This window comes from Legionella sp. km535, from assembly GCF_003990085.1.
In the GTDB taxonomy this organism is placed as follows: Bacteria; Pseudomonadota; Gammaproteobacteria; order Legionellales; family Legionellaceae; genus Legionella; species Legionella moravica.
Map to the genome: position 1 here is coordinate 1 of NZ_RZGU01000025.1, position 57671 is coordinate 57671.

Sequence of the window (57671 nt, forward strand, 5' to 3'; positions counted from 1 at the left end):
AAATTCTTCAAAGCGCCCACACAGTTTGTCTTCTCAATTCTTAATGAACCTGCCCCGAAGGCGTGCTGCGTATTCTACTGATTTCAGCTCCAGTGTCAAACACTTTTTGCATTTTTTTTAATTGTTTTTTCAATATTAAATTACTCTTCACCATATCGATTTACGAGTGTTCATGTTGACCTAATTTTCAGCTTGATATATCCTTTCTCTACTTTAATCCTATGGAGATCTTAGATGATTCGCGCTGTCGTATTATTAATAATGACAATTTGGGTTAGTTCTGTTTTCGCCTATCCAAATGTACATCACCATAACAGTTCCTCGTTAACCACCGCGTTACGAACCGGAATTGATACCAATGGCAATGTACTCTATTTATGTCAAGCAAAACTATTCGGTAGTATTCAACCCGGTAAGACCTGGGCTGGCTATGGACGGTGTAATGTACCTTATGGAGGTAAAGAATATATAGTTGATCAATTCACTATCCCCAATCAACGTTCCTTTGGTCAATTTAATTGGGAACGCGACCAACGCGGAGCTCTTCAAATTGGTAAAGACACCAATGGAAATCCATTATTTGTTTGTCAGGTAAATTTTAATGGCAGCATACAACCTGGAAAAACATGGCCAGGCTACAATCATTGCAATATATCCTATGCCGGGCGTGAAGTGATCACTGATAATTTTAGGGTTTTAAGCAGGCCACAAGAACTAATTGTAGGATCGAGGATTCCAGGAAGACAATCAAATAATATACACCTACATTATTGATGTGTTCGTAATTAGGGGCTGTTGACATTTCATTATGTGCAAGCCTCCTTTCCGCGGCTTGTTCCGGGATTCGATAGATCTTGTGCAAAACAAGAATATATTGCGCCTATAAAGAGTGAATTGGATCGCCGAACATGTCGCGGGGCGTCGAAACTTGAATTGTTAACAGCCCCTATTTTCTTTCGTAAACAAGAAAGGTCATATCGTATTGATTCTTTTCATCACGCTCTCGAAATCCTGATTTTCGACAGCCCCATACTTCTTCATTAATTTCTGGAAAAAAGACATCGGCCGCAAATGAGTGGTGAATTCTTGTGAGGTATATTCTATCCGCAATATCTATAGCTAGAGAAAATAAATTTGCTCCGCCTATAATCATGACTTCATTTTCTTCAGCTGTAGAACTTATTGCTCTCGCCAATGAATCGAGAACAGTAACTCCATCGATCGAAATCAGAGAATGACTTAATACGATATTTTTTCTTCCAGGTAATGGCCTTCCAATCGACTCAAATGTTTTTCGACCCATAATGATTGGTTTGCCCATAGTAGTTTGTTTAAAATATTGTAGATCCGCAGGTAAATGGCACAGCAATTGGTTGTTACATCCTAAACCACCTCGCTCATCTACAGCCGCGATCAAACTGATAATGCTCATAAACAACTCCTTCTGTGTGCCATTTCCGCGGCCATTTTTACTGCAGCGAGTAAACTACCATGATCAGCGCTATTTTTTCCGGCTAACTCCAGTGCAGTACCGTGATCTACGGATGTTCGTATAATTGGTAATCCAAGTGTGACATTTACTGAATGATTAAAACCCGCAAATTTTAACACCGGTAATCCCTGATCGTGATACATAGCTACATATGCATCACAACTCTCCTCATTGTTTGCGGTAAACATCGTATCTGCAGGCAGTGGTCCTTGCACATCAATACCCTTTTTTCTTAATGATATTAATGCAGGATTTATAACCTCAATTTCCTCACGCCCTAAATATCCCGATTCGCCCGCATGAGGATTTAATCCGGCTACTTTTATTTTCGGATTCAAAATACCAAAATCGTGAATTAATGCATGATTAAGTGTGCTGATTACCTTAATTATTAAGGTCGAGTTTATTGCGTCAGGAACTTGGCGTAATGGAAGATGGGTAGTTACTAGCGCAACTCTCATCTGTTCACAAGCCAACATCATTACTACTTGCTCCACACCAAAAAATTGTGCGAAAAATTCTGTATGCCCTGTAAAGGAAATTCCACCAGCATTAATATTGGCCTTATGAACTGGTGCTGTGACAAGGGCTGAAAACTCGCCCCTGCTGCAAAGAGAGGCCCCTAGATTTAAGAGTTCTATAACATAAGATGCATTTTCAGGATTTAGCTGACCCGGAACGACTAATTCAGGACAGTGTACAGAAAGAACTGTGAGACAACCCGGTTCAGTTTTTACATCCTCTCCGGGCATATATTCATAAAAATCAATTGTCCTGGATAGTTCCGCTGCTCTTACTTTCAGAACATCCAAATCACCTAAGATGACTACCGGTATATTATAGCCTGCAAGTGCCAAACATAAATCAGGGCCAATTCCTGCAGGCTCACCACTGCTAACTAGCAGTGGCTTCATGCCAAGTCCTTATCTATTATATTAACGTATGCTTCAGTTCGCAGATGTTGTTGCCAATTTTGAACTGCTTCAGCAAATTTACGTTGTTGTAAAAACTGTCTGACCTGTTGACGCTTAAATGATTCTGAATCATCTTTTTGCTTACGCGCTATCACTTCAATCAAGTGCCAACCGTATTGAGTTTTCACTGGCTGGCTAACTTTATGTAAAGGCAGACTATTCATTGTTTTCTCAAATTCTGGAACTAATTCACCTGGGTTGACCCAGCCTAAATCACCTCCTTTCACTGCACTTGCGGCATCCAAAGAGTACTGTTTTGCCATCAGAGCAAAGTCTTTTCCGGATTTCAGTTGTTGGTATATGTTTTTCACTTGTTTCAATGAATCAGAAGGCAACATGCTGGCATCAGGCTTTAATAATATGTGGCGTACGTGAGTCTGAGTCACCACATGATGCTGGTTATCTCCTCCCTTGGCCACCAATTTAATTAGTTGAAAGCCATTTCCGGTGCGTAAAGGTCCGACTACCTGGCCTACATTCATTTTAACCACTTCTTTAGCAAAAATTTCAGGCAATTCAGCTAAATGGCGCTCCCCAAGATCGCCGCCCTCTAAAGCCAGTTCGCCACTGGATTCTTCTATTGCCAATCGACTAAAATCCTCGCCTTTTTTAATTTTTGCCAACAATTTTTCCGCATTAGCCCGAGCACTTTTTATCTCTTCCGTTGTAGGTTCCTCGTTCAAAGGGATGACGATATTTTGTAAATGATAGGTAACTGCTGAATTATCCACTGTATTCGCTGTTTTCAAATACTGCTCAACTTGCTCGTTGGTTACTTGAACCTCTTTACCTACAGCTTTCTGTTGCAAGCGGCTCAACAACATTTCTTTGCGAATATTTTGCCGGTATTCCTGCCAGGTGATTCCCTGTTTGGTAATCTCTTCACGTAACTGGGATAAGGTTAAATTGTTCATCGTAGCTACTCGCTCAATCGCTTCATTGAGTTCTGTACTGTCCACTGTAAGTCCATGTTGCTTTGCCAATTGCATTTGCAAATCAACATCTATCAAATGCTGTAATACCTGCTTACGTAAGACGGATTCTTTAGGCATTTGCATTTTTTGAGCAATAATCTGTTTTTTTGATAATTCAACTTGTGCATCCAGCTCACTGGAAGTAATGACTCCGTTATTTACAATAGCAACAACTTTATCTAACAACTGCTTACCTTCAGCACTATTTAACCCTGAAAGTAATACACACACCAATGCCAACCTTTTAAACATGCCTTAATCCTCATTTACTCTTTGTCGCGCAATTTAGGGTATTCTTAAGCAAAATACAAGCAACTTTGGTTAATTTCTAATCTAATTAGCGGCGAAATGGATCGTTATAACCTGGTATATAGGTACTCAGTATATTATAAGGATCACTGTTTGCCACTGATCCTAAGCCTTTTAATAATAATTGCAAATAGACATTATTATTATATTGAGGTTCAAAATCATTATTCAGATTTTTAAATGTTCGTCCTCCCATTAATCTAAGTGCCCAACAGCAGCTATCATATTGAACACCAAACAAAGACATCATGCTGTAATTTTTACTAATATTCTGGCTGTAAGCCCCAATACTGCTCCACTTTTCATTTAATGGCCATGAAAAAGCAATAATTCCCTGATTTAATGCATTATTGGCCGTTCCATTGTTTCTAACTGCTGTTACATCGCCATTAACCAAATAACTGTAACCACCACTTATAATGGCATTCGGGATGGGCTGGTAATGCAAATTTAAATCTGCATTATTTGTAGCCCGAGTAGCTGGATCCCATATGTAATCACCCGTTATTGCCCAAGATGGGTTAATGCGATATACCGCCCTTGATGCAATTGGTGATGTGCCAAAAGTTGAAGATAGATTACCAAACGAATTGGGATCATCAACGCAATATCCAGTAGGGCTTTGGCATAATTGAACCTTTCTATCGGAAAAATACTTAATTTGTCCAATAGTAAAATTAGCTCGTTCAACTCCTGTCTCTTCAGATAACCAACGAGAAGTGATCGCATATGCCAATTGATTTGCATCTCCTATCCGATCAAAACCTGAAAACCGGTTCGTTCTAAATAGTTGATCTGTATTAAATATCATAATTCCAGAATCATAAACAGGAATGGGAGTCTGATTTTGATATGGAACACGCAAATAATAGAGTCTTGGCTCTAAAGTTTGAGTATATGATTCCCCCTTTAGCGATAAATCGCGCTCAAAAAATAACCCGCTATCCACACTAAATCGTGGAATAGTGCGATTAAAGTCCTGATGATATGAGCCCAAAATAGTGCTGTTTTGCACACTGTAATAGTTTTCTACAAGCTGAGCGGAGGGAGTCACATAACCCCATGGTTTCACAATTGGGATTGATACTATAGGATTGAAATGAAATCGAGGGCCTTGAGGCATTCTTAATGGAGCTAAATCCCATCGATCAACAGGCCAATGGAACTGATCGTATTGGCCAAGAATACTGACATTCGCATTAAACGGCAAATCATAGTAATAACCGTTGGCCATTAGCTGAGGCAAGCGTTCATAAACCGGCGAAAGACGTATTTCATTTACCGGTTGTAATGTTTGATAACTTTGCCCCATTCCTTTGAAGGTCCAATTTTCTGTAGAATAAATTAAATCCGCCTGACGTAATAATTGCCGTTGGGTAATCATTACCAGATTAGAACTGAAATCCTGAAAATAATAATCATCAGAAACTTGCTCCAGATTAATATTCATTTGTAAATCTGGAGTAAAATAGGTTCTATCCAAAATACCCAAAGACCAGCGGTTTGTTGAATTACCAAAAAGTCTGGGGTATTGAACTTCGTTATTCCTCAAAAAAGTACCAAAGGCTCTATCATCAGGAAGAAAAGTGCCCTCTATTGTTCCAGAACTCATCCCGCTTAAATAACGAAACTGCCCGCCCATCATGACACCACGTTCAGAATACAGATGCGGCTCAATAGTCATGTCATAGTTTGGAGCCATGTTCCAGTAATAGGGTAAACCGAGATCAAAACCACCCACATTGGAATATCCTACCAAAGGCATCAAAAAACCTGATTTTCGTTCTTTGCTGGTAGGAAAACTTAAATACGGTGTATAAAAGACGGGCAGGTCATGTATCCGAAGTACCGCATTACGTGCAACACCTTTTGCCTTCGCATTATCTAAAGTTAAGCTATCCGCCTCTATGTTCCATGCATTATTCTGAGGCGCACAGGTGGTATAAGTTGCTTTGCGCAAGAAGTAGTCTTTATTAGCAAATCGCCTGATTAAACTGGCGCGCCCCCATGCTGGGAGAACAGCACTGTTGCGATTGGTGTTAAACCGATACAACACATCTTCCGTCATACCGGATTGATCCTGTGGGTTAATGACGGCTTTGCGCGCAATCATCAATCTGTCAGGCTCCAAATAACGGACATCACCCAAAAACTCAATTTTCGTAACCTGATTAGTCTTGGGGTCCCTATATACATAAGCAGTTTGCGCATTGACAACACGCTGATCTTGTTGCACTTCAACATTGCCAGATAGTGTGGAGCGTTTATCACGATAGAAAGAAACTCTATCGGCTAAAATGCGCACTTCGTCAACACTGGCCAAAGGTGTAACTGTTGTTGGTTTATAGGATCCCAAACAGATTGGCGAACTTTGATCTGCTTGCCAGCCCAGGCACTGGGCAAATTTTGCTCTTATAGCATCCGTTAAATCAACATCGCGAGCTATAACACAGGCTTGAATCGGTTCGGATATAAGAGACGCAGAATGAGCAATTCCATGATGTATTAAGAGCGTCAACAGAATTCCGGTCAGGCCAGTACCAATCAAAAACCATTTAGCCGACTTGAAGAAGTCAGTCACCATTTCATGGGAACATTTTAAAAAACAATAGGATCTGTCTCGCAGTAAGACGATTCGTGAAAAAAAATTAAGAAGCTTCTTATAAAACCTGATGTTCACAACAAACAAAATGCCTTATGATGCTTACAATTATCCTCATTTACGACGAGTATATAAATTGTTAGCCAGTAATAAAGTTGGAAAGTATAACATGCATGAACGAGAAAACGCACTGAAAGTATGGCTGGATCATGTTATTCCTCAGAAAGAGTTGAGTCTGGTCTCGCTGGCAGGAGACGCCAGTTTTAGGAGATATTATCGTATTCAATACAATGGTTTATCACGGATAGTAATGGATGCGCCTCCCGATAGAGAAGATCTTGAACCCTTCATCCACTTTGCGACAACAATTGCCAATGCCGATGTCAACACGCCAGAAATTCTTGCTGTCAACAGCAAGCAGGGATTTTTATTGCTGAGTGATTTCGGGGATCAGCTTCTTTTAGGAAAACTTGAAGAACATACTGCCGATACTTACTATCAAGAAGCGCTTAAAACGCTACTAAAATTACAGACTTGCTCTATTAATGATCCCAAGCTGCCGGCCTTTGATAAGCAATTTATGCTCAAAGAGATGGCACTCTGCCCTGAATGGTTTCTCAAAGGATATCTCAAGCTCGATTTGCTAGAGCATGAATCGCTCCTGATGCAACATATTATGGAATGGGTTGCTGCTGAAGTAGAAAAACAGCCTTTAACTTTTATCCACCGGGATTACCATTCACGCAATCTGATGCTAATTGATGGTATACATCAAGTTAATTTTGGCGTAATTGATTTCCAGGATGCCATGAGTGGCCCTCTAACCTATGATTTGGTATCTCTTCTTAAAGATTGTTATATCGCATGGCCAAGAGAGAGAGTTCTACAATGGGTTCGTTTTTTTTATGAACAGAATCACTGTGCCCGCAATACCTATAGTTTTCCAGAATTTATCCGTGCCTTTGACCTCTGTGGTCTGCAGAGGCATTTAAAAGTGTTAGGTGTTTTTTGTCGATTGCATTTACGGGATAATAAATCCGGTTATCTGAATGATTTACCTCTCACCTTAAACTATGTTCTTGAATGTTGTGAGATTTATGAGGAACTTCATCCTCTTTATCATTTTCTGCAAAAGCGAGTATTTTTACCATGAAAGTTGCAATGATTCTGGCTGCCGGGAGGGGAGAACGCTTAAAACCGCTTACTGATGTTCAACCCAAAGCACTGTGCATGGTAAAAAATCGGCCGCTAATCGAACACCACGTTATCAACCTTGCGAATGCAGGCTTTGACAAATTGGTAATAAACCATGCCTATCTAGGAGGGAAAATCCGGCAATATCTCGGTAATGGAGAACGTTATGGCGTAACTATCTGTTACTCTCCCGAACCACCCGGTGGACTTGAGACTGGTGGAGGGATTGTAAAAGCGTTACCTTTATTGGGAAATAAACCATTTATAACTGTCAATGCGGATATATTTACCGATTTCAATTTTGCACAGCTAAATCTTGAATTAGAACAACCGATTCATCTTATTTTGACTAACAATAATCCATTACTTAATCATCATGGGGATTTTAGCCTGGTGAATCAAAATCAGCTGAGTAATGATAATGCACAATATACTTTTGCTGGCATCGCCATTTATCATCCAATCGTATTTGCTCAATGCAAACAAGGCCGATATTCCGTAACTCCATTAATTCGACAATTTGTGTCACAAAATAAGGTAACTGGGAGCCTACATCAAGGAACATGGTTTGATATAGGCTCTTTAGAGAGGATCAGAGCGGCTAATAACAACTAACCACCTGCTGACATACCACCAGTAGGTGTTACTTCTGGCTCAATCTCGATACCTTCTTCTTTGCCAGCTACAGGTTCTTTTCGTACTTCAGGTGCTTTTTCAACTGCTTTCGCTTTTTCAGCGACTACTTGCTGTTCTGGGTATTCATGTAACTGTACAGCGACCGCAATGCCTTTATCTTCCATGAAGGACTCAAATCCTGTATCCGAATTGGTGATTTTTTCTATTAAATTCTTTGAATCGCCAGTCATCGGTTGTCCATTTGCAGCAGTGATTACCTCTCCGTTGTTATCCGCTTGGTATATTTTGCTTCCCTTGCTTACGTTATTTTGTCGAGAAAACCAGGCATTTAATATAGTATCCAATGACTTAACTTGCGTGTTCGAAAGTGAGCTACCATCAGTAGCACTATATCCTCGCAACAATTCGCCAAATTTGCCAAAAGCGATATCCAAATTTATTTTACCTTTTAGGCCTTCCAATTTTTTAGCTGCGGCATTTGCCAGATTTTCTTGCATATTTTGAAAATCAGATAAAAAGTTCTGATCACCGAACCAATGCTGCTTACTGGGTGTTAATTTGTGGTGGACAAATGCTGCAAATTCATCCACCTTCTCCATAATGTCTTTACATTCTTCCAGCATATTGTTATCGGTGAGCAGCTGTCTGAATTGTTGAGCAAAGTACGCCGCTCCGTTGATCGAATTTCCCGTTAGTTTCATTAACTGTAACAGTATATCTTTCGGGGGCAGTGGTTTTTTGGCCATGTTATTAGTCTCTCTAAAACTATTGGAGTATTGTTTCAGTAATAATCACCAAGACATCGCAAATCATAATCTCCAGGGGCTGTTCACAACTGACTCTATTATTTCTCTTTGTTATTATGATCTATTATAGCAAAACCATTTACGTATAATTTAGCGTGAAACGCAACACCTTCAAATACAAAAAAGAAGATAAATCGTGTAGGTTTATTATAACAAACCAGTGCCGTTATTTCGGCAGCTGGTTGTTCAATTGATGTTAATAAAATGTAAATTTTACATAAACGGAGTTTTTATCGTATCGATAACGGAATTAAATGTTTTCTTTTTCATCGAATCAAATGTGAATTCATCAACCAGAATTGCTTCCCAGCGAGCATCTTCAACTGCAAGGAGTTCATTCATTTCTTGTTGATTCAACTCACCTTTTTCAACTTTTTCCTGCAATTTATCCTTTAGTTTACCGAATTTGAACCGTTTTAAATCATTGACCTTTGCAGTCAGTCCTTCTGTTTGAATAATCAACTGAAGAGCATGTTCCATTCGATCAACGGGTTGTTTTGGATCGCCACTTAAAAAGATGATTTTTTTCAATCGATCACGGTAGTTATTATTACCGGTCATTAATTTTGCTAATTTTTGATCCAGTTTATCACTAGGGTATTGCATGGTTTGTCCAAAAGGAAAAGCAAGCAAACGGGCAACAAAACCTAATAACCTGGAAGGAAAATTATGACAAAGCGAGATCATGGATTTTTGTGCATGATAAAAGCAGTAACTAACAGCCCATTTTGCATGCAATTGTTCATCAGGATGATCTTGATTCATCTGCACATTGCGTAAGACCGCCATGGCCATATAGAGGTACGACATGCCATCAGCAAGACGAGCAGAAACACGCTCTCTTCGCTTTAAATCGCCCCCTAGATAGATTAAAGATAAATCGGCAAGCCAGGCATAAGCATGACTTAAACGAGCCAGGCGCTTGTATTCCCTTTTCATCGAATTATCTGGCACCGAAATGAATATCCCGCCAGTCCATGCAGAACACACTGTTTTTGCCAGATTTTGCATGAAATAGTGAATATGCTTCCAGATTATTTCACTGAAGGCCTCTTTATTCTCTCCTGCAACGGCATAAAACTCATCTCGAATGTAAGGATGACAGGCCATGGATCCCTGACCAAAAATCAGTAGATTTCGTGACATCACATTGGCCCCTTCAACTGTTATCGAGATAGGAACACCTTGATAAAAGGTAGTTAAATAGTTTCGAGGACCAACGACAACTGCTCGACCTGCATGTACATCCATAGCCGAATTCACTACGATTCGGGCTAATTCTGTATTGAAATATTTGGTAATAGCAGAAGCTACTGAAGGCTTTTTATGCTCATTCACCGCAGCAACGGTCAATAAGCGTGTTGAATTAATTAAATAATTTAAGCCTGCAATTTCAGCCAGCTTTTCTGCAACACCTTCAAACTGCCCTATTTCGACATTAAATTGGCGGCGAATTCGTGCAAAAGCTCCAGAAGTTAAATAAGAAACAGAAGATGATCCGGCGCCTAAGGCTGGTAACGAAATGGAACGACCTATAGACAAACATTCAACCAGCATTTGCCAACCAGCACCCGCTTTTTTCTGACCGCCAATAATGGAGGTAATCGGCACAAATATGTCTTTACCGCGGATAGTGCCGTTCATAAAAGGCTGATCTGCAGGTAAATGTCGGTTACCAATTTCAAGATGTTCAGTTTCTCTTGGAATCAATATACAGGTAATTCCTTCCTCACCCTCGCCTTGTAACAAACCATCAGGGTCTTTCAAATTGACTGCCAAGCCAATTAAAGTAGCCACAGGAGCCAATGTGATCCAACGCTTATCTAAAGTAATGCTAAGACCCAGAACGGATTTACCCTCAATTTTCTTTTTGACTACAATGGCGTAGGATTGAATGGAAGTAGCATCACTGCCAGCACCAGGTTCAGTCAAAGCAAAACAGGGAATATCTATTCCTTTGGCAAGGCGGGGTAAATAATATGCTTTCTGATCTTCGGTACCGTAGTAGTTGAGTAATTCACCTGGGCCTAAAGAGTTAGGAACCATGACTGTTACAGCAGCTACTCCTGAGCGAGTCGCAAGTTTCAATACGACATCGGAGTGTGCTCGTGCGGAAAAGCCCTTGCCCCCAAACTCTTTAGGTATCACTAATCCGAAAAAGCCTTTTTCTTTGATATAATTCCACACTTTGGCAGGTAAATCACGCTCCTGGCTGATTTCCCATTCATCGAGCATACTGCATAAAATTTGGGTCTCATTATCTAAAAATGCTTGTTCTTCTTCTGTGAGCTCGGTGGACACTTTGGATAATCTGTCCCAGTCAGGTGTTCCGGTAAAGATATCCTGCTCCAGCCAGGTATCTCCAGCATTGAGAGCTTCTTCTTCTGTTTTTGACAATTTAGGAACCGATTTTCCGGCTGTTTTATATAAAAAATCTGCAATATAAGCTCGAACAGGCTCAACCTGAACAACTATTATGGCCAACAGAATAATAGCCCAAAGCATTATCCCAATTACCCATGGAAAACCCAATCCAAAAGTCGCCAGAATCAAATATGCGGCACTGCCAATCTCCCATATCAGTGGATTCATGGCTCTATACAGTACTACCAGAGTAAATACCAGATAAACTAAAAAAAATAATATTGCCATAAATATACCTTCCTTTGCTTTCTTATTATTGCAGGATAGATTACAAGTATATACCCTTTACGCTTCATTTTGCGAGTATCCTATTACTCACATTTTAAAAAGAAAACGTTGATTAAACTTGCATAAACTGACTTCTTGATCCAATGTAAATATATAGGCATAGGTGATTAAAACATGACCCAAAGACTTGTTTGGAATTTTGAATTTTCGACAACGAAAACGATCCCGTTAACAAATCTCGTCACTGATGAGCACGATATCATTAAATGGGAACGACGTTTTTTCTGGCCTGAATCTGAAATTATTCATTTAACCTGTATTGATAACTCTTTACTGAATCTTGCTAATTATCATCAGAAGCATAAAGAGGATTACTATTACATACTTCCGGACTCTAATTTAAATATTAAACTGCGACGTAATGAGTTACTGTACAAACCTATACTGCAACAAACCCCGTCAGCTACAGGATTTGGCGCCAAAATTAATCTGGACGCGATACAACATGACGCTGATAGCGAAGAAGACATTAATTCAGATTATTTATTCTCTATTGCTAAAGAAGCCCGAGAAAAAGGAATAGAAGTTTTTGTGAAGAAAGAAGCGTTTATTTATAAATTTCCAAGCACTCCTCATATAAAACTTGAATTAGCTCGTCTGGAAGTCAAAGGTCACGTTTATTTTAGCGCCTGCATCGAAGGTAAATCACTCTATTTAGTAGAATTACTGAGCGATCTCTTGCTGGGCACACAGGTTTCCTGCGAATATGTAACTTTCCTGAAAAACATCATTAAATCATGATAAAAACCCTGTTAGGTATCATTTACAGCTTTGGAAAAATTGGCATCATCTCTTTAGGTGGTGGAAATTCCTTACTGAAACTACTGGAATATGAAGCTGTTACTTACAGGCATTGGGTAGATAATGAAGAGTTCATAGGAATGCTGGGAACCAGTTTCTTATTTCCTGGACTGACTGCAGTAAAATTATCAGCACTAATAGGATATAAGGCTGGAGGGGCTTTAGGCTTAATCCTCGCTGTCGTGTGTCTGAATCTGCCTGGCCTGGTTATGGCAATACTGGGTTATCAGTGGTTAACATCCCATAATGGGCCTGTGACAAGAAAAATTATGATTTCGGTGCAATATGGTTCCTTGGCTCTTTTGGCTGCAGCAACCTTTTCTGTAGCGCAGGGGGTTATTGACATCCATTTTTCAATTCCGATAGCACTGATTACCGTATTGTTTTTTATTGCCCTGGCTGTATGGAATCTGTCCCCTTTTTATGGCTTTCTTGGCTTTATAGCACTATGCTTTATTTTGGTACGCTGAACAAGTCTGCCCGGCGAGGTTACCAATCTGCTTTTATGAAGGACTAACCGAGTAATGTGCTAAAATTTGATTAAGAATCATTAAATTAAACACTAAATTCAACGGATGGGTTGAGTTTTTTCTGATTCAGATCTAACCTGAAAAAAAAAGAAAATGGAGTTCCACTTGGATACTACTCTGGATAACCCAGATTATTATATCAATAGAGAGTTTTCTGCTATTGCTTTTAATCAGCGAGTACTCATGCTTGCAAATGATGAGCGAGTTCCCTTATTAGAGCGGATGCGATTTCTTAGTATTTGCAGTAGTAACCTCGATGAGTTTTTTGAAATTCGTGTTGCAGGTCTTAAAGAAAAAATTGCTCTTTCTTCTGGAAAACTGACCATTGATGGTTTACGAGCAGATGAGGCATTTAGCCAAATAAGCCAAAGAGCACATCTTTTAATTGATCAGCTTTACAGCATTTTCAACAAGCAATTACTCCCTGCATTACGTAAAGAAAATATTCATTTTCTTGAAACCGATCAATGGACTGATGACATCCATTTATGGGCAAAGCATTATTTTAAAAACGAAATAATGCCCGTTATAAGCCCCATAGCATTGGATTTGGCTCATCCTTTACCAAGGTTAATTAATAAAAGCCTTAACTTCATCATTTCATTAAGTGGTAAAGATGCCTTTGATCGTAATATTGATTATGCAGTGGTGCATGCTCCGAGGTCTATACCACGCATGATTCATTTACCTTCAGAACTTTGTGGCGACGCTCATTACTTCGTTTATTTATCCTCCATTATAAAAACCCATGTAAACAGCTTATTCCCGGGGATGGAGATTAGTGGATGCTATTCTTTTCGCCTGACCCGTAATAGCGATCTGTTTCTTAGAGAAGAAGAAATTGATGATTTAGCCAAAGCCGTGCAACGCGAAATATTTTCACGCCATTATGGGCATGTGGTTCGATTGGAAATTGAACAAAAATGTCCCGATAAAATTGTAGATTTTCTTTTACAAAAATATCATCTTCGCCATGAGGATGCTTATTATTGTGATGGACCTGTTAATCTTCAAAGATATATGATTGCGATTAACAGCATAGACCGGCCGGATCTTAACTATCCTGTATTTAACTCACAATATCCTAAACTTCCAAAGACCCAGCGTAATTTATTTAATATTCTTGATGAGCAAGACATATTATTACACCATCCTTATCAAAGTTTTGATTTAGTTATTGATTTTGTCCGACAAGCAGCAGCAGATCCCAATGTCCTGGCAATCAATCAAACATTGTACCGGACTCACTCAGAGTCAGTCATGGTTGATGCCTTGGTGAATGCCGCGCACTCAGGAAAAGAAGTCACCGCAGTGATTGAATTACGTGCCCGATTTAATGAGGAATCCAACTTAAAAATGGCCAATAAGCTTCATGCGGCAGGTATTCTGGTACTTTACGGTGTGGTGGGGTATAAAACTCATGCAAAAATGACCTTGGTGGTCAGAAGAACTCATGGAAAGTTAAAACGATATGTGCATTTGAGCACGGGAAATTACCATGAACAAACAGCGAAACGTTATACCGATTTGGGATTGTTAACCGCTGAACCGACAATTACTTCTGATGCACAACTTATCTTTCAACAATTAACCGGATTAGGTAAGGTAGTAAAACTGAAAGCCCTTAGTCACTCACCCTTTACCCTGCACAAAACACTCTTACAACTTATTGAACAATGCACTACTGCCGCCACTGAAGGCAAGGATAGTGAAATCATGCTTAAGGTAAATGGAATCACGGATAGAGTAACGATTCAGGCTTTATACAAAGCATCACAGGCAGGGGTAAAAATTAATCTTATGGTTCGTGGAGTATGCTGCTTAAAACCAGGTTTGCCCGGTGTTTCTGACAACATCAGGGTATTTTCTTTTATTGGCCGTTTTCTAGAACACCATCGAGTTTACTATTTTCGTACCAATGATGAGGAACGTTATTTTTGTGCGAGTGCAGACCTAATGGAACGAAATTTATATCATCGCATTGAAATCATGTTTCCAATTCTTGAAGAAGAGTGTCAAAAAAGAATCAAGAATGAAATCATTAAAAACTATCTAAAAGACAACAGTAATACCTGGGAGATGCAAAGCGATGGAACTTATAAGCCCTCGACCCAAGGTAATTATTGTGCCCAGGAAAAATTAATTGAACTCTATGCTGAAAAAGATACTCCAATTTAAGATATGCTGAAACGATCATTAAAGGCTATGAAAACGCATTTATAGCAATAGTGTTTTGCTCAACTTGCCTGGCTCTTCTCTTGCCAGGCGTGGTAATAAATATCCAGGCAGTAGGCTTTGTAACTGCTGATAGATAACCTGCGCTCGTGAAAAGGGCATATCAAAGTGCGCAGCGCCTTTTACCTTGTCCAGAACATGAAGATAGTAAGGCAGTACTCCATAAGAGAATAAAGCATGGCTTAAAGCGGCCAAAATCTTAGGGTTATCATTTACTCCTGTTAATAAAACACTCTGATTCATTAACAGGCATCCTGATTTCTTTAAGTCAGCACATGCTTTTAAAACGCTCTCATCCAACTCTTGCTCGTGGTTGCAGTGCAATACAACTACTTTTTTTAGTCGTGTTGACTCCAAAATAGAAAGTAAATCAGTATCTATCCTCTCAGGAAGCACCACTGGAATTCGAGTGTGCACCCTTAAAGTTGTTACATGCTGAATCTGTTCTAATTGCTGGATTAATTCTTTTAATACTAAATCAGAGGCAAGTAAGGGATCTCCGCCACTTAATATAACTTCAGTAATGGATGAGTCTTTTGCTATATACGCACAAATCTCCCTCCAACCATTTCGCCCAGGATTATTCTCCTTATAGGGGAAATGTCTTCGAAAGCAATAACGGCAATTAACAGCACAAGCACCTGCAACAGTTAAGAGTACCCTTCCATGATATTTATGAATCAAGCCTTTTAAAGGATTAGCACTCGATTCAACAAGAGGATCCAAACTGTAGGCATCATGACTGGCCAACTCGTTATCTACTGCCAGTACCTGCAACAGCAAGGGATCGTTCGGATTGCCCTTTTGCATCCGATTTGCAAAACCCATGGGTATACGAGAGGAAAACTCTTTCTCAGCCAAAGCGCTTCCCATTTTAATTGGCAATTCTAAATAACTTAATAAATCAGTTGCTGAATTAAAACCTTGTGCTAATTTTTTTTGCCAACTCAATGAGGAATCTCGCATTAATTATACAGACTTGATAAACTGTGCGAACTTTAGCGAAAATACAGCAAAATCTCAACTGTGGAGCACGAATGGCAATCTATAGCACTAATGAATTTAAAAATGGCTTAAAAGTAATGGTAGACGATGCTCCTTGCAGCATTCTTGATTGCGAATTTGTTAAGCCCGGTAAGGGGCAGGCATTTACTCGCGTAAAAATTCGCAATCTGAAAACAGGGCGCGTTGTAGAGCGTACCTTTAAATCAGGCGATACCCTTCCATCTGCTGATGTAGCTGATGTAGAAATGCAATATCTCTACAATGATGGAGAGCAATGGCATTTTATGGTTCCTGACAACTTCGAACAATATGCACTTAATGAAGCAGTTCTTGCAGATGCTGCTCAATGGTTAAAAGAGCAAGATATTTGTATTGTTACCTTATGGAATAATGAGCCAATACAAGTTCTTCCCCCAACTTTTGTTATTTTGGAAATTGTTGAAACAGATCCTGGCTTGAAAGGAGATACTTCTGGCGGTGGCGGTAAACCTGCAAAATTGGAAACAGGAGCCGTAGTTCGTGTACCTCTGTTTGTTCAAACAGGCGAATTAATTAAAGTGGACACACGAAAAGGCGAGTATGTTTCTCGAGCAAAAGAATAATCGTCAACACCACGGACTTAAATGAAGTTGCTTCGCAACACTATTTAATCCCCCTCACCCTTAATCCCTCTCCCCCACGCTGCGCGCAGTGGAGAGGGGAAACTCAATTAAGGCATATGCTGCTCAAATGAAGTTACTTCACAACACTGTTTAATCTCCCTCGACCTTATTCCCTTTTCCCCACGCTGCACGCAGAAGAGGAAACTCGGTTAGGCATATGCTCTAATATCCATTGTAATAGCCACCACCCCAATAACCGTAATCATCTGCCCAATAACTAGAATAGTAATAGTTATTTCCCCAATATGGCCTGTTACTATAATAACCTACGGAATATACATAATCATTGCTGTAACCTGGATCATAAGCCACTGTATCGATAGAAACAGTTTCTACAGTGCAACCAGTCAATAGCAATAAAGGAACACTTATAACAAGAGAAACAAGTAACTTGTTCATGATAGCTTCCTAGCAAGTTTGTCGCATTTTAATTATACAACATGAACCAATATTACTCAAATAGTGATCATGGATGCTGCAGGAAGGCATACATAATTGGCAGTAAACCAGGATGTCAATCGAACCCGGCAGATTATCCACGGCTGTCCCATTAAAAATATGACGTCTTTCCGAGCGTAGCGAGGAATCTCCTGCAAGGTTGCACGATCCTATTACAATGCGGTCTTTAAAATCATATCAAGAGTTGAGTCTCCCCAGCCAGCCTTTTTCTGCAGGCGCCTAATACTCATATCCTTAAATTTCTTTAGCGTGTCGAAATGATATAAAAATCCAGGTACATCTTCTGATGACATCATTAAATTCCCTGTAAAAAAAAGAGTTTAAAAGGTAATGATAATTAATGCATTAATTCAGATTGTGCCAATTTGCAGGAGATTCCTCGCTACGCTCGGAAAGACGTCATATTTTTAATCGGACAGCCGTGGCCGATTATCCTTTTTAGAGCAAATAACAATAAAATTAAGCCCGTATTAACAAGAGTTAATACGGGCGGTATGAAGTGGATTTTGATATTTCACATAGTACAGGCAACGACCACCCGAGTTCTGAGCCGCGACTGATAAACACGATGGAGGTATATGGAGAGCTTAAGGTTTCCTACCCAAAGTAGGCTTACACACCACTCTTCAAAGCAACCTCCCAATCTAAAACTATTTACTGGTTCAGTCAGGATCAGTCATTACCTATATGCTTTAATGATAGACTAACAAAAGCAATATTGGCAAATAATTATACAAATAATCGCATGGTTCGCACTTTGTAGCGTCTTTATGCTTACTGTGATTGAGCCTTTCGATACAAGTGATTCGCAGAAGCTTGTACTGTGGGCATGATGATCATTTGTTCAATATCAACATGCTGTGGACGAGTAATACAGTATACTACGGCATCGGCAACATCATCAGCCAATAAAGGCTGAAATTCTTTATAAAATTCCTGGGCTCTTTTTTTATCATTCCAACGTACTTCACTAAACTCGGTATTGACTGCGCCAGGAGCTATTTCAGTTACTCTGACAGCACTCCCGAGCATATCCAGTCTCATTGATTTTGATAATGCATGCACCGCATGTTTCGTTGCAGAATAGATATTCCCATTAGGATAACATTCATGTCCCGCGATTGAGCCAATATTCACTACATGGCCATGAGCCCGCTCCAGCATGCCCGGAATGACTTCACGACTGACATAAAGCAGCCCTTTTATATTTGTATCGATCATAGTATCCCAATGATCTTCAATACCCTGTGAGATAGGCAGGGTGTCTAAAGCAAGACCAGCATTGTTAATCAGCACATCAATAGTTTGCCATTCCTCAGGTAAGGAATGTAACTGCAATTTCACTTGTGCTTTATCCCTAACATCCAGAGGCATAATATGATTTTTATTTTTAAACTGTTGGGTTAATTCCTGAGCCAATTGTTCCAAACGCTCTGTTCGTCGTGCACTTAAAATTAATCGGGCTCCCTGAGCAGCACACAAACGCGCGCATGCCTCACCAATACCACTGGATGCTCCTGTTATTAAAACAATTTTATTCGTTAACAAATTCATTTATTTACCTCAGCAAATTTTAACTCTAATGAATTACGCGGATTAGAGTTTTATAAAGTAATGATAAGTGAATCATTACAAACTATCCTATTCTCTTCAAGATAAAAGATACCTTAGCCAGACCAGTGTCTGTTGACAGTTGATGCTCCCCCGCTAATTTAATAGACTTTTTACTTCTTTAAGAGCTATATTTATCTTTTGATTAAATGAGCACCTTATTAAACGGAGTTAATATGTCAGAGCGCGATTGGCCAGCAAACGATTATGCAATTGGATCCTACATTCAGGCATCTGTAGCTGATCATTTCCTTCCAAATATTAAGATTGCTCCAACAGCCAAAGTATTGGATATAGGTTGTGGTAATGGCAGTTATACGCGAAAAATACTGGATATGGTTCCAAAGGGTTCCGTACTGGGAATAGATCCATCAGAAAACATGTTAAAACTGGCACACGAAATTACTTTTGAGTATCCCAATTTTTCAATTAAAAAAGACAATGTAATCAGCATGAAGTACACAGAACAATTTGATTCTATTGTTTCATTCTGGTGCCTGCAGTGGACAACAAACATCTACAAATCTTTTGAACATATTATAAAAGCCCTAAAACCAGGCGGTACATTTTTTACATTATTCCCATCTGGCGATGATCCCTTCATTATGAGTTATTATGCCCTCAGAGATTCAGGCAGATTCAGCGCGCTGTCTGACTTTAAACCGCCAATGGACTATTCACAATTAACTAACCTGAACAATAAACTTCAGACTCTCGCCTGTAAAACGCTCAACGTAGAATTATGCAAACAATCCATTATTCTGCCATCATTAGACGTTTTTAGAAAATTTGTTAATGGTATTGCATTTTATCAGGGACAATTAGCAGACCCCGATGTAAAAGAGATCAATGAAGCCATGGTTCAATATTTTGAAAATGAATGTCAGCTTCATTATCAAGGAGAATATCAGTTTAACTTTGCTATTTATTTAGTAACTGGCGAGAAATAAAACACTAACGGGTAATTGAGCCTTTTAATAAAAAAGTACGAGCGAGCTTAGGATATCCATAAAGCTTTTCATATAACAACCAGAGTAAATTACATACAAGAAAGCATAGAGACCACTTAAAATGAATTCATCTGTTTCATTATAAAGCATAAAGCCTTCTTTGCTTTTCTTTTTTCAAGACAGGCCAATAAAATAGCAGCATACTCAATACCTGCCATCAGAGCACTATAACTCTATGATTAAAAACACAATATTAAAGCTATTTAAATTATTAATAATGACTATCAATTTTTTAATGTTTACTCTGAAAATTTCGATTGTTAAGATAACTTGAATAAAATTTAATCTCTAGCAAGTTCGCTCATGGAAGGTTCAATCACGCACTTAAATTCCTAATTCTCGATTAAAGGGCTCCTTGTCCAGAATTAGTTTACATGCTAAAAATAAGCTCGTTCGTAAGATGTCAACAGACTAATTCAAAATGTCTTTACGAAATTATAGCAGAATGGACTCAGCAAGGTTGGAAACGACATAATGCAAACAGATAGCATTTCAGATGTTCTGTTCGATGACATCCTCAGTTCTTTCTTATTCTTTTAATGTTAATTACAGGACGTTATTATCATGCCAAGAGACAACCTTTCAGCCCCTTTTTCTATGACTACCTCTGCTGTTCCAGGAACAGTGGGCTCATCAATAATTGGCGCTGCTGCCGGTAGCCAACAATCAGGCCTTGTGTCAACAAAGGTATTACAAGAATGTGATATAGCAGAACGGGATTCTTTATTAAAAGCTTTAAATCTGTTGTCTCATGGTATTGATGAATTTCGTAATGAAAAAGCTCAAGGATTGAATCTCTTTCCTGACGATCTCCAGGATATGCTTGGTATAACGCATAACGGTGCGGCCTCAACTGTAGAGAAAGCATTACTGGGGCCTGTGATGACCGCATCACATAGTGCTCAATTACCTTTGGATGTCAAAGCATGCATTGAAGGGATTCTGAATTCAGCTGAAGACTACAAACAATGGTCACAAACCCAACGAGCCTCTACCCTTGACATAGAACAAGAACTAAAAGATAAAAAAATTGGATTATCGGCAAATTCTCATGCCTTATGGATGAATTTCCGTCATATTTCCGATCAATTGAATAACCATATTGAACGCGATTTCTCTCATAAAGGAAGTGCAGGCAAATCACACGGGATTTTAGTTCAATCCAGTGCAAACAGTGCAACAGCAGGTTCACTGGGAACTGCCAGCCTTATGGCTCTTGTGGTTGATGCCTTAGGCTCTGCCCTGCGTGAACTGAGTGCCGCAGCATATTATTCCAAAGAAGAGTCCAGCAATCCAAAAGAAAAAAATGTATACCTGGCACTAGAGGCATGCTGCAAAACCTTTTCTCAAAGTAAGAACATTCAAGAATCATTAATGGCTCTTCGCAAACTCGAAGAAGCGCTGCTAGATTTTGGTCCTGCAACGGAGCTGCAAGAACACCATAGCGTCACCAGCCCCGAGATGTCCGTCCTTGTCAGAATGTTAACGTCAATGCCATTTGTCAAAACATTACAAGCAGTAAATTCTTCTGTTCTGGCAGTCATTGCAGCAGAGCATGCCTTAACTCAAGATAAAGATAAATTCACTCAAAATACTCAGGAATCAGCGGCCAAAGCCAGTCTTATCAAAGACGTTTCTGGAGGAGATGCTCTTAGCCACTCACAAAATGTCACGGATTTTTGCCATCAATTTGATCATGCAATGATGCATATAGACGGCGAGCTTAATGAGATCCAGAAACATGAAGTTATTGCCTCAAGCGCCATAAGCACCGTACGCAGTCAATCGGCCCTGGTCATCGCCTCCAGCCTTATTCCCGGCTTTATTGGGCTGATTTCACGTGAATTGAGTGGAAGTGCTGACTTTACTAAAAACGACAAAGGAAGTAGTGAAGAGAGTAAAGTAGTCTTACAATCCCGCCAGGAAATGACAGGCGCCGACCTGGATCAACTGATGTCTCGAATATGTGCCTTGCAAGAAAGGCTTGAACGATGCAAAGAATTAGGTGTGGCGGCTCCTGTTGCCTTAGGGATGGGAGAAGCAATAACCTCTGGCTCACTAATTGCGGCTCTGAATGTGATTGCTGGCATGTATTCCGCCCTGAGAGAACTTCGCACATTAGCAGAAAGTCCCAGTATTCCCTTACAACTAAACGAAGCAGAACAATTAAAAGCAAATGAATACGCCGAATCCGCTCTGAACTCCAATAAAGGTAGCGCAGAATCAATCGGAACAGGTCCCGTTTCAGAGAAGCTTTCCTTGAATCAGCATCTCCAAAGTGTCATGGAACAAGTAGTATTAACCCATCGCTCTTATCGAAATTTTATCCTGCCTAATATGGAACGCAATGATCTGGATTCAGCGGGTAAATCCACTATAGCTTTTTCTCAAGGCAACAGCACCGGATTTTTATTAGGCTCATTAGGCGTACTCTCTCTAATAGGCCTACAAAGCGGTATCAGTGTAGAAGCATTATTCGGAGGCTTACGATACAGTCTTGAACTTAAAAGACTGAGTGACGGTGTGGACAAAACACAACTCGATAACGGATTCAAATCCAACCTTAGCTTTGCCAGTAATGCGACCAGGTTGGCCGAACAATCCATAGGCTCCTCTTCAGTCATTCAATCGGGCTCTCAAGCAACTTATTTTCTGGCAGAAACCGCATTTTCTCGTTCAGTGACAGTTGCCTTGTGTCATTCAGGCGCCTTAAAGGAAATACTGCGTCGCCTAATCAATCAGGAAGAAGAACGACTTCAAGAAGACAAACAAATACCCGCGCCAGGATATTCAGACAGTGCTCTTGTGTCTGATGCCATAATACCTCAATTGTATGACAATATTGTGAAAGTTCTGGACGATGCAGAAGCAAATCAAAATCCCATCCCCGGCCTGAATCAGGCGATGGCATCACAACTGGCAAAAGCGACCCATTCCAGCATTGCTGCCGCTTTATGCACTCATAGCGCGTTCATTACCCCTGTTTTAAAATCCATAGTCGTTGCGAAAAAGGCCAGTGTCATTGAGGAAGAAATAAAAAATGAAGCCGTTTCCGCACAAAGCATCGTCAGCAAAGTACTCAGCGAATCGTTAAATGTCATCCAGGCATTCACCAACAACTTTAAAGATGAAATGCTGCACATGAGAGATCCAATTAAGAACAGCACCTCAATACAACTTTCAGCTGAATCAATTGGAACCAGTACAGCGGCTTCTTGTGCCGTGTCTTTATTATGCGAAGAATTATTCGAGATTTGCCTGAGCCGCTCTCTAACGCTTCTGGATAGGGAAAAGATGGCTCAATCGGCTCAAAAATCAGGAGAGTTAACCCAGGAAGAAGCAAAATTAGCGAGAGAAGCAATCGCAGAGGACAGTGCTATGGGTCAAGAGGCTCATTTTACCCACGCTATTTCAGCTCTGCGTCTAACGTTATCGCACCTTGGGGTATCGCTTGGGAATATAGCCTCAGAAATGAATCGAAGTCCCGAACTGTTACAGGATGAATTAGAGATACACTCATCTCAACGCAGCCTGATGCGCAACCTGATCTCAGTATTTAGTCAATGCAGTGCCACGATGTTGGCTCTTACGGCATTAATACCGGTTGCCCCTTTGACTACTGCAGGTAGTGTTGATGCCTTAAGGGAGTTGATACATAACATTGATAGAGAACTGGTTTTAAAGCCTATGCATAGCAGTGCGGATTCAACAAAAGACTGCGGTTCTGATAGCAGTTTATTAACAGGCATAGGCACAGATTGTGTTTCCAGCATACTTTCTACCACCACAAAATTGCTGTTACAGGCTTCCGTTCTGGGTTTGGATAGCACATTGTCCATAGCAAAAATTATGGAGATACTCTGTCTTCACCCAAGGCCAGGAGATGCTTTAGCTCTTGAATTACAGGCATTATCACAACCTAACGGACTCTCACGTAATTCCAACGAGCAATCACAAAGCGTATTGGTCGCGGGAAGCATCGGTACAGCGGGAATGTCACTTGCTAGTAAAACAGGAAAATCTTTTGCGACTGAAGATTCCATTCGCGGACTTCAAGAAGCAGTCAATCAACGAATTGATCGTATTGCCCTTCTGGATGACGAAGAAGAATCAAGTACCCTGAACTTAAAAGGATTTTACGAATTATTAATTCGTCTCATGGTTGAAGGCTCTGGAACTGACGATGCTTTTAAAGAGATTATTCAAAGATTTAATCGCGGCGGCATTATATTATCCAGTTATCATAGTGAGCATGGCGGAATTATTGAAGGTAAAAGATCACATAACTCAAACAGCCTGATTTCAAATAACAGTTTTCAAGGATGTGATGATGCTGATGCTGTATTAACAACCTTTATTGACAGAGCCTATCATTCCGAGCATGCGCCGAATTCCTTACTGGACAGGCTGAAAAACGAATTGCTCCATTATGACAAGTTAAGTGGAAAAACCCAAAAAAGTTGGGCGTATATTGTCAATAAAGTATGTGATCGATTACGTATGGAACACGTTCGAAACAGCATTTTTAATCATGGTGAGCATAAACGCCCCCAACAAACTTTGGCAGAGAAGAGAGAGAAGCTGCTTCATGATTGGACGCGCCGGATAGCAGACGAAGAGGAACTAGCATCCCCCAGTAATTAAAATTGATACGGGTGCTTTTATGCCAAATTTTTTACCCAATGAGGGCTTTAACAAATTAAAACATTCGCTTCCTCATGAGTTTCTTGGTCAGCTAATAAACGAGGAAGCTGTTTTAGCGCAAGCATATCCGCTGCTGAATATGCTCTGCCCGAATCGTGATGAGCTCAATGAATTAAGCATCCGTCTCAACATACCAGAGCCACTGAACAGTAAAGATTTGGCGAGACGCTTAGCCTCCCTGACTTTAGAATTGGAAGGCAATTTTAATGTTAATGCCTTATTTCAATACAGGCTCCCCATCGTGTTAAGTGAGTTTCCTAAACACAGCCGCGTTATTAATCAAACCATTCAGAAATTTAATGACATTATTGAAGCCTATCACAGAAACGAGATTGAGGATCTCTCGGAAACCAATATTGAAGAACATTACAAGGCAATTCTTAGCGCGATTAAGGAGCAAGGCTTTTATCGTGACAGTGATTCCTTTTGGCAATTAAATTGTGATAATGAATCATTATGGCAATTAATAGGAATGCTGGCTGGATGGTCAAAAACATCACCAGTAGATGTGATGAACAGGGGACATATTCCATTAGCAGCTTCTTCATCTGAGCCAGTTGTGCCGTCTTCCTCAATAGAACCCATTAGAACGCCTGTGGAGGTTGCTGATTTACCCCAAGATGCTAAATCCAGTATCAAAAGCCCGTTTATTCCAGAATACAGTTACAATTTTAACGGAGCCGGACGTCTGGATACTGAAACAAATTTTTTATTACTTAACGCTTTTGGGATGAAATTTGGCGGTCATTTTGATGCTCAGGTCAAATATCCCCCGCGTTTCATTCCTTTGGACCAGTTGCATGTTCTTGTTCGACGTCAGCTGTCTCATCGAATGGATGTATGGCCCACTCCATCATTTCAGTTATGGTTGGAAACCACATTAGCGCAACTCGGAGTTGAGTTTATCCCAAAAAACAAAAATGACTGCTCCAAAGACTTGTTGGTAAATCCCTTTTTAAAAGAACCGATCAGTTTTTTAAGTCCCGAAAAAATTAATACCGTACTCAATCAAACCCTGCTGCATTTTACTGATGAAGAATTCAATCCAGGCGCATCTGAAATCGCTATTCTCTCACAATATCTCTTTGAGTTATTACAAGGATTTCAAGTCAATCCAGGGCTGGCTTTGGGCATTGGGGCAAATTGGGATGGAACAGTCAACCTGTCCAACGAGGCTGGTGCCTATGCTTTTAAATTCAGGGAATCCAAGGCGGATTGGGGACGACGATTCAAACACCTCAGCCTTCATCGACAAGGCCCTTCCGAAGCCAAAATGAATGCTGCTATTGGTGTACAATTTGAGCTTCAATCGCTCATCACTGATTTTGATTATATGAGTCAATTGCAACCATCTGAATATAGTGAAGTTGTATACAATGCGCTAATCGATAACCTGGTAACTGATCTTCTTCCGGAACCCTCCTACTTCGAAAATGAGCGTTATCCAAAATACAAAAAACAACATGTGGTCAAAGCAAACGAAAGTGGCTTAATCGAAATTGACAGTTTTTTAATACCGAGCAAACAAGGCACTTATTTTAAAGGCCGAAATGGAGAGGAAAAGCAAACCCCGATGTACCGTCGAGCAGGTACTCTGGACGTCCAGGCATTTCCTAAAAATACGACCTATAGCGAACAATCCAAAGTCTGCTATGCAGGCAATCCCTTGGGGCCGCTGCAAATGCAATTTGCACAATCAATGTATCGAAACGTTAGAGGACACATTGTTTATGATCCTATTGCCCCCGATCAATTTCTGGAAGATGCATATTATGGCCAGGTAATCCGCGGAGATAATGATGATTATTTGCCTTTTATCGGAGTAATCCCCAAGAATTTTGATCGCTATTTTAATCAACCTAATGAACTCTGTGCTTCATTCGTTGTTCGTATGTTGCAATCAGCTCGCATGATGGAATATTGCCCCACCTTCAAGACCGCTTATGATCTCATTAAAACACGATTTTTACCTGATCCTCAAAAGCAACCTCCTGCATTGCCGCAATTTTGCAGCGATTATCTTGCCGAAAAGCACCAGCAACTCATCAGCGCACTTGCCAATAAAGAGCGAAATTTTTCAGAGTGCCAAAAAATACTGTTCAGCCTGGTCAAAAACCTGATTTACAGCCTGTACGACATCGGCCGTGATGATCAACAATTCAAGCAGGGATATTTGGCGTTCATTCATTCCAAAGATACATTTTACCCAATAAATCGTGCCAAATGTGACAAGCTGATCCGCGACCTTACGGTCACCAAACCAGTCGAAGTATCTCCTGAGGCCATGTATCGATATGAACAAATACTGAGCTTTTTACGGGATATTACCTCATATTTCTATCCCCAACCTTCTGAAGAGCTGGCTCAGGAACTAGCCAGGCAAGCAAGACTGCATGTCAATCCTTTATTAAAGACCAAAGCAATAACCGCCTATTTTGATAACCTGAAACGGAGTAAACAGGACAATTTGTCGAGAAAACAAACGCCAGGAATGCTCTATGCCGCGCTAAAACACGGAGGACCCTCAAAGACTGTAGCCCGCGATTACGGACAAATGCACGACTATAATTTTCCTTCATATTATCGTGACCCGGATGGTACGCCACAGGGAGAGCCACAAACACATGATCGGTTCATCGACTGGAGTGCAAAGCGTTTGGGTGCAGGTCTACAAATCATGCATAAATATCATCTATTCGCGTTCATCCACAATCCCATTTATGAGACCTTTAATCGGGCGAGACAAACTGCAGCCGCACATCGTCATGACCCATTAAAACCTTTATGGGCTTTAAAAGGGGCTTTAGAGGGGTTATTCTGGCACGGCATTATTATTGGATTATGGCAAACAACTACGACACCTGTTCACATGCTCTGCGATTTTTTTAGTTGGCAATTGACCCACTTTAAAAGAAAATCCATTAAAAGCATTGAAAATCCATTGACCCTTCCAGCCGCGCCAGCGAATGAATTAAATACAAAAAGTAAGGCATCCGCAGAATCTCGTGATTATCTGCTGAGTTTATTAGGAAAATCAAAACCTCTTGATGCTAAAAAGAATTCGGTAATAGCCTACGCCAGAACTCTGATTCATGTACTATACCCACACCTCCGCCCAGTGGATTTAACTGTTTGCAATCAACAGCTACTAAACGATTTCCCACTGACAGAGGAAGAGTGGAATTCATTTTTTGCGCCGGTGTTAAACCCATCTGAGGATAATGAATTATCTACTCTTCTACATCGATATAACGGAGTTATAAACAACAATCTGATTCAGGCAGTATATCAATGCATCACTAACCCCCGTTTTTCAGCCCAGCCTAAACCGGTATGCAAACAGATAATTTCCAGTTGTTCACTTAATGCTAAACAGAGCGATGTTCTTAATCATATTGTCACCCTATATCAACACACACCTCTGGAAAACAAACTCAATTATATCCAATTATTTAAATTTAACGGTGCCATCCAGAAAGTGTTACAACGAAGAGATCAATTTATCCAAAAAGTTCAAAACTTCATCCTGAACGTATTTGATGAACAGTGGATACTGACTCTGCTCTTTAATCATCACCTGGAACAGCTCACTGCAGAATTAACGCCCCTGACACTGGAACAGACGATTTTGATAATGCCTGACACCATTAAATGGCCGCTGCATCATTTACTCACTGCAAATAATACGCAGGTGCTGGATGACTACATATTAAACGAAAACCAAAAAACTCTTTTACTGAACATACGTTCAATGGCCTCCCTGATTGAAGAACCAGAACACATAAAACAGTTATTGAACCTTTGCCGGGTTGATCAGCGTTGTAAAGAACATGGAAGCAGTATAAAAGAAAAGGCTCATAATAAATGGGCAAAATTTGCAGAAAGAGAATTAAAACACCAACTCTTATCCGATGATGAAGTACACGATATTACCAGTCTCCTCGCCGATAAACTGACAGCGTTTCATGATTTAAATGCGCCTCTGAACAGATTGCCAATCGTTTATCAATCTCTGAATACTAATGAAGGACTGGATTTATTTTATGAAACAGCGACAGCAATTAAAAACAGGCTGGAACACTATCTGCGCCTTAATGATAAAGCGCATAAATCAAAGGTGACCGAAGCAAAAACCCTGCTTAAAAACTTTCTCAACATGAGTATGAATGCCGCGATCAATTCAAGACTGGATCAGGTAAATGTATTTGCTCAGGAAAAAATTCAAAATCCTTTATTAATGAGCAACGCCATAGGCCAATGGTTATCGAGGCTGCAAAAAAATAATTATCATTTACGCTCCTTTTTAGAGCAACAACTGCATCAGGCAGCGTCTCTTGATCACACTCTCTGGCGCTGTAAGTGTATTTTTCAAGTACTGGAACAAAAGCAACCCGCAGAACGAATCAAAAATACGGGGATGCAGTCCTTACTCCGTTTTTGGAGTCAGCATAAAGACAATGTGACCATGACGGGAGAACTCTACATTAATCCGGAGTTTAGTAAACCCAATAAATGTGCCCATACAAACCTGTTCAATGACTCGGTCACTTTGCGGCATGCAATAAGGCGAGTGCGTGAAAAACTTCCGAATACATCCCTTTTTAATATACCTCACAAAATTGCAATAGATGAAGACAACGAAATAGAATTAATTGTGGAGCCTTAACCAGGGCATGTTGCCAAGTTCCGTAATTAATTTAGGTAACGCCCCTGAAGTTTTTTAAGACAATGTTTAAAAAACTTCAGAGACGTTGCCTACTAATGAGAAAACTCGGCATAAATACACCAATTGAGTGCAAAGGAATCAAAAATTGACTCCTTTGCCTGCATGTGAACTCCCATTCAATCCATGCACTATTTAATAAGGATTTGAAATTTGACAACCCAAACCAAAGCATCCCATGCTGCTCGTGGTCGTACTGCATACTACGGGTGAAAAAGTAATGGAAGCAGGTGATGCCGTAACTGCTGTAGCGGTAGTCGTACACACCTGACTACTGGTAGTTGAGGTCACTTTAATATTTGCCCCTTGATAGATTAAAAATTGAGGCCATGGCGTGACGGTAGATATATTGGGAGCTGTCCCATTGTTCGCAGGAATAGTGACATTAATATTTGGATATTGCCCTGATGTATAGGAAATTTGCACATTAAATGCCGGCTGTGGCGAAGGAGGAATAGTACCATTAATGGTTAATAGTGTTCCATTGATGTATCCCTGACAACCCGTTGCAGAAACCAGGGTATTATTGGGAACCAAACCCGCGGCCTTTTGATTGCAATTGGAATCAAACAGACCGTAGTTCTGTTCCGCTGTCGGACCTGGTTTCGCTGGCTCATCATAAGCTTCAAAAGCCAGCACGCCATTAGAGTACCCCGAAGTATTAACGAAATTACTGGTGCTCATTTGATAAAGCGTTTGGAAATACGTTGTCGCGTTTGCAACGGATGGAGCACATGGGCCTGGAGAATTGCATGCATAACCGTTCGTTGTCCCAGCAGTAGCCCATCCTGTTTCAGCCATTAAAAGCACTCGACCCGGAGTATAAAATGGCTGTCCTGGAGCAGCAGGTAATGCTGGTGGATTAGCTGATCCAACAACCTGAATGTAATCCCAGGCTAATGAATTGGTTGGTTGGCTAGTAGTACTTAGTGGAGGAGTCCATACTCCCGCATTTGCCGGAGAAACGCCCCATTGAAAAGGATAAGGATCAAAACCTAAAGGGGCGTTAGCAGAATATTGGGTAATTAAGGTTTGCATGTCTGCGCTAATCGCGGGGCTGGGAGTTACCAAATTACCGCTGATCAGAGCAGAACTCACTGGTGTACTCAATCCCAAGCCTGCAATTGTTGTTTGTAAATCCATCACAGCAGAAGTTAAATAAGCAACATTTGAAACCATGGGATTATTACAAGGAGGGGTTGTATTTCCCGCCTCACAATAATTTTCATGGCCAGCAAAAACAAGGCTGACTGTACTGTCAAATACTGCCGGAGTAACTTCATTAACTACGGCTTGCAGTGTTTGCTGGGCACATGGAATATAATTTAAAGCGCCAACACCTACCGGACATCCGGGATAATTGGTATCACTGGGTAGTTGCGGGATCACCGCCTCATAAATAACCTGCATCCCAAGGGCATTCGCCTGTTTAATAATATCAATCCAACTGTATGGTTCTGTTTGATAGGACCTTACGGTAGTAAATCCTGCATTTTGAAGCTGTTGTAATTCGGCATAGACGTTTGTCGCAGCCGGATTATTTAATGTTCCGGTATAAAAAACATCATGAAAATTAAATGGATACGAGTTGGTATAGTGATTGGGGTTGTAGTCGACGCCTATTAATTGATTAAAAGAAGGCGCCTGCACATTAGTTGAGGTGGTCAACCGATTTGAACTGATTGTACCGATTAATTCAGCAGATAAAGTAAATAAACCGTTGCTGGCAGAATTGAACGTACCGGTAATTTGACATTGTGCTCCACTGGCCAAGGTTCCTGTTGTTCCAGATGGGGAGCAGGTATTGCTGGTGATTAAAAAATTGGGATGCAGGGGATCATTATTTTGTAAAATACGCTGGGTAAAACGAATCTCTGATGCTGAGAAATTAGTAAAAGTAAATGTTGCAATATAATCAGTATTAGTAAATCCTCTACTGGGCAAGGGATTCGCTGATGGGTAATTGATGGTACCCAAAACTCCTGCAGAAGTTGATTGTGCATCAGTAGTCAATGGAGGTCTAATAGTAACCACATTATTGTCATACCCACCATAACTTACCTGTACTGTCTTTTGCCCCGTAGTCTTAGCTGATAAAGAAACACTATAAGTACAATGCTCCCTGGGCTGTAATTTTTTTCCTGAACATTGATCAATAAAAATGAATTCATCGGCATTGGCAGTACACCCTTCGCTAAAAGCCGGACACAATTTCGCGCTAACCTGAAAAGGTTTTTTGAAAGTGAAGGGAAGATTATTTGAAAAAGTATACGTAGCAGTAACCGATCCACCGATCGTAGAAACCTGAGCAGGGAAAGGAGCATCAAGAGTATAAATTACGGGGTTATCGGCACAAACCTGATTGATCATTAAAAAGAAAGCACATATTATGCCTGTTTGATTCATTTCAGCTCCACTAGGCTACTTGATTATTACATGAATTGATAAAGATTAGACCTATTCAATTCACACTATTTAATAAATTCGTTATGTTCTTTTTTATCAAAAAGATAGGTCAATTCAAGAAGAACAGTATTGGCAGTTAATTTACCCAGGTCTATTCGTTGTGAAGTCCACTCTGCTCTTTGGCCATATCCGGTATTGAATGTTCCAAAATATTGATAAGCATAGCCAAGCGAGAGAATGACTTGAGGATTAATCAAAACATCAACCCCCAATCCCAAATCATAAGTGAATTGTGATTTAGTCCGAGCTGCAAAAGAAGGGTTGTCTCTAGGAACGATGCCTGGAAGTGGTTTTTCTTCATAAATCTCTGAATGATTACTTGATAATCCAATACCACCAGTCAAATAAGGCAGGACTCGACCCAACTTCACCAGATCCAGCTTGGTATAAACAGATAAAGTATTAATGCGAACACCCAGGTTGTACTCATAATTGATAAACTCAGGCAACGAGTACTGCATGACCAGACCAGTAATGTCTTTAGCAAAGAAATGTTGATAACGCAGGCCTAAGGCATAGCCAGGTATAAAGAGGCCGGGGCGTTGCCACATTCGTCCCAACATTGCTGAAACAATATAAGGATCAGACCAGTTCGCTGAATAAACATCCATATTATAAGGCATATCAAAATCGGAGCCATTATTTATCGAAAATCCTGCAGGAATACTGGGTTTCATTAGCCCTGCACCAACACCAGCAAACCAGGAGCCATGTTCATTAGATGATGACCAATAGTTATGCATCATTTCACGCGTGGGTGGGGATGATTTTGACTGACTGACGGACTCTGCACTTAGTGGTTTAGTAAGACATAAAGCAAATATTGAGATCACCATCATCAGGGAATCTCTTAAATCCATTTTTTTCATTCAATAGCCTCAAATAATGTGCTGTCACAATCCCCCTGAAAAACGTCTTCTCGAGCGAAGTGAGATCTCTTTTGAAGCCAGAATAGTGTCTGCATTGGGAAATCTGTTACTGCATTCAGGATAACGAAATTCAAAGGTTTATTGAGAAAGAACCCAACATCCCTTTAACTTATTGAAATTACAATAAAGTATGAGCGCCTAAATAGCAAGCGATGAAAAATACTCCGAACACATCAGTATCATCCTGCTACGAGAGCCTCTTATCTTGCTCTTTTAATTCCAGCTTATCCAGTTGCATGACATTATAAATCATTACAGAAATGACCCAGCTGGCCATAAAAACGCCTATGATAACATAGCCTAAAATATCAAGATGGCTGTTCATGTCTTTGATTAAATTCCAAACAATACCCTTCGCCTCAATTTTATTCGCGATCAATCCAAGTACTTCTATTGCTCCCAGACCAAAGGCTACTAAAATCGAAATCAAAGTGATCGTTAAATTGTAATAAATCTTGCGTATTGGTTTCATAAAAGCCCAGCCGTAAGCACCGACCATAAGCATGCTGTCAGTAGTATCTATTAAAGTCATACCGGCAGTGAACAGTGCAGGAAAAATTAATACGGACCAAAAGGATAAACCATGTACTATTTCTGATGCAGTAATTCCCAGTAAGATAATTTCAGTTGCCGTATCAAATCCAAGCCCAAATAAAAAACCCAAAGGATACATGTGCCAGCTGTGACTGATCATCTGGTAGAGACGGCGAAATCGCCTGGCTAAAAACCCCTTGCTGTTCAATAAATTATTAACGTCCTCTTCATGATAATGATTGCCTCTCCTGACGTGCTGAAACACCTTAAAAATAGAAATAAAAATTAAAAGATTCATGAGGGCAATTATTATTAAAAACAAGGACGAAATAGAGACACAAACGATACTTCCGATTTCATGCCATCGGTTTATATTACTTTGCATGAGTGTTGCCGTCGTCAAGGCAACCCCAATTGTCGCGAGTACAACCACTGTAGAATGGCCAAGAGAAAAGAATAACCCTGCAGCTACAGGCTTTTTACCTTCCTGCATCAATTTACGTGTCACATTATCAATAGCGGCAATATGATCAGCATCCACAGCATGCCTTAAACCAAAGGTATAAGCCAAAACAGCCGTACTAAACAAAAGCAGATTATTATGTAGAGCATAAAATGCCCATAGCCATACTATGACATGATACAGAATAAGTCCAACGTATATACCTGTAATTTTATGACGCAGGCTGCTACCATAATCACCAAAACAAGCGAGCAGGTATTTTTGCATTAAAACGACCTCTATTTAAAAATGTTTTATCTGTTATATTTCAAAGCAATTAATGATTTTGCCATATCCCGGCTAAACGCATTTAAATTTGCATTCATGCTCTGGACTAAAGCATCTATACTGACTGCCGGTATTTTTAGATGATAGTAACGATCATATTTTTTAATGACCCGATCCTGTCTTGATATAGAATAGCTGCCACGTAAACTGCTGTTACCAAACACGTCAATTTTGAATTCAGATATATCAATTTGCAGATTATAATCTGGCTTGAATTCAATATCCCAGGGCGCATCTTCCATGACCAGGCCGGGGATAAGCGTATTTAAATTAGCCTTGATAACCCCCTTAATGTTTTTATCCAATGATTCCGCCCATTGATGAAATTCTTCCAATTGCACCCGATTTAAACCGTCATAGATCATTAACTGAGGTTTTTCTGTAAACGCAGGATTATGGATGGGTTCAATGCCAACAGTCAAAAAAGCATGGCGATCAACAGGAGCCGACTTCGCGGGAATAGGATTTAACATGTAATACTCTGGCTGCTTACTTCGCCCACAAGCACATAAAATGAATCCCAATGCCAAAAGAATAATGAACCGACTCTGTTTCACCGTTTACCTCGCAGCAATGATTCCGGATTGCGTGACAAATAATCCGTCAAATTTTGAGTTGATGCGGCTGCATCAGCAATTTTTTGCATGGTTAAATTAAAATAAGCCAGGGCTGGAGGTAGATTTCTATCCATTCTCATTGCCAAAACAGACATACTGTCACTCATATGATTCACTGAATTGATCAGAACTTTCACCTCGTCAGAAGTAACCAGTTTCCTGAATGCATCAAAGGACATTTTAGCGGATTTGATGGAGTCATCGAGTGTAGTCGATTTTTCAACACGGCTCCGAGTAGGAAATACAGGATAATCATTAAAGAATATATCTTTTGAAGGCGTATGAGTATCGGGTTTCACCAATTCAATTTCAGCGTTACCCGTAATAAAATTAGGCGTGGATACTTGAGCAACATAACCATTCTTCATTAGCAAATGAATTGGATTTTGGGTAAATCCCAATTTTTTTTCAACAAAAAATTGAACATAAACGGGTATTCTGACCTTATTCATCGCTCTGTTTTCAGTAATTTCAATCAGCTTTACTTCACCAATTTTAACCCCACGGTATGTAACAGGCGTAGTCGAGTTTAGACCTTTTAAAGAGCCTTTAAAAAACATGACGTACATTTGAGATTGAGAATGGACGTATTCTTGATAAAAAAATACGACTGCCAATATCATCAGGATAAATGCACCAACGACGAACACACCAATTGAGGTATAAAATTTTTCGGATCGCATCCAAGTCCCTATAGATCGATAAAAATAATTGAAACACTACTTATAGTTAACCACAACGACCCTCGAGTTAAAATTCGCGAAACGGCTTTTCTCAACGGAACATGCCTGGTGGCCACCATATAATAGTAATATCCTGCAGTAAAACTGACAATGGAGCAATACAACAAAGTTTTAGCAACTGAATAGAAAAAAGCCAACAAGGTAGTTGTCCGTTCCAAATCCATAAAAAAAATATAGTTACTCATATTAAAAAAATTATGGAAGGTAAGGTACATACTAAAAAAAATAATGATGATCAAATAGGTATACAATAATAACCCTGTACTATTCACCCCAATAATAATTGGCAGTATGTATTCCAGGATCACGTCCTGAGGAGTGCGCTGCAATTTGGTAATTTTGATGCGAGCATTGATAATATTCAAAGAGACCTGAACACAGAGAACAAAGCCGATAATGATGGGAAGAACGTCCTGAATCAGGATTGTTTGTGCTATTGATAACGCTTTATCCTGTAGGTTGAAATTCCTTAAAATCGTATAACTGTTAATGGATAAAGACATGGTCATTAAAGCACAAATGATGATTAATGGCAGTACCAGAGAAACACCTGAGTAATACAATATTTTCCATACATTCTGCCAGGAAATGGTCAAATGTCGGGTTATAATATTTTTAATACTGTGGCTTAAATGCCCAATAAAACTCAAAAAAAAGAATATGGACTTTAAAAAACGTATAAAGTGAACACCGGTGCGATTAAAAGCGTACATTGTTTTTGTCCCTTTGTTCCGCGTTATCCTCTAACGCCTAATTGCAAAATCCATGCTTAAACAAAAAATACCTATAACATCGAGCGAATCATTTTTGAGTTAACTGAATTACCCTTTTAACAAATGTTGGGCCTGGATCAGTTTTATCGGTTTGGTATGTTGGATCTTTTTCAAGCCATAGAGGAGTATTTTTATAGTTAAGGTACTCATTATGGCCTATTACATAGTGAATAGTCGGATATTTTTTCTTTAAATAACACACCAGAAATGCATTCGCTTTCACTTGTTCTGGAGTTAAATCATCTTTTCCATCCACACCGCCAATATTTTCTATACCTATTGCATAATGGTTGAGACCAATAACATGCCGGGCCATCCAGGTTTCAGGCATAAGCTGATAGATACTGCCATCTTTATCCACCACAAAATGACTTGAAACATTTAAATCCCCCGGCAAGTCACTTCGTCGTGGGGAACTGGAGGGTAACTTCGACGAATCAAATATCCGAAAAGTCACATCTAATGAAGGAATGCAGGTCCAATGGACTACGATCATTTGAGGCTCGATTTCAATTGATTGAGAATCAATCCCGTAATGAGTTAATTGATACTCACGTGTTAACGCAATACGCTCCTTGCCAAATTGAATTGGTTTTTGATGTATGACCTGAGGATCATGGCATGAGAACGCATACCCCAAGGTACTAATAAAAAAGGAGAGCAATGGAATAATTTTCATAATTTGAATTAGTGTCTGTTTAAAATGGTCCAACCCCTGCGCGGAGCTTCTTGTCCACGTCATCCAGTACATCTTAAGGATACCGCTTTCAAGCCTCGGTACGCAGGTGTTTGCGAATAATAGAAAAAGTGAATCGTTAACAGATCCTAGTGTATCACAAGAACTCAGGATGAAATAATTGTAAATCTTAGGGTCTGCTGACAATTCAAGTTTCGACGTCCCGCGACTTGTTCGCGGGATCCAATTCAATCTTTCTAGGCGCAATATATTCTTGTTTTGCGCAAGATCTATCGATTCCGCGAACAAGTCGCGGAAAGTAGGCTTGAACATAATAAAAGGTCAACAGCCCCTGATTTTATGAATACCTTAGGACGTGTTTGCAATTGAGCAAACAATTTACCGCTCATTTTACAAAATCAATATTTTAGACTAAATAATAACCATGTACCTTCACTAAGAGCAATAATGAAAAAATGGACTGGATTGCTTATTTCCTTATTAATTCTGATTCTCATCGCTTATTACATAATGGGATTCATGGTAGAACGTACACTCAACAAAAATATTCATGCAATTCATAAAACATCTGTGGCAAGCATTTATCTGGATCAATACCAACGTGGCTGGTTCTCATCACGAGCTAATCTGGTACTCGAAATGCATGTACCCGCCCAACAAGTAAAAGATGAAAGTGGAATGACAAAAAACAATCCTCCTGTCGATTTGAATATTAAGTTTCCACTAATGGTTGACCACGGGCCATTTATCTTTACCGACTCAGGGCTGCGTTTTGGATTAGGGTATGTGACAACCAAACCACAAACTCGCTATGGTGCGTTAATCAGTTATTGTAACAATACGATTTTCAGATACTCACTACCTTCTATTCTTACCAAGGGCAAAACAGGGCCTCAGGATTATCAATTTGAATGGCTGGGTTTAACCGCCGAACTTAAAATATCACCGGATATTGAAAAAGTTAAAGGTTATTGGAAGGCTTATGGATTCAATGGAGATGCCGCTAATGTTTCCTTTAAACTGGGCAAAGTGCGCAATGAATTTAAATTTTACTATACTGAAGGCTTGTGGATAGGCCAAACTCATTTATCAGTTCCTTATTTTACCCTAACTGCCGATAATGCCAAAGTAGTTGAAATGGACGCATTTGACTTGAGTTTAGGCTCTGATATCAGCAATAAGTTATTAAACTACAACGCCGATATAAATCTTAAAAAATTAAGTATCAATAATAATACTTACGGCCCAGGCTCCTTCAAGTTAAGCATTAAAAATCTGGATCCATCCGCAATGGCTGACATCAATAAATTGCAATGGACCATGCTGGAAAATAATCAACATCCAGAGTTAAATATGCTGGCCTTGCTTGCTGATTTGCCTAAACTGCTGTCTAAAGGATCGGAGCTTGATTTATCCGAGATGTATTTAACTGTACCGGATGGGACAATCACCGGCAGGCTAAATATAGTTTTGCCCCAAAGCGACATCAGTGATGCGGCACAAATCATGCAAAAAGCGCATGGAGAAGGGCAATTTAAAGCGCCCGCTGCTACTGTAAAAGCGCTCATCACCGCATCATTGGAAGGTAATTCATCTACTAATCAGGCACAATCCAATGGACAAACACAACCAACAACAACTCGAGATCCCGTACCTGAATCCTCAACTACTTCAGACCCAGTAAATGGCACAGTCAATCCGGAAGCCCAGGCAGACGCCATCATAAAGAACTATATTAATAAAGGTCTTTTAAAGGTGGAAGGGAATTATTATATTGTTGATATCAAGATTGAGAATCAACAGTTGTTTATTAATGGAAAACTATTTAGCCCAGAAATGCTCAACTGAGGTCATCGCGCCTTTCTGTTGATCAGTCGTTTATTGTTCATGAACTGCAGAGGAGCTCATCAAGGCAAAACCGGTGAGTTCTTCTGCTTATTTATGAGCCACTTTCATAAAATGATCATAAATCGCTCGGCTGGCCTGGGCGATAGCACGACTCCGTGAATAATCACTGGCTGCCTGCGATTTCACATATACTGCAATGGCAATGTGTCCTTTATTATTAGGCAGTGTGATGATCCCAACGTCACTGGCAAAACGGAACAGTTTTTTAGAACCAGGATATTTTAAATAATCTTGTTCATCAATTGCCCAGGTCCCCGTCTTGTGCGCCACTTTGACATTACCAGGCAGTAATCCTTTGATTCTGCTTCTTCCTGTTCTGCATTGTTCCATAATCTTGATGAGTATTTGTGTGCTGGACTCAGATAGAGCTTCTTTTTTATAAAGCTTTACCAGCAATTTTGCCATTTCATCCGGTGTGGTCGTATCCCGTTTGTCATTCTCAAAACGTTTCCAAGCCAACATTTTATTCTTGAGTGGAATACTATTAAATATTTTTTTCCAGGAATAAACAGAACGAGGTGTTTCCATTAGCGAATGATCCACATGGTTCGTATCCATAAACATCTCGAGAATGGAGCGATTTATTAGTATATTCTTGAATCCAAGTTCATACATGCGTTTCGTAACATATTCTGGTCCATTCACAGTATGCAAAATGGTGTCGCTTGCGCTGTTATCACTATTAGCAAGCATATACTTGAGAATTTGCTGCATTGACATGCTGATTTTTTTTCGCTCACATGCATGATGCAGCGCTCCGGAACCTGGCACGGCATTACTCAGTCCAAGCTTCACTATTCGATTTAGAGAATCTTTTTTTTGGTCAACCCGGTGTAAAAAGGCCATCGCAATAGGCAACTTGATAGTACTTGCCATAAAAAAGCGTTTCGTACTATTGTGGGATATTACCTTATTTTTCTCTATATAGATGGCGGTGATCCCCATTATCGAATTCGATTTTTTCTCGATAGCAGCGATTTTTTTAGCTATTTCGGCATCACTATTGGACGCAAAACAAGCCAATGAACTCAAGACACAAGAAAAGAGACACAGAAAGAAGCTCATTCTTTTTAAAAGTGCACTCTTTGGCAAAGATAATTTTATGTCCATAAAATAGTTTTATATCCCTTGTTCATAATGCATTTGAAACCGTCTCTGTTTAAATACCATTATTTAATAATTGCACTGATTTTAGTAGCTCTTTTCAGGATATATTTTTAGATCGGATTCTCTGTACATGGAAAGGCAAAAGTGACACTATGCGCTCGTTGTTTTTTAAATGATAGAAGGGGCTGTTGTCAGTTGCACTATAACCCAAGCCCTCTTTACTCATAGCTCAACTCAAATAAATTACAGGAGGTATTCATGAAAAAATTCGTTCTTTCTTTAGGTCTCGGTCTTACTCTTGCAGTGAATGCTTTTGCAGACAATGTGCTCGACCAACTCAATTTGCACGTAGTCAAAATTCTAAGCCCCGTCCAAAATGAATCAACCACCGCACAGCTCACATTCAAGGAAATAGAAACGACTCAGGAACATGCATCCAAAGTTACCCTGAATTCATTTTATCAAAAAAAAGGCTCTCAAAATGTATTCGAATTAAAACTCGATAATCTCGCCTACAATTATGGAGATGGAACCAATCCTACTACTGTGATCAGAGGCTCACTTGGAGTTGATTTCACCAAACTACTGCCGCAGGATCAAATCAACTCTATGATTCCCCTGGCAGTTCAGATAATAGAAACGCTCGCTAAAGAATACACTGAAGAAGAATATGGTGATGCAGCATCCATCAAAGCAGTAATCACGTCAACAAACAAAGACAGTGAAGACAATTACACCAGTCTCACTGCCTTAATTTCAGTTAAGATCGATCTCTCCAAGCTGCCCGAGGCAACCCTAAAAGAAGACATTATAATCACGGACATGGTACTTTCATTGAACATCAACTTGAAGACCGGTCTCATCATTGATGCCTTCATAATCAGTAATCCAGAGTACAGTGGATTTAATAATGACGAACAAGGACTTAAAGAACTATTGGATCGACTACTCGCACGCGATGAAGCAGTCATGGAAGAAATTCAAAACATGGTTCAACGATTAGATGACATCGCCTCCATGATTGTTGAAAAACCCAATGATTTCAAATTTTCAGGTCTATTTGGCTCCCGCTCTAAACCCTCTTTATCCTGATTAAAGCTATAATTCTGATCTGGGTCATTTTGGCCCAGCTTCATCTCATTAAAATACTAAGTCCATATAACAGCACTATTTTTTAACCTGTTTTCATAGAATAGTATTTTAATACTTGATAATGTATCGTTCAGTCGACACGTCACTGATACATCTCGTGACTACTTCCTAGAGAGCATGATGCTTTGGATCCTGGTTTCCCTCTTTTTTTGTTGGTTAATTTACCGCGAATTGAACGGTCACATGCCCGTTTTCAAACCTTATGTCACTGTATTATTGCTGTTAGCATTCGCATTTGCATGGGCACCTGTTCAACACTGGAGAACAGAACGACTATTGACTGCCATAGCCAGCCAATTAGCCGACAATCATCTCGTAAAGGTACATTGTAACACCTTGTTTGATACTCTATTCGATGAAGATCCCCGGGTAGGAGGTCATACGGATCCCAAAACAGGGCATATAGTCATTCAATACCCCAGGTGTTCCATTCTAATGAACTATCGTACCCATCCGGATCATGCAAGTCCAGAAGAAATCATTAGCCTGAACATTCTGACTCACGAAAGCATGCATGCCCGTGGTGAGTACAATGAAGCCAAAACAGAATGTCAGGCCGTGCAAAGAAATTACCGAACAGCAAGGCTACTTGGTGTGCCAGAGCCCATCGCCAAAAAAAATGCCCTTGAGTACTATAAAAATCATTATTTGACCCGAAGTGATGGCTATTTTTCTAAAGAGTGCGCGCCTGGAAAAAGTATGGATGAGCACTTGAGTGATTCAATTTGGAATGAATAAACAAACTACGACATTCAGACGAACCCTCTTCAATCATAAAACGTGATGATCTGTTGTGAATCAAGGTTACCCAGATATTGAGATAACCCTTGATGAATAGATCATCCTATTGAGGCAGATCGCATTGTTCATCACATTCTTTCAAATGGACACGCTCTAAAACATCGCTAATAATTTTCACCTTCGACAGATTACGACGAGTATTATCCGATAAAATCACTTGTGCCGAGGTCACTTGATTACCAGTGTACTGGAGAGCGATGCCTCCAATACCTAATTGATTCAATTGGCGGTATTCCAGAATGTCTTTGTATTGTAAATAACGCCCAAAATAATAATCTTTAAAATCAGGGCTATCCAAAGCAATATATCCATTCTTATTACTATCATAATCCTGCAGCTGTTTGAGCGAACTCACAATATCAAGCTTATCCTCATTAGGCACTACTTTTAAAAAAATCAGCGCGTCACCGTCAATCAAGCTTTGGGGTGTCACGGTGCTGTGTCTGCCGTCGTAGTCAAAAGCAAGAACGGTAGAATTTAAAACGGGGCCTATATGATGAGCAGGCGATTGGTGGAGAAAAAAATAAATTACGCTGGCTAATATAAAAAAAAGCAATATCCCTTTCAATCCCATGCTTGTCCTTAATAATAAAGATAAGTTCTTTGCTGCTCATGCTCTTAACATCATAATATACTACAGGGATATTTAAAATGATTCACCGATGGACGCTAAAACAACTTATTAATATCGAGGTGTGTTGGGATTTGCACTGCAAATCGCAAATCATCCAAATTTATGTGATTTGAATCTAATTCTTAAGTTTCGATAGAGTGCACTCAGCACAAAGACCTTTGATTTCTACAGTGCAATTGATAATTGAAAACTGGATGGCGTTAGCCGATTCAGTTACAGAGGTAAAATCGATAACGCATTCCAATTCTTTAACAAAATCACATTGATTACAGATAAGAAATTGAGACTGCCCCACGTGATGACCATGCAAACAGGCGACATAAGACTTAAGGCTGTCAATACAGTGAATAAATCCCTCCTGATGCCAAAACTGAATCGCACGATAGACTGTAGGCGGCTTGGGATTCTCAATTTCCAAAGACAAGCGCTGCAATATTTCGTAAGCTCCGAGAGGTTTTCTCTCATCAACCAATATTTTAAGAACGCGCTCTCTTGGCTCTGTAAATCGGTAACCATGGCTCATACAATGATTATATGCTCTATCCAACAAATTATGTTTCATTAGCCATCTTTACGTTTAATCATTAGAACGCACTATTTTATCATAATTTCAATGAAAAATTATCAATTCAAGAAAACCATTGGGTTACATAAATTTGTAGCCCCCTACCACATCATCCCAAGCGCAGCGCTGTCTCTTAATCAGAGCATTGGCTAAACACAGTGGTTCCCGCGGTCGATGCCGCGGGAATTCGGTTGAGATATGAGGAATTGCCATGCTTCGAATTTCCGCGGCATCGACCGCGGAATCCATACCTTAGAGCTGGACTGAATTTTGAAGATGTGGAGAAGATTCAAAGTGCCGCGAGGATGAGGGATGACGTGGCAGGAAGTTACATAAATTTAATATTGTGTCTAAAAATTATTTAATCTTACTTGCTCTTCAACAATTGAGTGTTATATTATAACACTTCTTTGGAGGTTGATATGCACTTAAAGCGATCACGGTGCCCTTTAACATCGCTTTAATCATTTAAATAGAGGAAACCAATGTATTATTATAACTATAGATTCCATCTTTCTGATGATACCCAACTTCCCGATCCCCAAAAAATTGAACGAATTTTGACTGAAGCGAAAGAATTAGATGTAGTGCGTATTGCAATCAATGTCACTGATACTAACAAAAGCATCAGTTTATTGAGTTCCTCCAAAGACCAAAAGGCCATTCAAAATCAGGTAAACCAACTTTTATTGGCAGAAGAAATCACCTTAAGTGAATTGTTCGAGTCTGAAGCCATTTGGCATGAAAATAAAATAAAACATAAAGATCACACACATTCACCACAAACATTACATTCCAAGCATTCTAAAAAACACGAGAAAAAGACCAAGCACCCTCACTCCCATAATCACCACCACGGTCATCACCATGGCCATAGTCACGATCATGATCACCATGACAATCATTGGCTGAAAGCAACTTTGGGATTAATTTGGGGTATAGGATTACTTGCCCTCTCTATTGCAAGTTTTAATATACCAATGATGGCCTATTACGTCGTAACCGGGCTTACTACACTAATGACCTTCTATTTAGGTCGCACTGTTTATCAATCAGCCTGGCATACCTTGCAGAGTTTAAATTGGGATACTACGACTTTATACGCAATAAGTACTTTGACCATTGTGGGCGTCTCTTTAGCCAGTATGTTTGTCCCCGGATTACCGATGATGTTTGAGGCAGCCCCATTAGTTTTAGGCTTTTGGCATTTAGGTGAAGGTATTGAGCATACCCTAATCGATAAAATCAATAAAAAACTGGATGTTCGCGATTGCGTGCCTCCATTCGTACAATTAAATGGAGAAACGGATAAGGAAATTTCAGTCAAGCAATTAATTCCCAACGATATTATTATAGTAAACAAGGGAGAGGTAATTCCCGTCGATGGTGTGTTAACACAGGATGCGCTTCTTTATACCACACGAGTCGATGGCTCCCCCAACCTCCGCACTTTTAAAGCCGGTGATGAAGTTAAATCAGGCATGCGCCTGGCAGACCACATTCCCTCATTGGAACTACGTGTTTCCAAAACCTATCAAAATTCTCATCTCTCATTAATCGCAAAAAATATCAGTAAAGCGAACCATGAGAAAGCACCGGTTGAGCTGTTTGCGGATCAAGTCATATACTATTTCATCCCTGGTTTACTCGCTGTTGCCCTGGTATCCGGCCTTGTCATCGGTACGTTATTTACCCCCGCGATTGCACTTCAATGCGTTATCTCTGTTCTAGTCAGCGCATGTCCCTGCGCTTTAAGCCTGATTACTCCCATGGCGGTTAAAATTGGTATGAAAAAAGCCTCTGAGCAAGGGATTCATTTTAAAAATGGAAAAGCCTTGCAAGCGACTTCTGATATAGACAGCATTGTTTTTGATCTGAATGGAACCCTTACCGAAGGCAAGATTGCTGTGGAGTCATTGCGTATTTCCGATGAAACACTTTTGAGCCATGTCGCATTATTAGAAGCCGAATCCGATCACCCTGCAGCTAAAGTTATTAAATCGCATATCCATAGTCAAGGCATAGTCCCAGGTGAATCTTTAGAAATTACTTCTGTTGATAAAAGCCATCACTCCGGAATAAAAGGGATAATTAATGGTGAATCCTTCCTCATTGGTAATAAAGACATGCTCAGTGCCAATGGAATATCTCAATACAACAAGCCTTTTGATAATCCTGACAACGGTTCTATTTATATTGTGCGTGGCACTGCGGTAATCGGTCAAATTGCCTTAACCGACCCTTTGCGTCCAGATGCTGTTGCAACAGTCAACCAGTTAAAACGCCTTGGCAAAACGGTACATATTTGTACCGGTGCCGACAGGGTAACAGCAGAGCGGTATGCTACTTTATTGGGGATTTCCAAAACGAATATTGCTGCGAATGCAGTCGGAGTGATGACTAATCCCAATGAACAATCAAAATCAGACTACATTCAAAAACTGCAGGCAACAGGCAAAAAAGTCGCGATGGTGGGTGATGCCGCAAATGATCTTACAGCGATAGCCTACTCAAACATAGGCATCGCAGTTCAATCCAGTATCGGTGATGCCGCTACGCAGCAGCATGCCGGCATAGTAGTCCAACAAGGTGTCTTATTCCCCATTGCTTCAGCATTTGATGTGGCTAAAAAAACCAAAGATAATATTTTTCAAAACCTGTTTATAAGCCTGGCCTATAATTCAGGAATTACCGCGGTTGCAGCAGGATTGTTTGTTGCCGTAGGTTTTGCCTTGAACCCCGTCCTGGGTGTTGCATTGATGGTACTTGAATCCACCATTGTACTAGCAAATTTATATCGTTTTAAACACCAGAACATTGTGTCTGCAGAAGCCCATAATACAAAGGCATCTCCTGCATCTGATGATACCACTACGAACATTCTAAACAGTTTGAATCATCGTTCACGACCTGATGCAAGCTTAACGAAACTACAAGAATCCAGTCCAATACACGGTCAAACCGGAACCTTATTTGCCTTCACCCCGAGGCGCTCTACTAATGATAAAAATGATGGAATCCATAAACCACAGGCCTGTGGATTGCAATAATGAACTGAGCACGAATACATCCAAAAACGCATCACATTGATAAAACTTGCAATTTAACAGCCCCTCAAATATTCTGAGGATCAAATAATAATACAGGGAGTCATTATGCCACGAGGTAACATATCAACAGATGAAGTTGGAAAAGCAGGAACTTTACTCAGTCTGGCTAACATGCTCTTGGCACCACTCTACTGGGCAGATACTCGACTGGGTCTTTCAGCAACAATTCTCGGTACTGTCGCATTTCTTTATGGCGCTCATGAGATAGGTAAAAATCGTAGGCCAATAGAAAATGCAACCAACCGTGCAAATAGTTTTTTTGGCGCAAAAACGGGAGATCAGAGCACTGAAATGCATAATGCACTGGCGAATATTGCAGCGGGTGGGGCTGCGATGTTCGATGAAGTATTCCCCGAAAACAAAACAAAACCCAGATAATCTATCCAGATCGCAACATAAGGCAACAACGTCGATTGATTGAGCGATTAAGAGCCACTCTCCAATATAAGAAGGAAGTGGCTGCACCAGAAATTCGTTGAACAATGTTCACCACCGAAACCAGATATCCTGTCTACTGTCCTTTTAAATACGATATGATTATTCAGATTCGATACTGAATAGTGTCACATCCTGAACATCCTCCGTTCAGGAACAGGATGTTAAAGCAGCCATCATTCAATATTCTGAATAACCTGCGCTTCAATGACCGCTTCCAGACAGTATTATTTTTAACACACATGAATGAATGAGGAGCCTGTCCTCATAAACAGCTTATAGCTACCCGCCTCTATTTAAGTTGCATCTGAGTGCGTTGAGAGTCGTCCTGTTTTATTGCCTCTCGTTCTTCTCCTATTTCGCTTTTCCAGGTACTTGCAAAGGCTTTGGAAGCTTCGGTTTTGAGAGCAGATTTACTGGCATCATAGGCGTCAATTAAATCAACCAGATCATTATTATAGGTAGCCTTAATACTGCTCACTGGTGATTGAAAATCAGCTGCTATTTTGGCCGCCAAATCGATTGACGCCCGATGCTCAATTCCATCTTGCTTCACCGGTTGTATGATGATTCTGGGTTGTTCTCCAAATAACCATTTAGACAAGATACCCGGTTTATATACCTGAATTGTAGCTGATGCTTTCGCACTATCATCCGTTAAGGTTAGCGTACCTTCATAGCCTGTAAACACATTAAGCCATGAGCTGGGTTTATCCACAGAGGCCTTAACATCCGCACTAACGTGTGGAAATACACCTTTAGGATTCGCGGTAGACTGAAGCAATAAATCCAGTTTGATAAAAGTAGGGTCATCACCAAGAATACTGGAATGAAATTCATACCCAGGATTAATTTTTACGAAATTAAGCTCAAAAGGTTCTTTTTTAAGCTGATCATACATTTCCTGTAAAAAAGCCCTATCAAAATCTTGTCCATCATTACAACCCCTTACATTTTTAACAAGCGCCTCAAATGTCATTTTATTTTTTTCTGCAATACTGGGATTGTGCATATCGGTATGGAGCATTATGGCTTGAAACGATAGCAAATATGCGGCATCTGAATTAATGAATACCCCTGGATTTTGCTCACAAAAAGTTTGGCTAAAACTCTCAACTAACCTGCCGATTTTCTGAGCTTCCCCTGGCAATTTAAAGGCTTTTAAAAACGTTCTTAGACCCGTGATAAAACTCTGCCCTCCAAAGTCCAGCTTAGGAGTAAAAGCACTTAAAACAGCCTGACTTTCAGCATCTGGAAGACTCAGATAATCACCAACAGCCTCTAAATCCAGATTTTGTTTTTGTTTTATAAAGAACTCTGCGATTTCCTCTTCAACCTGAACCTCTTCCTCACCCACTAATAAATCCTTTATTTTTTGGATTCCATTTTTAGGCTTGATGTTAAAGGCTTCAACAATTTCTCTCTGTGCGGTTGTTATTTTGGGATGCATACCTAAATCTCCTAACGGATTCATTCATCATAATTTTCCTAAATTAGAGACAAAGAATGAGACAAAAATAATCCATATGAATACATTATGACTTAAATGAATAAAAATAGGAAATTATAATTAAATTAGTATTTAATCCACACGAGATTGAAGAGCTCCGCCAGCGTGCCTGATGTCACTGTGTTCTCAGAAACTCACTGTACTGATCTTCATTAAAACCCAATGCAATTGTTTTGCCATTTTGGACCAGAACAGGTCGCTTAATCAGGGATGGATTGGCTATAATAAAATTAATTTTTTCCGATAAATTCAACACCTCGAACTGCTCTTTGTATTTTCGGTAGGTCATTCCTTTTTTGTTTATAGGGAGTTCACCAGCAGAATCACCCCACGATTCGATTTGTTCTTTTGTTGGTGGCGATTTTTTAAAATCAATAAACTCGTAATCAATTTTATTGTGTTCCAGGAATTTGCGAGCTTTTTTAACAGTATCGCAATTGGGTATTGCAAACATTAAAATCATTGGTGTCCGTAGTATTATTGTACGTTGGTATATCTTATCCGCATGCTCCTGTATTGCAACGATTTTTTAATGCCGGCTCCCCTAGCAAGAACGAGATTAAAGTATTAATCAATCTCAACTCACCACAGACAAACGGATTACCTCCGTATGAAGGCAACTTACTCTTAGGGCATTTTGTTGTTACACTTAATCTGATTCACCCAATACATGTGCCTCATCATCAGAACAATGGACGTTATAATGAAGCGCCAACCAGCCTTTAAAATACATAACCTGACCAAAACTTATCAAATGGGTGAAGTACAAATCCATGCATTGCAGCAGGTTAATCTGGAATTATATCAAGGTGAATTAGTTGTACTTTTAGGGCCTTCGGGTAGCGGTAAATCAACGCTGCTTAACATAATAGGAGGCCTTGATGTACCTACTTCTGGAGAAGTCATTTACAAAGATCACATCATCACGGCGTCTAGTGAACATGAGCTGACTCGATATCGACGTGAGCATATTGGATTTGTCTTTCAATTTTATAATTTAATTTCCAATTTAACAGCCTTGGAGAACGTATCAATCGTTACCGAGATTGCAGAGCGCCCCATGGACTCGCTGGAGGCAATCAAACTATTGGGGCTGGAGCATCGAATAGCACACTTCCCATCCCAACTATCGGGAGGTGAACAGCAACGAGTGGCCATTGCCCGCGCCATAGCCAAACAACCCGATGTACTTCTCTGTGATGAACCCACAGGAGCCCTTGATTGTGAAACGGGCAAAATCGTATTGGAAACCCTTGAGATTGCAAATACAAAACTCAACACAACCGTAGTCATCATTACCCACAATTTAGTTATTGGTGAAATGGCGGACCGGATAATCCATATCGCGGATGGTCGAATCGCTGGAATTATCGAAAACAAAAACAAACGAAAAGCCGCTGATTTATCATGGTAAAGAGCTTAAATAAGAAATTATTTCGTGATTTATTCAAGCTTAAAGGCCAGGTTATTACCATAGCTTTGGTAGTATGCAGCGGGATTAGCGTTTTAATATCATCATTCAGTACCTATCAATCGTTGTCCCAGGCGCAACAGACGTTTTACTCCGATTATCATTTTGCCCACGTATTTGCGAGTTTAAAACGAGCGCCTGTTTCCATGCACAAAAGAATAGAAGAAATACCTGGCGTATCTCAAGTGGAAACACGCATTGTTGAAGACGTCACTCTGGATTTGCCCTGGTTACAGGAACCAGCTATCGGGCGTTTTATATCCATACCCGACGCCAGACCATCTCATTTGAATCAGTTATTTTTACGCAAAGGACGTTTTCTTGAGGCTGGCAAAGCCAATGAGATCCTGGTTAATGAAGGCTTTGCTGAAGCTCATTCGATAAAACCCGGGGATCACATTTACGCCCTGTTAAACGGTCATCGTCAACTCCTGCGCATCGTAGGCATCGTCTTATCTCCAGAATACGTTTATGCCATTCGTGGTGAAGATCTCCTCCCCGATAATAAACATTTTGGGGTATTCTGGATGAACCACAAAGCACTCAGTGCTGCATTCGGAATGCAAGAAGGATTTAATGATATCAGTTTAACTTTGGCACCCAATGCATCAGAACAATTAGTGCGCAACAAGCTGGAACAATTATTCCTGGATTACGGCTTATCAATCACCTATCCCAGAAAAGAACAAGTATCGGATCGATTCGTAACCAATGAAATCAAGCAACAAAAAATTATAGCCTCCGTTATTCCACCTATTTTCCTGATAGTTGCTTCATTTTTATTAAATTTAGTTACAGGAAGACTGGTACAAAACCAACGAGAACAAATCGCTTTATTAAAAGCACTCGGTTATACTAATACGTCGATCATCCTTTATTATGCAAAACTCGTTCTGGTTATTGTATTTTGTGGTGCCATACTGGGGATAAGCCTGGGAGCTTGGTTTGGTCAATTAATGACTCAGCTCTATGCTGAATACTTCCGATTTCCCATCTTCAATTATTCATTTTCAATACAAGCCGCAATTATAGGCGTTTTAGTCAGTTTATTTTCAGCGGGATCCGGAGCCTTAAGATCAATACATCAAGTAGTGAATCTCGCTCCAGCGGTAGCGATGCGCCCTCCAGCACCTCCCATATACAGGACACTTCGCCTGGAGCAGATTGGTTTTATCTCTCGTTGTTCGGCAAGCGCGAAAATGTTTTACCGCCACACCTTCAGACATTTATTGCGTACTGTTATTACATCCGTTGGCATTGCTTTAGCAATGTCTATAGTCATCTTGGGACTCTTTTGGCAGGATGCCATTAACTATTTAATCAAAACGCAATTTTTGATGTCACAGAAAAACGATGCAACCGTGTCATTCACCCAGCAAGTGCAAGATAACGTGCTCGTTGAACTCAGGCATATCAAAGGGATTCTCAATTCGGAAGGGTATCGCCTGTCTCCAGCTTTATTAAGCCATCAAAACTATTCGGAACAAACGGCATTATATGGCATCCCATCCGACGCCAAATTAAAAATTATTCTCGATGATCATAAGAATCCAATTTCCATCCCAGAGCATGCCTTGGTATTGAGCCAAGGTTTGGCTGAGCGATTGCATGCAAGACTGGGTGATTGGATTCACATCAACATGCTTGAAGGGAACAGAGCAAAAACCCGGCTTGAAGTTCAAGGAATAGTAAATGATTATGTAGGAATGTTCGCCTACACGAATATTCGTTTAATGAATCGAATTCAGAATGAAGATCATCTGATAAATCGTGCCGGCATTTCTATTGATCCTCAGTACATGAATCAGTTATATAAGGAAATCAAACAAATACCTAAAGTCAGTTCGATAACGTTTAATAATTCAATTGTGCAAACCTTTAAAGAAACCTTTGCAAAACACATACTGGTTTTTACTTCAATATTAACCGGGTTTGCACTGGTTATCGCGATTGCTGTGGTTTATAACAATGCCATCATTATTCTGGCTGAGCGTTCATGGGAATTGTCCACATTAAGAGTATTGGGTTTCACTGAGCAAGAAGTATCTAAAATCCTCTTTTATACCATTATTTTGGAAGTACTTTTAGCGATACCTATGGGCATTCTCTTTGGATATTGGATTTCATGGTCTATATTAGAGTTAATGCAGACTGACTGGTTTAAAATTCCTTTTATAATAGAAGCAAAAACCTATGCAATATCCATAATTGTAGTAGTGGTTTCAAGCATCATCAGTATGTTGATTATTAAAAAACGAGTACAACAACTCAATTTAACTGCTGTATTGAAAGTAGGTGATTAGTGCCAGTACTTAATTCAAAATTAAAAAAATACCTAGGACTTTTTATTGTATCAGTCTTGTGTCTGAGCATTATTTTTTGGTTAATCTTGCCAACACCAATCAAGGTGCAACTGGCTGAAGTTAGCTATGGTCCCTATTCAGAATACATCGAAGAAGATGCAAAGACGCGAGCGATAAAAATATACACGATAACCGCCCCGGTGATGGGAAAATTACTCCGAATCAACTACCTTGAAGGCGATTCGGTACACCAGAATGACATACTGGCAACCATTCTACCGGCCTTACCCTCTTTACTGGATGTGCGAGCCAAAGAGCAACTGGAACAAGAGCTAGGCGCTGCCGAAGCCCAGTACGAGGAAGCGAAAGCCATTTTGGAACAAGCCAAAGCAGCATTAGATACAGCCCTTTCGGATTTTAACAGAAAAAAATCTTTAGTAGCGAAGGGATACGTCAGTCCAAGTGATATAGAACATACTGAATTAGAATACAAGCTAAAACAAAAAATCGTGCATGCCGCCGAACGAAAAGTGCATAGTGCCGAACACGATATTGAAAAAATTAAAGCGTCTTTAAGCGCAACAACAGAGAATCAAAATTACTCTCAAGAGAAAGTTAACCTTTTTGCTCCAATCTCGGGAAAAATATTACGAATTAATCAAAAAAGTGAGAGTACCCTCAATGTAGGCACCAATATCATGGAACTGGCTGACGTCACCCAACTGGAAATAGTAGCGGATGTCCTAAGTACCGATGCGGCTCAAATCCCCAATAAAGCCAAGGTATTAATTAAGCGATGGGGTGGGCCTAAAGATTTAACAGGGACTGTACGCACCGTTGAGCCAAGTGGCTATACTAAAATTTCAGCTCTGGGAGTCGAGGAACAACGAGTCAATGTCATTATCGATATTACCTCTCCTCACGAACAATGGAACAATCTTGGGGATGAGTTTCGGGTTGATGTCGATATTTTTATATACGAATCAGAAAAAGAATTGCTAGTGCCGATGAGTGCTTTATTTCGAGACTCTGAACAGTGGGCAGTATTCGTCGCTGAACATGGCAAAGCCATCAAACGAATAATTGAAATAAAACGGCATAATTTGGATGCTGCAATTGTGGCAAGCGGAATCAAGGAAGGAGAACAGGTAGTGCTTTATCCCGGAAACCTAATCAGTAATGGGGTGAGAATCAAAGAATAAGTAATGAACCCTGAAATTACCTTATTTCCCATAAACTTCCAACACGCCAAAATTCATGTTCCAACACCATAACCCGTTTGATCTCTAATTGAATAAAGGAATCATTTATCGACCTGGAACCTTTAGAACATTTCAGATTGATCTTAAAAAGGACAAAGGATAATATACTCTCACACCACACCAAAAGAGAGAACCATGTTTTCAAAAAAACAAAAAAGCGATTTCACCTCACAAGATTTTCATAAAATTCTTCAAAATTATACCGCTCAAGAAGATTTGGTATTACGCCAGTTACAAGATGGCTCTATGTCAAAAATCCAGGCCCAATCTGAACTACAACGCTTATCCAGCTTAAAGAGTTCGTATCGCGAGAACATGCAAGCGGCGCTCGAAGAGGAGCAGCGCTCTTCTTATTCACCAAAATAACCGGATTTTCTGGCTTGGAACACTCGTTGAATGAGTTAAAAACGTTCAACGTGCGCTGCGTTTATCTTTGATTCAACGATGTTCACTGCCGTTTAAATTCTAGTGAGGAATTTAAACGCTTCTCAAAGTTTAGGTAATGCCTCTAAATTCCATTTGTATCACCCTCATTGGTGCATATGGCATTTAGAGGATAAATTAAATTGCAATCAGCGGTCATTATAAACTTAAGGGTTATTGCATACAGAAGGTTGGATAGCTCCGTGTTCTAGCAATAATGCGATTATTTTTTCCATATGTTCCGTCTCATTAAACGTTGTTTTACAAAGATGCAAAGGAGTATTATCGTGATTATCTTTTGCATTAATGTCGACATGAGTATTCTCAATGAGCCAGTGAACTACCGCTAAATTGCCTGATTTTACGGCATAATGCAGCACGCTAAACCCTTCTGAGTCAGTTAAATCGGTTCTGGCCCCGTGTGCAATAAGAGTTTGCACCGCAGAAAGCCTTCCCAACTCAGCAGCGAGCATCAAAGGTGTTCTTCCAAGGAAATCAAGAGGATCTTTATTGATACTCAATTTACAACATTCTTCAATAAGAGGCTGGTTCGAGTAACGGGCAGCATAATGTAAGGGTGAGCAGCCCTTACTGTCAGTAAGGGTAGTTCCATCTTTAACCTGTAGTAAAAGAAGGGTGCTTTCAAATTTATTGTTTAAAATTGCTGTATGTATGGGGTAGTGAGTATGATTATTCTTGATGTAAGCAAGCTCGCCATCGGTTGCCAATGTTTCTTTTATTAACTCATCAAAACCCTGAAGTGCCATCTGATGTAACACCGTATTACCATTGTTATCTTGATGATTTAAAGGTTGATTTCCTTTATCTTTTAATAGATTAAAAATCTTGACTTTGTTCTGCCTCAGCTGAGCATCATGAAGAATGGGTACAATGAGCGCACTAAACAATGGGTATTGATTTTGCTTACTAAGAATACAGGTATCCGCCCCCAAAGAAAGCAAGATTTTTATGGTGGTTAAATGACCTTCAAGAGCGGCTAAATGTAATGGCGTTAAGCCATCTATATTTTTATCATTTAATAAAGATTGTTGTGGTTTTAACGAGAACAGAACTCGATCAAACCCCATTGATGCGAGAGCAGAAATGACACTTTCTCCATCCAGGAGCGGATTTGATTTCCCAATATCCTGCGTTGTTTCGGGTAAAATAAGATCCAGGTATAACTCTGTAACTTCTTTATATTGGTCAAACTGTTCCGTTTCATTTCCCGAGAAATCGATATCAGTTGATACGTGCTCATGAAACCATTGCTTTAAAAGTTCAAGATTATTTGAGAAGGATTGATCAGCATTGATTCCTATCTCAGAGCATAATAAATTAAAATTCATTGTTTAATATCCTTGAGTTAAATTTTAAATGATCTTTCTTCATTTTTAACATGTTCTTCATCTTTTTGCTGTTTCGGGGTATCCATTTGAGTTTTAAATTTACTCTTGAACTCTTTAAAGCTTTGAGCTGCCTTATCCTGATCAATTGCTCCATCTTTAGTGAGATAAGTCTTTCCACTGGATCCCCAATAACGGTGGGATGCAATAGCCTTCAACACGTGTTCTGATTTAGCCGAGCCAAAAAAATTACATCGTTCTTCTATGGACAATTTACTCATTTCATTTTCAATTCGGGTTGCTTTGGCGTTCATACCTACAGTGAAGAATCCAGCCTTCTCTTTAAATCCATTAATTACTTTTTTTACTTCTTGAGATGCTTTGTCCGCTTTTAATCTACTCACAGTAGTTTCTAATTCTTTTAAAATAGTGTCACGCTCACCGGAATTTGTCGCACTATTAATTTGTTTTTGCTTATCACGAATATAATCATTCATTACCTGATCATGTTCACTAAATTTTAATTTTTTAAGATCTGTAAAAACATTCTTAAACTCTGGATTATTAATCATAAACAATCGATCGACCGCTTCCCTTATGGGCATGCGTTCAGAAGAATCTGGTTTGATTAATCCTTTAATTAGTTCCTTGTATTCTGCCCCTTCTTTCGTCTTAAAAACATCACTATCAAAATTATAATGTGCCCCATCATCTCCAATAGCTCTCTTACCAGAGGTATAATAGTATAAATTTTTCCCCAAAATATAAGCATGAACAGAATCTGCATTTAATGTATACTGACCAAACTCGGGAGGACGAAACCCCGGTGTTGATAGCATTCCACTGTATTCATTTCCTGGTATCCCAGGACGGTACTGTCCCACTTTATCTGTAAATAGAAAACTCTTGGTATCCGCAAGACGAATTTTATTCTCTTCATCGACCAACCAATTGGTGATTTTTGCATCAGGAAACATACATCCTGCTTCTTGAATTTCCAACAGAGTAGTTGACATTTGTTCAAAAATTTTACCAGTATTTTCTACCAACTCAGGCACAGTAGTGATTTGTTCACGTTGTTGATCAACACTGCCTCCTTTACAAAATTCAGTAACAAGAATTGTTCTCTGTATAGGATACCCATCATAATCTTTACCTATAGCAGTCCTCTCTGCATCTATTGGAGCAAATTTATCTCCCAGTTTCTCTCGTAAATGAGATTCAATATTTCTGGGCATATTGAGGCGGTAATCTACTTTTAAAACGGATTCACTGCCATCTTTGAGTCGTGTAACTTTGAAGTTTTTAGAGTTACCTCCACCCAAAAAACTAATTTCATGATTTTTAAGAAATTGACGAAAAGCGTTTGCCTCTTCACTCTTATCAGCTGCTGGATAGAGTTCTTTGAGTTCAGTGTCTAAATCTGCTGCCCTACCTTTATTCAATACATCAAGATATGCTGCCCTGCCTTTATTCAATATATCAAGAAGTTGATTAATTTTCTCGGGAGACATATTGGCAATAACTTCAGTCAAAGAGGACGATTTTTTTGAAGAGCTAAACGAAGAAATTCCCAGACTTGTTCGTTGATATTGTATCTCTTTAAATAATGTATCATGAGCAGCTTGATAACCGGGAGAACCTGCTATTTGACTTGGTTTGTACTTATAATCTACCTCTTGTATTTTCTTTTGTATTTCTTTTAGAGTATCTATTTTACCGGAATCTTTGTCTTGTTGGTTATACTGGTCAATCAGTTGATTTATTTCCCTGGTGAATTTATCCATGCCACTACGAGGTAATGCACCATGTGCAAAATTAGAAAGACGTGGCATTGGCTTTGTGGGAGGAAGTTTAGGCTTCCTTTGAAGTAACTTGGAAAGCATAATGATCTTACCTAATAGTTTAGGGATATGATTAAATTATATACTCTAAGTTGTTTTTTTGTCTGAATTTTGTCAGTTTTGCCTATTCCTTTACATTTTAGATGGATGTAACGGAACACGAATCGGATTATGAAGGCATAAAAGAAGGTCAGCGAAGTAGCCGATAGAGGGTCAGATCTTGCCCTTTGCCTCTTGTGTGATGTTGCTTGATAATTCCTCTGATAGATAAATCACCTCTCTTTAGTGGCACTTATTTTTACTATAAATACCGTATTTAATACGGTTTCTATTATGGACCAGCATATTTACAATCAATTTAGTCCTGTATTTCCTGGTTAAGTAGACACACGAAATACCAGATGCTTGTTCAATTATTTAAAATTCTTTGGAGATTTAATATGCGTTTTTATTTTTTTAAATGCACACAAGATCACATTTTGACAAAATTAAGAGAGCTTGACCCAAATACGAGTTCGTTGGATTTGAGCTATAGTCACCTCATCGACAGAAGCGGAGCAGAACTCGTTACAATGACGCAACTTTTCCCACAGGGCCTACGTTCGTTAGATTTAAGCTGGAATAGGCTTGGTTTGAAATCTGTGCAAGAACTTGTTGCAATCATAAAAGCTTTACCACAAGGTTTGATAACACTGGATTTTTCATTTAATCATATCGGCTCAAAAACCGACGATGAATTAATAGAGATTTTCAGTGCATTTAAAGAGACCTCCATCACAAAGATGAGAATTGAAAACAGCATCTCTCTAAGA

45 protein-coding genes (1 of these 45 running past the window's edge) are annotated in these 57671 nt (G+C 39.7%); 21 read left to right on the top strand and 24 right to left on the bottom strand.

What is annotated here, in order from left to right; genetic code table 11:
* Positions 1–234: 234 nt before the first annotated feature.
* Positions 235–774, top strand: coding sequence for a DUF3421 domain-containing protein (locus ELY21_RS13165; RefSeq protein WP_127110180.1), 540 nt, complete (start codon positions 235–237; stop codon positions 772–774).
* A 172-nt stretch (positions 775–946) separates the two neighbouring features.
* On the opposite strand, the gene ELY21_RS13170 is transcribed toward ELY21_RS13165, so the two are convergent.
* The 4 genes from ELY21_RS13170 to ELY21_RS13185 form a co-directional block, all read right to left on the bottom strand.
* Positions 947–1432 carry a dihydrofolate reductase gene (locus ELY21_RS13170; protein WP_127110182.1) on the bottom strand — a complete coding sequence of 162 codons (486 nt, stop codon included), beginning with the start codon at positions 1430–1432 and terminating at the stop codon, positions 947–949.
* A complete protein-coding gene (pdxA, locus tag ELY21_RS13175) occupies positions 1429–2406 on the bottom strand; it encodes a 4-hydroxythreonine-4-phosphate dehydrogenase PdxA (RefSeq protein WP_127110184.1) in 978 nt (325 codons plus the stop codon). The genes ELY21_RS13170 and pdxA overlap by 4 nt, the downstream gene beginning before the upstream one ends.
* A complete protein-coding gene (locus ELY21_RS13180; protein WP_127110186.1) occupies positions 2403–3692 on the bottom strand; it encodes a peptidylprolyl isomerase in 1290 nt (429 codons plus the stop codon). The genes pdxA and ELY21_RS13180 overlap by 4 nt, the downstream gene beginning before the upstream one ends.
* Positions 3693–3777: 85 nt before the next feature.
* Positions 3778–6333 carry an LPS-assembly protein LptD gene (locus ELY21_RS13185; RefSeq protein ID WP_370272669.1) on the bottom strand — a complete coding sequence of 852 codons (2556 nt, stop codon included), beginning with the start codon at positions 6331–6333 and terminating at the stop codon, positions 3778–3780.
* Between the two features lie 187 nt (positions 6334–6520).
* On the opposite strand from ELY21_RS13185, the gene ELY21_RS13190 reads away from it, so the two are divergent.
* Together ELY21_RS13190 and murU are read left to right on the top strand one after the other, a co-directional pair.
* Positions 6521–7504, top strand: a complete 984-nt coding sequence (locus ELY21_RS13190; protein WP_127110254.1) for an aminoglycoside phosphotransferase family protein — start codon at positions 6521–6523, stop codon at positions 7502–7504.
* Positions 7501–8160 carry an N-acetylmuramate alpha-1-phosphate uridylyltransferase MurU gene (gene murU / locus ELY21_RS13195; RefSeq protein ID WP_127110190.1) on the top strand — a complete coding sequence of 220 codons (660 nt, stop codon included), beginning with the start codon at positions 7501–7503 and terminating at the stop codon, positions 8158–8160. Before ELY21_RS13190 ends, murU begins: the two co-directional genes overlap by 4 nt.
* Here the strand turns inward: murU and ELY21_RS13200 are convergent.
* Together ELY21_RS13200 and ELY21_RS13205 are read right to left on the bottom strand one after the other, a co-directional pair.
* On the bottom strand, positions 8157–8927 hold the full coding sequence (locus ELY21_RS13200; protein ID WP_127110192.1) for a hypothetical protein: 771 nt from the start codon (positions 8925–8927) through the stop codon (positions 8157–8159). The genes murU and ELY21_RS13200 overlap by 4 nt on opposite strands.
* Positions 8928–9200: 273 nt before the next feature.
* Positions 9201–11639, bottom strand: a complete 2439-nt coding sequence (locus ELY21_RS13205; protein WP_127110194.1) for an acyl-CoA dehydrogenase — start codon at positions 11637–11639, stop codon at positions 9201–9203.
* A 174-nt stretch (positions 11640–11813) separates the two neighbouring features.
* On the opposite strand from ELY21_RS13205, the gene ELY21_RS13210 reads away from it, so the two are divergent.
* The 3 genes from ELY21_RS13210 (at position 11814) to ppk1 (ending at position 15208) form a co-directional block, all read left to right on the top strand.
* The gene (locus tag ELY21_RS13210; RefSeq protein WP_127110196.1) at positions 11814–12440 is read left to right on the top strand and encodes a hypothetical protein; all 627 of its coding nucleotides are present in this window, start codon (positions 11814–11816) and stop codon (positions 12438–12440) included.
* Complete coding sequence (locus ELY21_RS13215) at positions 12437–12970, top strand: chromate transporter (RefSeq protein WP_127110198.1); 534 nt, start codon at positions 12437–12439, stop codon at positions 12968–12970. The genes ELY21_RS13210 and ELY21_RS13215 overlap by 4 nt, the downstream gene beginning before the upstream one ends.
* Before the next feature lie 153 nt (positions 12971–13123).
* Positions 13124–15208 carry a polyphosphate kinase 1 gene (gene ppk1, locus ELY21_RS13220; RefSeq protein ID WP_127110200.1) on the top strand — a complete coding sequence of 695 codons (2085 nt, stop codon included), beginning with the start codon at positions 13124–13126 and terminating at the stop codon, positions 15206–15208.
* A gap of 39 nt (positions 15209–15247) precedes the next feature.
* Here the strand turns inward: ppk1 and epmB are convergent, their stop codons facing one another.
* Positions 15248–16231 carry an EF-P beta-lysylation protein EpmB gene (epmB, locus tag ELY21_RS13225; RefSeq protein WP_127110202.1) on the bottom strand — a complete coding sequence of 328 codons (984 nt, stop codon included), beginning with the start codon at positions 16229–16231 and terminating at the stop codon, positions 15248–15250.
* A 71-nt stretch (positions 16232–16302) separates the two neighbouring features.
* Between epmB and efp the strand changes: the two genes are divergently transcribed.
* A complete protein-coding gene (gene efp / locus ELY21_RS13230) occupies positions 16303–16872 on the top strand; it encodes an elongation factor P (protein ID WP_028385366.1) in 570 nt (189 codons plus the stop codon).
* A gap of 222 nt (positions 16873–17094) precedes the next feature.
* On the opposite strand, the gene ELY21_RS13235 is transcribed toward efp, so the two are convergent.
* The 3 genes from ELY21_RS13235 to ELY21_RS13240 form a co-directional block, all read right to left on the bottom strand.
* Positions 17095–17331, bottom strand: coding sequence for a hypothetical protein (locus ELY21_RS13235; RefSeq protein ID WP_127110204.1), 237 nt, complete (start codon positions 17329–17331; stop codon positions 17095–17097).
* A 212-nt stretch (positions 17332–17543) separates the two neighbouring features.
* A complete protein-coding gene (locus ELY21_RS15650; protein ID WP_158618566.1) occupies positions 17544–17687 on the bottom strand; it encodes a hypothetical protein in 144 nt (47 codons plus the stop codon).
* A gap of 478 nt (positions 17688–18165) precedes the next feature.
* On the bottom strand, positions 18166–18945 hold the full coding sequence (locus ELY21_RS13240; protein WP_127110206.1) for an SDR family NAD(P)-dependent oxidoreductase: 780 nt from the start codon (positions 18943–18945) through the stop codon (positions 18166–18168).
* A gap of 233 nt (positions 18946–19178) precedes the next feature.
* Here ELY21_RS13240 and ELY21_RS13245 point away from each other — a divergent pair, with 233 nt between their 5' ends.
* The 3 genes from ELY21_RS13245 to ELY21_RS13255 all read left to right on the top strand — a co-directional run bounded on the left by ELY21_RS13245 (position 19179) and on the right by ELY21_RS13255 (position 29382).
* Entirely contained in the window at positions 19179–19952 is a 774-nt protein-coding gene (locus ELY21_RS13245) for a class I SAM-dependent methyltransferase (protein WP_127110208.1), read from the top strand.
* 624 nt (positions 19953–20576) lie between these two features.
* Entirely contained in the window at positions 20577–24656 is a 4080-nt protein-coding gene (locus ELY21_RS13250; protein ID WP_127110210.1) for a hypothetical protein, read from the top strand.
* A gap of 19 nt (positions 24657–24675) precedes the next feature.
* Entirely contained in the window at positions 24676–29382 is a 4707-nt protein-coding gene (locus ELY21_RS13255; RefSeq protein ID WP_127110212.1) for a hypothetical protein, read from the top strand.
* 192 nt (positions 29383–29574) lie between these two features.
* Here the strand turns inward: ELY21_RS13255 and ELY21_RS13260 are convergent, their stop codons facing one another.
* The 7 genes from ELY21_RS13260 to ELY21_RS13290 form a co-directional block, all read right to left on the bottom strand.
* Positions 29575–31845 carry a glycosyl hydrolase family 17 protein gene (locus ELY21_RS13260; RefSeq protein ID WP_127110214.1) on the bottom strand — a complete coding sequence of 757 codons (2271 nt, stop codon included), beginning with the start codon at positions 31843–31845 and terminating at the stop codon, positions 29575–29577.
* Between the two features lie 65 nt (positions 31846–31910).
* Positions 31911–32774 (bottom strand): outer membrane protein, encoded by an 864-nt coding sequence (locus tag ELY21_RS13265; protein ID WP_127110216.1) that lies wholly within the window; start codon positions 32772–32774, stop codon positions 31911–31913.
* Positions 32775–33021: 247 nt separating this feature from the next.
* The gene (locus ELY21_RS13270; RefSeq protein ID WP_127110218.1) at positions 33022–34098 is read right to left on the bottom strand and encodes a HoxN/HupN/NixA family nickel/cobalt transporter; all 1077 of its coding nucleotides are present in this window, start codon (positions 34096–34098) and stop codon (positions 33022–33024) included.
* Positions 34099–34124: 26 nt separating this feature from the next.
* Positions 34125–34631 carry a membrane integrity-associated transporter subunit PqiC gene (locus ELY21_RS13275; RefSeq protein WP_127110220.1) on the bottom strand — a complete coding sequence of 169 codons (507 nt, stop codon included), beginning with the start codon at positions 34629–34631 and terminating at the stop codon, positions 34125–34127.
* Between the two features lie 80 nt (positions 34632–34711).
* The gene (locus ELY21_RS13280; protein ID WP_127110222.1) at positions 34712–35458 is read right to left on the bottom strand and encodes an MlaD family protein; all 747 of its coding nucleotides are present in this window, start codon (positions 35456–35458) and stop codon (positions 34712–34714) included.
* 8 nt (positions 35459–35466) lie between these two features.
* Positions 35467–36231 (bottom strand): ABC transporter permease, encoded by a 765-nt coding sequence (locus tag ELY21_RS13285; RefSeq protein WP_127110224.1) that lies wholly within the window; start codon positions 36229–36231, stop codon positions 35467–35469.
* Between the two features lie 88 nt (positions 36232–36319).
* Positions 36320–36970 carry an N-acetylmuramoyl-L-alanine amidase gene (locus tag ELY21_RS13290; protein WP_127110226.1) on the bottom strand — a complete coding sequence of 217 codons (651 nt, stop codon included), beginning with the start codon at positions 36968–36970 and terminating at the stop codon, positions 36320–36322.
* Between the two features lie 465 nt (positions 36971–37435).
* Here ELY21_RS13290 and ELY21_RS13295 point away from each other — a divergent pair, with 465 nt between their 5' ends.
* On the top strand, positions 37436–38836 hold the full coding sequence (locus ELY21_RS13295) for a YdgA family protein (protein WP_127110228.1): 1401 nt from the start codon (positions 37436–37438) through the stop codon (positions 38834–38836).
* Positions 38837–38923: 87 nt separating this feature from the next.
* Here ELY21_RS13295 and bla read toward each other — a convergent pair whose 3' ends face one another.
* Positions 38924–40006, bottom strand: a complete 1083-nt coding sequence (gene bla, locus ELY21_RS13300; protein ID WP_233588716.1) for a class A beta-lactamase — start codon at positions 40004–40006, stop codon at positions 38924–38926.
* A gap of 255 nt (positions 40007–40261) precedes the next feature.
* On the opposite strand from bla, the gene ELY21_RS13305 reads away from it, so the two are divergent.
* Positions 40262–41095: a hypothetical protein gene (locus ELY21_RS13305; RefSeq protein ID WP_199741718.1), complete on the top strand. Its 834-nt coding sequence runs from the start codon at positions 40262–40264 to the stop codon at positions 41093–41095.
* A 243-nt stretch (positions 41096–41338) separates the two neighbouring features.
* Positions 41339–41893 carry a hypothetical protein gene (locus tag ELY21_RS13310; RefSeq protein ID WP_233588717.1) on the top strand — a complete coding sequence of 185 codons (555 nt, stop codon included), beginning with the start codon at positions 41339–41341 and terminating at the stop codon, positions 41891–41893.
* A 106-nt stretch (positions 41894–41999) separates the two neighbouring features.
* Here the strand turns inward: ELY21_RS13310 and ELY21_RS13315 are convergent, their stop codons facing one another.
* Positions 42000–42530 (bottom strand): hypothetical protein, encoded by a 531-nt coding sequence (locus ELY21_RS13315; RefSeq protein ID WP_127110230.1) that lies wholly within the window; start codon positions 42528–42530, stop codon positions 42000–42002.
* A gap of 175 nt (positions 42531–42705) precedes the next feature.
* On the bottom strand, positions 42706–43152 hold the full coding sequence (locus ELY21_RS13320; protein WP_127110232.1) for a Fur family transcriptional regulator: 447 nt from the start codon (positions 43150–43152) through the stop codon (positions 42706–42708).
* A gap of 488 nt (positions 43153–43640) precedes the next feature.
* On the opposite strand from ELY21_RS13320, the gene ELY21_RS13325 reads away from it, so the two are divergent.
* Both ELY21_RS13325 and ELY21_RS13330 read left to right on the top strand, forming a co-directional pair.
* On the top strand, positions 43641–46205 hold the full coding sequence (locus ELY21_RS13325; protein WP_127110234.1) for a cation-translocating P-type ATPase: 2565 nt from the start codon (positions 43641–43643) through the stop codon (positions 46203–46205).
* Between the two features lie 105 nt (positions 46206–46310).
* Positions 46311–46643 carry a hypothetical protein gene (locus tag ELY21_RS13330; protein WP_028385385.1) on the top strand — a complete coding sequence of 111 codons (333 nt, stop codon included), beginning with the start codon at positions 46311–46313 and terminating at the stop codon, positions 46641–46643.
* 349 nt (positions 46644–46992) lie between these two features.
* Here ELY21_RS13330 and ralF read toward each other — a convergent pair whose 3' ends face one another.
* Both ralF and ELY21_RS13340 read right to left on the bottom strand, forming a co-directional pair.
* Positions 46993–48174: a T4SS guanine nucleotide exchange effector RalF gene (gene ralF / locus ELY21_RS13335; RefSeq protein WP_233588718.1), complete on the bottom strand. Its 1182-nt coding sequence runs from the start codon at positions 48172–48174 to the stop codon at positions 46993–46995.
* Between the two features lie 151 nt (positions 48175–48325).
* Positions 48326–48673 carry an arsenate reductase family protein gene (locus tag ELY21_RS13340; protein WP_127110236.1) on the bottom strand — a complete coding sequence of 116 codons (348 nt, stop codon included), beginning with the start codon at positions 48671–48673 and terminating at the stop codon, positions 48326–48328.
* A gap of 2 nt (positions 48674–48675) precedes the next feature.
* On the opposite strand from ELY21_RS13340, the gene ELY21_RS13345 reads away from it, so the two are divergent.
* The 5 genes from ELY21_RS13345 to ELY21_RS13365 all read left to right on the top strand — a co-directional run bounded on the left by ELY21_RS13345 (position 48676) and on the right by ELY21_RS13365 (position 53612).
* Positions 48676–48936 carry a hypothetical protein gene (locus tag ELY21_RS13345; protein ID WP_127110238.1) on the top strand — a complete coding sequence of 87 codons (261 nt, stop codon included), beginning with the start codon at positions 48676–48678 and terminating at the stop codon, positions 48934–48936.
* Positions 48914–49624 (top strand): ABC transporter ATP-binding protein, encoded by a 711-nt coding sequence (locus ELY21_RS13350; RefSeq protein ID WP_127110240.1) that lies wholly within the window; start codon positions 48914–48916, stop codon positions 49622–49624. The genes ELY21_RS13345 and ELY21_RS13350 overlap by 23 nt, the downstream gene beginning before the upstream one ends.
* A complete protein-coding gene (locus ELY21_RS13355) occupies positions 49618–51984 on the top strand; it encodes an ABC transporter permease (protein ID WP_127110242.1) in 2367 nt (788 codons plus the stop codon). Before ELY21_RS13350 ends, ELY21_RS13355 begins: the two co-directional genes overlap by 7 nt.
* Positions 51984–53186: an efflux RND transporter periplasmic adaptor subunit gene (locus tag ELY21_RS13360; RefSeq protein WP_127110244.1), complete on the top strand. Its 1203-nt coding sequence runs from the start codon at positions 51984–51986 to the stop codon at positions 53184–53186. Before ELY21_RS13355 ends, ELY21_RS13360 begins: the two co-directional genes overlap by 1 nt.
* A gap of 195 nt (positions 53187–53381) precedes the next feature.
* On the top strand, positions 53382–53612 hold the full coding sequence (locus ELY21_RS13365; protein ID WP_127110246.1) for a hypothetical protein: 231 nt from the start codon (positions 53382–53384) through the stop codon (positions 53610–53612).
* A gap of 224 nt (positions 53613–53836) precedes the next feature.
* Here ELY21_RS13365 and ELY21_RS13370 read toward each other — a convergent pair whose 3' ends face one another.
* Together ELY21_RS13370 and ELY21_RS13375 are read right to left on the bottom strand one after the other, a co-directional pair.
* Positions 53837–55018, bottom strand: a complete 1182-nt coding sequence (locus ELY21_RS13370; protein WP_127110248.1) for an ankyrin repeat domain-containing protein — start codon at positions 55016–55018, stop codon at positions 53837–53839.
* Between the two features lie 17 nt (positions 55019–55035).
* Complete coding sequence (locus ELY21_RS13375) at positions 55036–56901, bottom strand: hypothetical protein (protein ID WP_127110250.1); 1866 nt, start codon at positions 56899–56901, stop codon at positions 55036–55038.
* A 398-nt stretch (positions 56902–57299) separates the two neighbouring features.
* Between ELY21_RS13375 and ELY21_RS13380 the strand changes: the two genes are divergently transcribed.
* Positions 57300–57671, top strand: the 5' portion of a protein-coding gene (locus ELY21_RS13380; RefSeq protein WP_158618567.1) for a hypothetical protein. The gene runs 96 nt beyond the window's last position; the window shows 372 of its 468 coding nt (coding positions 1–372); its start codon is at positions 57300–57302; its stop codon lies off the right edge, out of view.

Bases quoted from the DNA above. Each gene is read 5' to 3' on its own strand.
- ELY21_RS13285 (WP_127110224.1), bottom strand. From the start codon at position 36,231: ATGTACGCTTTTAATCGCACCGGTGTTCACTTTATACGTTTTTTAAAG.
- ELY21_RS13170 (WP_127110182.1), bottom strand. From the start codon at position 1,432: ATGAGCATTATCAGTTTGATCGCGGCTGTAGATGAGCGAGGTGGTTTA.
- ELY21_RS13330 (WP_028385385.1), top strand. From the start codon at position 46,311: ATGCCACGAGGTAACATATCAACAGATGAAGTTGGAAAAGCAGGAACT.
- ELY21_RS13320 (WP_127110232.1), bottom strand. From the start codon at position 43,152: ATGAAACATAATTTGTTGGATAGAGCATATAATCATTGTATGAGCCAT.
- ELY21_RS13325 (WP_127110234.1), top strand. From the start codon at position 43,641: ATGTATTATTATAACTATAGATTCCATCTTTCTGATGATACCCAACTT.
- ELY21_RS13200 (WP_127110192.1), bottom strand. From the start codon at position 8,927: ATGGCCAAAAAACCACTGCCCCCGAAAGATATACTGTTACAGTTAATG.
- ELY21_RS13245 (WP_127110208.1), top strand. From the start codon at position 19,179: ATGTCAGAGCGCGATTGGCCAGCAAACGATTATGCAATTGGATCCTAC.
- ELY21_RS13260 (WP_127110214.1), bottom strand. From the start codon at position 31,845: ATGAATCAAACAGGCATAATATGTGCTTTCTTTTTAATGATCAATCAG.
- ELY21_RS15650 (WP_158618566.1), bottom strand. From the start codon at position 17,687: ATGATGTCATCAGAAGATGTACCTGGATTTTTATATCATTTCGACACG.
- ELY21_RS13215 (WP_127110198.1), top strand. From the start codon at position 12,437: ATGATAAAAACCCTGTTAGGTATCATTTACAGCTTTGGAAAAATTGGC.
- ELY21_RS13290 (WP_127110226.1), bottom strand. From the start codon at position 36,970: ATGAAAATTATTCCATTGCTCTCCTTTTTTATTAGTACCTTGGGGTAT.
- ELY21_RS13375 (WP_127110250.1), bottom strand. From the start codon at position 56,901: ATGCTTTCCAAGTTACTTCAAAGGAAGCCTAAACTTCCTCCCACAAAG.
- ELY21_RS13365 (WP_127110246.1), top strand. From the start codon at position 53,382: ATGTTTTCAAAAAAACAAAAAAGCGATTTCACCTCACAAGATTTTCAT.
- epmB (WP_127110202.1), bottom strand. From the start codon at position 16,231: ATGCGAGATTCCTCATTGAGTTGGCAAAAAAAATTAGCACAAGGTTTT.
- ELY21_RS13255 (WP_127110212.1), top strand. From the start codon at position 24,676: ATGCCAAATTTTTTACCCAATGAGGGCTTTAACAAATTAAAACATTCG.
- ppk1 (WP_127110200.1), top strand. From the start codon at position 13,124: ATGGAGTTCCACTTGGATACTACTCTGGATAACCCAGATTATTATATC.
- efp (WP_028385366.1), top strand. From the start codon at position 16,303: ATGGCAATCTATAGCACTAATGAATTTAAAAATGGCTTAAAAGTAATG.
- pdxA (WP_127110184.1), bottom strand. From the start codon at position 2,406: ATGAAGCCACTGCTAGTTAGCAGTGGTGAGCCTGCAGGAATTGGCCCT.
- ELY21_RS13280 (WP_127110222.1), bottom strand. From the start codon at position 35,458: ATGCGATCCGAAAAATTTTATACCTCAATTGGTGTGTTCGTCGTTGGT.
- ELY21_RS13265 (WP_127110216.1), bottom strand. From the start codon at position 32,774: ATGAAAAAAATGGATTTAAGAGATTCCCTGATGATGGTGATCTCAATA.
- ELY21_RS13305 (WP_199741718.1), top strand. From the start codon at position 40,262: ATGAAAAAATTCGTTCTTTCTTTAGGTCTCGGTCTTACTCTTGCAGTG.
- ELY21_RS13270 (WP_127110218.1), bottom strand. From the start codon at position 34,098: ATGCAAAAATACCTGCTCGCTTGTTTTGGTGATTATGGTAGCAGCCTG.
- ELY21_RS13355 (WP_127110242.1), top strand. From the start codon at position 49,618: ATGGTAAAGAGCTTAAATAAGAAATTATTTCGTGATTTATTCAAGCTT.
- ELY21_RS13235 (WP_127110204.1), bottom strand. From the start codon at position 17,331: ATGAACAAGTTACTTGTTTCTCTTGTTATAAGTGTTCCTTTATTGCTA.
- bla (WP_233588716.1), bottom strand. From the start codon at position 40,006: ATGGACATAAAATTATCTTTGCCAAAGAGTGCACTTTTAAAAAGAATG.
- ELY21_RS13340 (WP_127110236.1), bottom strand. From the start codon at position 48,673: ATGATTTTAATGTTTGCAATACCCAATTGCGATACTGTTAAAAAAGCT.
- ralF (WP_233588718.1), bottom strand. From the start codon at position 48,174: ATGAATCCGTTAGGAGATTTAGGTATGCATCCCAAAATAACAACCGCA.
- murU (WP_127110190.1), top strand. From the start codon at position 7,501: ATGAAAGTTGCAATGATTCTGGCTGCCGGGAGGGGAGAACGCTTAAAA.
- ELY21_RS13350 (WP_127110240.1), top strand. From the start codon at position 48,914: ATGAAGCGCCAACCAGCCTTTAAAATACATAACCTGACCAAAACTTAT.
- ELY21_RS13295 (WP_127110228.1), top strand. From the start codon at position 37,436: ATGAAAAAATGGACTGGATTGCTTATTTCCTTATTAATTCTGATTCTC.
- ELY21_RS13180 (WP_127110186.1), bottom strand. From the start codon at position 3,692: ATGTTTAAAAGGTTGGCATTGGTGTGTGTATTACTTTCAGGGTTAAAT.
- ELY21_RS13210 (WP_127110196.1), top strand. From the start codon at position 11,814: ATGACCCAAAGACTTGTTTGGAATTTTGAATTTTCGACAACGAAAACG.
- ELY21_RS13370 (WP_127110248.1), bottom strand. From the start codon at position 55,018: ATGAATTTTAATTTATTATGCTCTGAGATAGGAATCAATGCTGATCAA.
- ELY21_RS13250 (WP_127110210.1), top strand. From the start codon at position 20,577: ATGCCAAGAGACAACCTTTCAGCCCCTTTTTCTATGACTACCTCTGCT.
- ELY21_RS13275 (WP_127110220.1), bottom strand. From the start codon at position 34,631: ATGTTAAATCCTATTCCCGCGAAGTCGGCTCCTGTTGATCGCCATGCT.
- ELY21_RS13185 (WP_370272669.1), bottom strand. From the start codon at position 6,333: ATGGTGACTGACTTCTTCAAGTCGGCTAAATGGTTTTTGATTGGTACT.
- ELY21_RS13240 (WP_127110206.1), bottom strand. From the start codon at position 18,945: ATGAATTTGTTAACGAATAAAATTGTTTTAATAACAGGAGCATCCAGT.
- ELY21_RS13315 (WP_127110230.1), bottom strand. From the start codon at position 42,530: ATGGGATTGAAAGGGATATTGCTTTTTTTTATATTAGCCAGCGTAATT.
- ELY21_RS13165 (WP_127110180.1), top strand. From the start codon at position 235: ATGATTCGCGCTGTCGTATTATTAATAATGACAATTTGGGTTAGTTCT.
- ELY21_RS13190 (WP_127110254.1), top strand. From the start codon at position 6,521: ATGCATGAACGAGAAAACGCACTGAAAGTATGGCTGGATCATGTTATT.
- ELY21_RS13205 (WP_127110194.1), bottom strand. From the start codon at position 11,639: ATGGCAATATTATTTTTTTTAGTTTATCTGGTATTTACTCTGGTAGTA.
- ELY21_RS13310 (WP_233588717.1), top strand. From the start codon at position 41,339: ATGCCCGTTTTCAAACCTTATGTCACTGTATTATTGCTGTTAGCATTC.